Source organism: Luteimonas sp. gir (genome assembly GCF_037198055.1).
In the GTDB taxonomy this organism is placed as follows: Bacteria; Pseudomonadota; Gammaproteobacteria; order Xanthomonadales; family Xanthomonadaceae; genus Luteimonas; species Luteimonas citri_A.
In genome coordinates, this window is record NZ_JBBAXQ010000002.1 from 1 (window position 1) to 55,769 (window position 55,769).

The 55,769-nt window shown below is 69.3% G+C and carries 52 protein-coding genes and 3 pseudogenes (1 of these 55 running past the window's edge); 39 read left to right on the forward strand and 16 right to left on the reverse strand.

Going from position 1 to position 55,769, the window contains the following annotated elements; all coding sequences use genetic code 11:
- Positions 1 to 49 precede the first annotated feature (49 nt).
- Together rho and trxA are read right to left on the reverse strand one after the other, a co-directional pair.
- Positions 50 to 1,834: a transcription termination factor Rho gene (gene rho, locus WAF18_RS03690; protein WP_337243946.1), complete on the reverse strand. Its 1,785-nt coding sequence runs from the start codon at positions 1,832 to 1,834 to the stop codon at positions 50 to 52.
- Between the two features lie 227 nt (positions 1,835 to 2,061).
- On the reverse strand, positions 2,062 to 2,388 hold the full coding sequence (gene trxA, locus WAF18_RS03695) for a thioredoxin (protein ID WP_047135552.1): 327 nt from the start codon (positions 2,386 to 2,388) through the stop codon (positions 2,062 to 2,064).
- Between the two features lie 201 nt (positions 2,389 to 2,589).
- Here trxA and rhlB point away from each other — a divergent pair, with 201 nt between their 5' ends.
- The 4 genes from rhlB (at position 2,590) to ung (ending at position 7,099) form a co-directional block, all read left to right on the forward strand.
- Complete coding sequence (gene rhlB / locus WAF18_RS03700; RefSeq protein WP_337243947.1) at positions 2,590 to 4,344, forward strand: ATP-dependent RNA helicase RhlB; 1,755 nt, start codon at positions 2,590 to 2,592, stop codon at positions 4,342 to 4,344.
- A gap of 395 nt (positions 4,345 to 4,739) precedes the next feature.
- Positions 4,740 to 5,429, forward strand: a complete 690-nt coding sequence (gene ftsE, locus WAF18_RS03705) for a cell division ATP-binding protein FtsE (protein ID WP_183424670.1) — start codon at positions 4,740 to 4,742, stop codon at positions 5,427 to 5,429.
- Complete coding sequence (gene ftsX, locus WAF18_RS03710; RefSeq protein WP_337243948.1) at positions 5,422 to 6,372, forward strand: permease-like cell division protein FtsX; 951 nt, start codon at positions 5,422 to 5,424, stop codon at positions 6,370 to 6,372. The genes ftsE and ftsX overlap by 8 nt, the downstream gene beginning before the upstream one ends.
- Positions 6,365 to 7,099, forward strand: coding sequence for a uracil-DNA glycosylase (gene ung, locus WAF18_RS03715; RefSeq protein ID WP_337243949.1), 735 nt, complete (start codon positions 6,365 to 6,367; stop codon positions 7,097 to 7,099). The genes ftsX and ung overlap by 8 nt, the downstream gene beginning before the upstream one ends.
- 501 nt (positions 7,100 to 7,600) lie before the next feature.
- Here the strand turns inward: ung and WAF18_RS03720 are convergent.
- Together WAF18_RS03720 and queD are read right to left on the reverse strand one after the other, a co-directional pair.
- Positions 7,601 to 8,008 (reverse strand): phasin family protein, encoded by a 408-nt coding sequence (locus WAF18_RS03720; RefSeq protein WP_337243950.1) that lies wholly within the window; start codon positions 8,006 to 8,008, stop codon positions 7,601 to 7,603.
- Between the two features lie 215 nt (positions 8,009 to 8,223).
- On the reverse strand, positions 8,224 to 8,580 hold the full coding sequence (gene queD / locus WAF18_RS03725; protein WP_183427776.1) for a 6-carboxytetrahydropterin synthase QueD: 357 nt from the start codon (positions 8,578 to 8,580) through the stop codon (positions 8,224 to 8,226).
- Between the two features lie 110 nt (positions 8,581 to 8,690).
- On the opposite strand from queD, the gene WAF18_RS03730 reads away from it, so the two are divergent.
- On the forward strand, positions 8,691 to 9,086 hold the full coding sequence (locus WAF18_RS03730) for a YbaN family protein (RefSeq protein ID WP_337243951.1): 396 nt from the start codon (positions 8,691 to 8,693) through the stop codon (positions 9,084 to 9,086).
- Positions 9,087 to 9,114: 28 nt separating this feature from the next.
- On the opposite strand, the gene WAF18_RS03735 is transcribed toward WAF18_RS03730, so the two are convergent.
- The gene (locus WAF18_RS03735) at positions 9,115 to 9,549 is read right to left on the reverse strand and encodes a hypothetical protein (protein ID WP_337243952.1); all 435 of its coding nucleotides are present in this window, start codon (positions 9,547 to 9,549) and stop codon (positions 9,115 to 9,117) included.
- Between the two features lie 24 nt (positions 9,550 to 9,573).
- Positions 9,574 to 10,683 carry a DNA/RNA non-specific endonuclease gene (locus tag WAF18_RS03740; protein WP_337243953.1) on the reverse strand — a complete coding sequence of 370 codons (1,110 nt, stop codon included), beginning with the start codon at positions 10,681 to 10,683 and terminating at the stop codon, positions 9,574 to 9,576.
- A 159-nt stretch (positions 10,684 to 10,842) separates the two neighbouring features.
- Here WAF18_RS03740 and WAF18_RS03745 point away from each other — a divergent pair, with 159 nt between their 5' ends.
- The 5 genes from WAF18_RS03745 to WAF18_RS03765 all read left to right on the forward strand — a co-directional run bounded on the left by WAF18_RS03745 (position 10,843) and on the right by WAF18_RS03765 (position 14,751).
- Complete coding sequence (locus tag WAF18_RS03745; RefSeq protein WP_337243954.1) at positions 10,843 to 11,106, forward strand: hypothetical protein; 264 nt, start codon at positions 10,843 to 10,845, stop codon at positions 11,104 to 11,106.
- 40 nt (positions 11,107 to 11,146) lie between these two features.
- On the forward strand, positions 11,147 to 11,992 hold the full coding sequence (dapF, locus tag WAF18_RS03750; RefSeq protein WP_337243955.1) for a diaminopimelate epimerase: 846 nt from the start codon (positions 11,147 to 11,149) through the stop codon (positions 11,990 to 11,992).
- Positions 11,989 to 12,660: a DUF484 family protein gene (locus WAF18_RS03755; RefSeq protein ID WP_337243956.1), complete on the forward strand. Its 672-nt coding sequence runs from the start codon at positions 11,989 to 11,991 to the stop codon at positions 12,658 to 12,660. Before dapF ends, WAF18_RS03755 begins: the two co-directional genes overlap by 4 nt.
- Positions 12,661 to 12,668: 8 nt before the next feature.
- On the forward strand, positions 12,669 to 13,550 hold the full coding sequence (xerC, locus tag WAF18_RS03760; RefSeq protein WP_337243957.1) for a tyrosine recombinase XerC: 882 nt from the start codon (positions 12,669 to 12,671) through the stop codon (positions 13,548 to 13,550).
- A 220-nt stretch (positions 13,551 to 13,770) separates the two neighbouring features.
- The gene (locus WAF18_RS03765) at positions 13,771 to 14,751 is read left to right on the forward strand and encodes a hypothetical protein (RefSeq protein ID WP_337243958.1); all 981 of its coding nucleotides are present in this window, start codon (positions 13,771 to 13,773) and stop codon (positions 14,749 to 14,751) included.
- Between the two features lie 5 nt (positions 14,752 to 14,756).
- On the opposite strand, the gene WAF18_RS03770 is transcribed toward WAF18_RS03765, so the two are convergent.
- A complete protein-coding gene (locus WAF18_RS03770; protein WP_183427784.1) occupies positions 14,757 to 14,957 on the reverse strand; it encodes a DUF3079 domain-containing protein in 201 nt (66 codons plus the stop codon).
- Between the two features lie 218 nt (positions 14,958 to 15,175).
- On the opposite strand from WAF18_RS03770, the gene hslV reads away from it, so the two are divergent.
- The 4 genes from hslV (at position 15,176) to WAF18_RS03790 (ending at position 18,552) form a co-directional block, all read left to right on the forward strand.
- Positions 15,176 to 15,727, forward strand: a complete 552-nt coding sequence (gene hslV / locus WAF18_RS03775; RefSeq protein WP_047135539.1) for an ATP-dependent protease subunit HslV — start codon at positions 15,176 to 15,178, stop codon at positions 15,725 to 15,727.
- A gap of 99 nt (positions 15,728 to 15,826) precedes the next feature.
- Positions 15,827 to 17,212, forward strand: coding sequence for an ATP-dependent protease ATPase subunit HslU (hslU, locus tag WAF18_RS03780; protein ID WP_183427785.1), 1,386 nt, complete (start codon positions 15,827 to 15,829; stop codon positions 17,210 to 17,212).
- 219 nt (positions 17,213 to 17,431) lie between these two features.
- Positions 17,432 to 17,788 (forward strand): type II toxin-antitoxin system prevent-host-death family antitoxin, encoded by a 357-nt coding sequence (locus WAF18_RS03785; RefSeq protein ID WP_337243959.1) that lies wholly within the window; start codon positions 17,432 to 17,434, stop codon positions 17,786 to 17,788.
- A gap of 128 nt (positions 17,789 to 17,916) precedes the next feature.
- Complete coding sequence (locus WAF18_RS03790; protein ID WP_337243960.1) at positions 17,917 to 18,552, forward strand: AAA family ATPase; 636 nt, start codon at positions 17,917 to 17,919, stop codon at positions 18,550 to 18,552.
- A gap of 103 nt (positions 18,553 to 18,655) precedes the next feature.
- Here the strand turns inward: WAF18_RS03790 and WAF18_RS03795 are convergent, their stop codons facing one another.
- Positions 18,656 to 19,777, reverse strand: a complete 1,122-nt coding sequence (locus WAF18_RS03795) for an HlyD family secretion protein (protein WP_337243961.1) — start codon at positions 19,775 to 19,777, stop codon at positions 18,656 to 18,658.
- Complete coding sequence (locus WAF18_RS03800; RefSeq protein WP_337243962.1) at positions 19,774 to 21,465, reverse strand: MFS transporter; 1,692 nt, start codon at positions 21,463 to 21,465, stop codon at positions 19,774 to 19,776. Before WAF18_RS03800 ends, WAF18_RS03795 begins: the two co-directional genes overlap by 4 nt.
- A 156-nt stretch (positions 21,466 to 21,621) precedes the next feature.
- Between WAF18_RS03800 and WAF18_RS03805 the strand changes: the two genes are divergently transcribed.
- Entirely contained in the window at positions 21,622 to 22,788 is a 1,167-nt protein-coding gene (locus WAF18_RS03805) for a DUF1176 domain-containing protein (protein ID WP_337243963.1), read from the forward strand.
- A 22-nt stretch (positions 22,789 to 22,810) separates the two neighbouring features.
- Here the strand turns inward: WAF18_RS03805 and WAF18_RS03810 are convergent, their stop codons facing one another.
- Positions 22,811 to 23,266, reverse strand: coding sequence for a nucleoside deaminase (locus WAF18_RS03810; RefSeq protein ID WP_337243964.1), 456 nt, complete (start codon positions 23,264 to 23,266; stop codon positions 22,811 to 22,813).
- A gap of 138 nt (positions 23,267 to 23,404) precedes the next feature.
- Here WAF18_RS03810 and WAF18_RS03815 point away from each other — a divergent pair, with 138 nt between their 5' ends.
- Positions 23,405 to 24,949: a TerC family protein gene (locus WAF18_RS03815; RefSeq protein ID WP_337243965.1), complete on the forward strand. Its 1,545-nt coding sequence runs from the start codon at positions 23,405 to 23,407 to the stop codon at positions 24,947 to 24,949.
- 7 nt (positions 24,950 to 24,956) lie between these two features.
- A complete protein-coding gene (ubiE, locus tag WAF18_RS03820; RefSeq protein ID WP_183427793.1) occupies positions 24,957 to 25,718 on the forward strand; it encodes a bifunctional demethylmenaquinone methyltransferase/2-methoxy-6-polyprenyl-1,4-benzoquinol methylase UbiE in 762 nt (253 codons plus the stop codon).
- A gap of 129 nt (positions 25,719 to 25,847) precedes the next feature.
- On the opposite strand, the pseudogene nfi reads toward ubiE, so the two are convergent.
- Positions 25,848 to 26,542: pseudogene (nfi, locus tag WAF18_RS03825) on the reverse strand (deoxyribonuclease V).
- Positions 26,543 to 26,655: 113 nt separating this feature from the next.
- Between nfi and WAF18_RS03830 the strand changes: the two are divergent.
- The 3 genes from WAF18_RS03830 (at position 26,656) to WAF18_RS03840 (ending at position 29,803) form a co-directional block, all read left to right on the forward strand.
- Positions 26,656 to 28,647, forward strand: coding sequence for a M1 family metallopeptidase (locus WAF18_RS03830; RefSeq protein WP_337243966.1), 1,992 nt, complete (start codon positions 26,656 to 26,658; stop codon positions 28,645 to 28,647).
- Positions 28,648 to 28,785: 138 nt separating this feature from the next.
- Positions 28,786 to 29,520 carry a hypothetical protein gene (locus tag WAF18_RS03835; RefSeq protein WP_337243967.1) on the forward strand — a complete coding sequence of 245 codons (735 nt, stop codon included), beginning with the start codon at positions 28,786 to 28,788 and terminating at the stop codon, positions 29,518 to 29,520.
- 34 nt (positions 29,521 to 29,554) lie between these two features.
- A complete protein-coding gene (locus tag WAF18_RS03840; RefSeq protein WP_337243968.1) occupies positions 29,555 to 29,803 on the forward strand; it encodes a hypothetical protein in 249 nt (82 codons plus the stop codon).
- Positions 29,804 to 29,811: 8 nt separating this feature from the next.
- Here the strand turns inward: WAF18_RS03840 and WAF18_RS03845 are convergent, their stop codons facing one another.
- The 3 genes from WAF18_RS03845 to WAF18_RS03855 form a co-directional block, all read right to left on the reverse strand.
- The gene (locus WAF18_RS03845; RefSeq protein ID WP_337243969.1) at positions 29,812 to 30,312 is read right to left on the reverse strand and encodes a hypothetical protein; all 501 of its coding nucleotides are present in this window, start codon (positions 30,310 to 30,312) and stop codon (positions 29,812 to 29,814) included.
- A gap of 90 nt (positions 30,313 to 30,402) precedes the next feature.
- Positions 30,403 to 31,887, reverse strand: coding sequence for an MATE family efflux transporter (locus WAF18_RS03850; protein ID WP_337243970.1), 1,485 nt, complete (start codon positions 31,885 to 31,887; stop codon positions 30,403 to 30,405).
- Positions 31,888 to 31,992: 105 nt separating this feature from the next.
- On the reverse strand, positions 31,993 to 33,165 hold the full coding sequence (locus WAF18_RS03855) for a GGDEF domain-containing protein (protein ID WP_337244363.1): 1,173 nt from the start codon (positions 33,163 to 33,165) through the stop codon (positions 31,993 to 31,995).
- Positions 33,166 to 33,601: 436 nt separating this feature from the next.
- Here WAF18_RS03855 and WAF18_RS03860 point away from each other — a divergent pair, with 436 nt between their 5' ends.
- Positions 33,602 to 34,162, forward strand: a complete 561-nt coding sequence (locus WAF18_RS03860; protein WP_337244364.1) for an NAD(P)H-dependent oxidoreductase — start codon at positions 33,602 to 33,604, stop codon at positions 34,160 to 34,162.
- Positions 34,163 to 34,379: 217 nt separating this feature from the next.
- Positions 34,380 to 35,147: a hypothetical protein gene (locus tag WAF18_RS03865; RefSeq protein ID WP_337243971.1), complete on the forward strand. Its 768-nt coding sequence runs from the start codon at positions 34,380 to 34,382 to the stop codon at positions 35,145 to 35,147.
- 98 nt (positions 35,148 to 35,245) lie between these two features.
- Here the strand turns inward: WAF18_RS03865 and WAF18_RS03870 are convergent.
- Positions 35,246 to 35,759 (reverse strand): annotated as a pseudogene (locus WAF18_RS03870) (MATE family efflux transporter); the annotation flags it as partial.
- A 375-nt stretch (positions 35,760 to 36,134) separates the two neighbouring features.
- Between WAF18_RS03870 and WAF18_RS03875 the strand changes: the two are divergent.
- Both WAF18_RS03875 and WAF18_RS03880 read left to right on the forward strand, forming a co-directional pair.
- On the forward strand, positions 36,135 to 36,440 hold the full coding sequence (locus WAF18_RS03875) for a hypothetical protein (RefSeq protein WP_337243972.1): 306 nt from the start codon (positions 36,135 to 36,137) through the stop codon (positions 36,438 to 36,440).
- Positions 36,441 to 36,443: 3 nt separating this feature from the next.
- On the forward strand, positions 36,444 to 37,034 hold the full coding sequence (locus WAF18_RS03880) for a hypothetical protein (protein ID WP_337243973.1): 591 nt from the start codon (positions 36,444 to 36,446) through the stop codon (positions 37,032 to 37,034).
- A 631-nt stretch (positions 37,035 to 37,665) separates the two neighbouring features.
- On the opposite strand, the gene WAF18_RS03885 is transcribed toward WAF18_RS03880, so the two are convergent.
- Positions 37,666 to 38,613 carry a carbohydrate kinase family protein gene (locus WAF18_RS03885; RefSeq protein ID WP_337243974.1) on the reverse strand — a complete coding sequence of 316 codons (948 nt, stop codon included), beginning with the start codon at positions 38,611 to 38,613 and terminating at the stop codon, positions 37,666 to 37,668.
- Between the two features lie 241 nt (positions 38,614 to 38,854).
- On the opposite strand from WAF18_RS03885, the gene WAF18_RS03890 reads away from it, so the two are divergent.
- The 15 genes and pseudogenes from WAF18_RS03890 to rarD form a co-directional block, all read left to right on the forward strand.
- Entirely contained in the window at positions 38,855 to 39,895 is a 1,041-nt protein-coding gene (locus WAF18_RS03890; RefSeq protein ID WP_183427806.1) for a rod shape-determining protein, read from the forward strand.
- A gap of 157 nt (positions 39,896 to 40,052) precedes the next feature.
- Positions 40,053 to 40,877 (forward strand): annotated as a pseudogene (gene mreC / locus WAF18_RS03895) (rod shape-determining protein MreC); the annotation flags it as partial.
- Between the two features lie 197 nt (positions 40,878 to 41,074).
- Complete coding sequence (gene mreD, locus WAF18_RS03900; protein ID WP_337243975.1) at positions 41,075 to 41,554, forward strand: rod shape-determining protein MreD; 480 nt, start codon at positions 41,075 to 41,077, stop codon at positions 41,552 to 41,554.
- Between the two features lie 6 nt (positions 41,555 to 41,560).
- Complete coding sequence (gene mrdA, locus WAF18_RS03905) at positions 41,561 to 43,585, forward strand: penicillin-binding protein 2 (protein WP_337243976.1); 2,025 nt, start codon at positions 41,561 to 41,563, stop codon at positions 43,583 to 43,585.
- Positions 43,582 to 44,691, forward strand: a complete 1,110-nt coding sequence (gene rodA / locus WAF18_RS03910; RefSeq protein ID WP_337243977.1) for a rod shape-determining protein RodA — start codon at positions 43,582 to 43,584, stop codon at positions 44,689 to 44,691. Before mrdA ends, rodA begins: the two co-directional genes overlap by 4 nt.
- A 66-nt stretch (positions 44,692 to 44,757) precedes the next feature.
- Complete coding sequence (gene mltB / locus WAF18_RS03915) at positions 44,758 to 45,888, forward strand: lytic murein transglycosylase B (protein ID WP_337243978.1); 1,131 nt, start codon at positions 44,758 to 44,760, stop codon at positions 45,886 to 45,888.
- Between the two features lie 32 nt (positions 45,889 to 45,920).
- On the forward strand, positions 45,921 to 47,192 hold the full coding sequence (locus tag WAF18_RS03920; RefSeq protein ID WP_337244365.1) for a septal ring lytic transglycosylase RlpA family protein: 1,272 nt from the start codon (positions 45,921 to 45,923) through the stop codon (positions 47,190 to 47,192).
- 84 nt (positions 47,193 to 47,276) lie between these two features.
- Positions 47,277 to 48,497, forward strand: a complete 1,221-nt coding sequence (locus tag WAF18_RS03925; RefSeq protein ID WP_337244366.1) for a D-alanyl-D-alanine carboxypeptidase family protein — start codon at positions 47,277 to 47,279, stop codon at positions 48,495 to 48,497.
- 418 nt (positions 48,498 to 48,915) lie between these two features.
- Positions 48,916 to 49,194: a DUF493 family protein gene (locus WAF18_RS03930; protein WP_183427812.1), complete on the forward strand. Its 279-nt coding sequence runs from the start codon at positions 48,916 to 48,918 to the stop codon at positions 49,192 to 49,194.
- Positions 49,195 to 49,228: 34 nt separating this feature from the next.
- Positions 49,229 to 49,696, forward strand: a complete 468-nt coding sequence (locus WAF18_RS03935) for a BLUF domain-containing protein (protein WP_337243979.1) — start codon at positions 49,229 to 49,231, stop codon at positions 49,694 to 49,696.
- On the forward strand, positions 49,693 to 50,376 hold the full coding sequence (gene lipB / locus WAF18_RS03940) for a lipoyl(octanoyl) transferase LipB (protein ID WP_337243980.1): 684 nt from the start codon (positions 49,693 to 49,695) through the stop codon (positions 50,374 to 50,376). The genes WAF18_RS03935 and lipB overlap by 4 nt, the downstream gene beginning before the upstream one ends.
- An 81-nt stretch (positions 50,377 to 50,457) precedes the next feature.
- On the forward strand, positions 50,458 to 51,462 hold the full coding sequence (gene lipA, locus WAF18_RS03945) for a lipoyl synthase (RefSeq protein WP_241945200.1): 1,005 nt from the start codon (positions 50,458 to 50,460) through the stop codon (positions 51,460 to 51,462).
- A gap of 201 nt (positions 51,463 to 51,663) precedes the next feature.
- Entirely contained in the window at positions 51,664 to 53,853 is a 2,190-nt protein-coding gene (locus WAF18_RS03950) for a carboxy terminal-processing peptidase (RefSeq protein ID WP_337243981.1), read from the forward strand.
- A 324-nt stretch (positions 53,854 to 54,177) separates the two neighbouring features.
- A complete protein-coding gene (gene yedA / locus WAF18_RS03955; protein WP_337243982.1) occupies positions 54,178 to 55,101 on the forward strand; it encodes a drug/metabolite exporter YedA in 924 nt (307 codons plus the stop codon).
- Positions 55,098 to 55,769: the 5' portion of an EamA family transporter RarD gene (gene rarD, locus WAF18_RS03960; RefSeq protein ID WP_337243983.1), read on the forward strand. The gene runs 240 nt beyond the window's last position; the window shows 672 of its 912 coding nt (coding positions 1–672); the start codon lies at positions 55,098 to 55,100; its stop codon lies off the right edge, out of view. The genes yedA and rarD overlap by 4 nt, the downstream gene beginning before the upstream one ends.

Here is a 55,769-nt window from a genome sequence, read left to right on the forward strand (position 1 = left end):
CCAAAAAAAACGCCCCGCGATGCGGGGCGCTTTTTGGAAGCAAGAAGCCTCAGCGCTTCATCGACGAGAAGAACTCGTCGTTGGACTTCGTGCTCTTCATCTTGTCGAGCAGGAACTCCATCGCGGCAATCTCGTCCATCGGGTGCAGCAGCTTGCGCAGGATCCAGATCTTCTGCAGCAGCTCCGGCTCGATCAGCAGATCCTCGCGGCGGGTGCCCGACTGATTGACGTTGATCGCCGGGTAGACGCGCTTTTCGGTGATGCGGCGGTCCAGGTGCACTTCCGAGTTGCCGGTGCCCTTGAACTCTTCGTAGATCACCTTGTCCATCGCGCTGCCGGTGTCGACCAGCGCGGTGGCGATGATCGTCAGCGAGCCGCCTTCCTCGACGTTGCGGGCCGCGCCGAAGAAGCGCTTGGGCCGGTGCATCGCGTTGGCGTCGACGCCGCCTGTGAGCACCTTGCCCGAGCTCGGCACGACGTTGTTGTACGCACGGGCCAGGCGGGTGATCGAGTCGAGCAGGATCACCACGTCCTTCTTGTGCTCGACCAGGCGCTTGGCGCGCTCGATCACCATCTCGGCGACCTGCACGTGGCGCGCGGCTGGCTCGTCGAACGTCGAGCTGATGACCTCGCCGCGCACGGTGCGCTGCATCTCGGTCACTTCCTCGGGCCGCTCGTCGATCAGCAGCACGATCAGGTGCACGTCGGGGTGGTTGTAGGTGATGGCGCTGGCGACCTGCTGCATCATCATCGTCTTGCCGGCCTTGGGCGGCGAGACGATCAGGGCGCGCTGGCCCTTGCCTTGCGGGGCCATCAGGTCGAGGACGCGGCCGGCGATGTCTTCGCTGGAGCCGTCGCCGCGCTCGAGCTTGAAGCGCTTGCGCGGGAACAGCGGGGTCAGGTTCTCGAACAGCACCTTGCCCTTGCTGGCTTCCGGCGGCTCGCCGTTGATCGTGTCCACGACCGACAGTGCGAAGTAGCGCTCGCCGTCCTTCGGCCAGCGGATGCGGCCGAGCAGGTGGTCGCCGGTGCGCAGGTTGAAGCGGCGGATCTGGCTGGGCGAGATGTAGACATCGTCCGGGCCGGCCAGGTAGCTGGCCTCGGCTGCGCGCAGGAAGCCGTAGCCGTCGGGCAGGATCTCGAGCACGCCGTCGGCGACGACGCCCTCGCCGTGGCGGGTCAGGACCTTGAGCAGCGCGAAGATCACGTCCTGCTTGCGGGCGCGGGCCACGCCCTCGATCGCGAGCTGGTCGGCGATGTCGAGCAGCTTGTGCGCCGGCATCCGCTTCAGGTCGCTCAGCGAGTACTGCGGGAAGCCCTCGGGCACGTTCGGCGGCGGTAGGCGCTGCGCGTGGTCATTGCCGCCGTCCTGCGGCAGGCCGTCATCGCGGCCGCCGCGCTGGCGGTCGCGCCGGTTCTTGAAGCGGTCGCGGCGGTTGCCCTGGTCCTGGCGATCCTGCCGGTTGTTCTGGTAAGGCTGCTGCTGCGGGCGCGGCTCGCCGCCCTGACGCTCACCACCGTGGCGGGGTTCGCCGCCGTTGCGCGGTTCGTGGCGCTGTCCGCCGTCTTGCGGCGCGCCATCGCTGGCTGCGGCGGGCGGGGCCTTCGGCGGCTGCGGGCGCGGCGCCTCAGGAGCGGGCGATGCCGAGGGCTCGGCGGCCGGACGCGGAGGAGCCGGGGCGGCAGGGGCGTCCTGGGCGGGCAGCTGGAGTTGGGGCTGGGGGGCGTCGGATGCAGCGTCGGCGGGCTTTTTGGCCGCGCGGGGCTTGCGGACGCGCTTGACGGCAGTGTCGGCGGCCGGCGTGCCGGCGTCGTCAGGGGTGTTGTCGGACAAGAGCAGAATCCTCGCTCGGTGCGAGCGCCCGGAGGGCGGAAGGTGGAAACGGGCAGGGCCGGGAGATCACGCCCGGCAGGTGCAGTTCAGATGGGTGCGGCAGGCGAATGCCTACCGGAGTCGCGCAAACCTAGCATCGCCGCGGGGGCGTCGGCAAGCGGTTGCGGCGATGGCGATTCAGGCCGAGGCCGTTTGCGGCGGCGCTGGGGCCGCCGCGGGAGGCGTGCTCAGAGCGCCTTGTCGATCAGTTGGGCCAACTGGGCCTTGCCGACCGCGCCGATCTGGGTGCCGTGGACCTGGCCGTCCTTGAACACCAGCAGCATCGGGATCGAGCGCACGTGGTACTTCAGCGCGGTGGCCTGATTCTGGTCGACGTCGACCTTGACCACCTTGGCGCGCCCGGCGTAGTCGCCGGCCAGTTCGTCCAGCGCCGGGGCGATCATCCGGCAGGGGCCGCACCACGGCGCCCAGAAGTCCACCAGCACCGGCACGTCGGCCTGCAGCACGGTGGCGTCGAAGTCGGAATCGGTGGCATGGATGACGCGTTCGCTCACGGGCTTCTCCGGATCAAGGAGGCGCCGGCTGCGGCAGCGGCGCCGGGATGGATGGTAAAGTGGGGGATCGTCGGCCCGAATCAAGGCGGCGCATCCGCGGGACGACCCACGCGTCCTGCATCCAGGCAGTCTGCGTCGCGGATGCCTCCCACGCAAGCACGCGGCGCCCATTGCCGGCGACGCCCGGATACAGACCTACGCATGAGCGATAAACCCCTGACCGACCTCACCTTCGCCTCCTTCGAGTTGCACCCGGCCCTGCAGGCCGGCCTGGAAGGCGCGGGCTTTACCCGCTGCACCCCGATTCAGGCGCTGACGCTGCCGCTGGCGCTCAATGGCCGTGACGTCGCCGGCCAGGCCCAGACCGGCACCGGCAAGACGCTGGCGTTCCTGGTCGCGGTGATCAATCGCCTGCTGACCCGCCCGGCGCTGGCCGACCGTAAGCCCGAGGACCCGCGCGCGCTGATCCTGGCGCCGACCCGCGAACTGGCGATCCAGATCCACAAGGACGCGGTCAAGTTCGGCAGCGAGTTGGGCCTGAAGTTCGCGCTGGTCTACGGCGGTGTCGACTACGACAAGCAGCGCCAGATCCTGCAGGAGGGCGCCGACGTTATCATCGCGACCCCCGGCCGGCTGATCGACTACGTCAAGCAGCACAAGGTCGTCAGCCTGCACGCCTGCGAGATGTGCGTGCTCGACGAGGCCGACCGGATGTTCGACCTGGGCTTCATCAAGGACATCCGCTTCCTGCTGCGCCGGATGCCGGTGCGTACCGAGCGCCAGACGCTGCTGTTCTCCGCCACTCTCAGCCACCGCGTGCTCGAACTCGCCTACGAGCACATGAACGAGCCCGAGAAGCTCGTCGTGGAAACCGAGTCGATCACCGCCGCGCGCGTGCGCCAGCGCATGTATTACCCGGCCGATGACGAGAAGCTGCCGCTGCTGATCGGCCTGCTGTCGCGCAGCGAAGGCGCGCGCACGATGGTGTTCGTCAACACCAAGGCGTTCGTCGAGCGGGTCGCGCGCGCGCTGGAGAAAGCCGGCTACCGCGTCGGCGTGCTCTCGGGCGATGTGCCGCAGAAGAAGCGCGAGTCGCTGCTCAAGAAGTTCCAGGCCGGCCAGCTGGAGTTGCTGGTGGCGACCGACGTTGCCGCCCGCGGCCTGCATATCGATGGCGTGAGCCACGTCTTCAACTACGACCTGCCGTTCGACGCCGAGGACTACGTGCACCGCATCGGGCGCACCGCGCGTCTGGGCGCCGAGGGCGATGCGATCAGCTTCGCCTGCGAGCGCTACGCGACCTCGCTGCCGGATATCGAGGCCTATATCGAGCAGAAGATCCCGTCCGAGCCGGTCACCCAGGAGTTGCTGACGCCGCTGCCGCGCAAGCCGCGCGAAGGCGTCGAGGTCGATGCCGCCGAGGGCGAGAGCGTCGGTGAGATCTTCCGCGAGGTCCGCGAGGCGCGTGCTGCCGAGGACGCCAAGCGTGGTGGCGGTCGTGGTGGTCCGGGGGGGGCGCGCGGCGCACCGGGTTCGCGGGGGCCGCGTGCGGGCGGTGGCGAAGGTCGTGGCGAGCGCGGTCCGCGCAAGCCCCGCGCCCCGCGGCCGGACGCGACGACGGTCGATGCGTCCGCCGCGCCGGCCAAGCCGGTCATTGACGCCGCCGGCGCCGTCGCCCAGGCGATGCCGGACGAGTCGCGTCCGCCGCGCAAGCGTCGCCGCCGTCGTGGCGGCAAGAAGGTCGAGGGTGCGGACGCCACGGCGCTGCAGACCGGCGAGACGAAGTCGACCGAGTCCAAGCCGCGCGGCAATGGCGGCAACGACGGCAAGGGTCCGCGCGAAGTGCGTCCGACCCAGCGCCTGGCGCCGACCGCGGCGGCCGAGAAGGCGCCGTCGCTGCTCAGCCGCATCGGGCGTGGGCTGCGTCGTCTGGTGTCGGGTGGCGATTCGCGCTGATCCGGCGCGAGGTCGCACGCAGAACAAGCCCCGCTCCAGCGGGGCTTGTTCGTTCTGTGCAGTCCGGACGAGGCGCAGTGTCGTTTGCTTGGGCCCTCCCCCGTGCGCAGAGAGGGTTGTACGGGCGCAAGCAGCCGGAAACCGCCTGGAAAAGCCCTCCCCCCGCGTGCGGGGGAGGGTTGGGTGGGGGCGAGCGTTCCGATGACGACAACGCGATCCGAGCGACTCGACAGTGGAATCGCGCCCGATGTGCTGCGATCGATGCGCATGGTTCGCCCCCATCCCAACCTTCCCCCGTCAACGGGGGAAGGGGCGATCGTGCCGATCCGGTGACGGGGCGATCGCGCCGATCCGGTGACAGCGCCCTGCACGCGTTCCCTGCAATAATCCCGCGCATGAGCGTTCTGCGATTCGACAACGTGAGCAAGCAGTACGCCGGCGGCCATGTGGCGCTGTCGGACGTCAATTTCGCCGTGTCGGCGGGCGAACTGTTGTTCGTCACCGGCCACTCGGGCGCAGGCAAGAGCACGCTGCTCAAGCTGATCCACCTGGCCGAGCGGCCCAGCCGCGGCGCGGTGGTGTTCGCCGAGCGCAACCTGCTGAAGGTGCGCGGGCGCGGTGTGGCGCTGCATCGCCGCGATGTGGGCGTGGTGTTCCAGGACCATCGGCTGCTGTCGGACCGCAGCGTGTTCGACAACATCGCGCTGCCGCTGATCCTGCGCGGCCAGCGCCGCGGCGAGATCGGCAAGCGGGTGCGCAGCGCGCTCGAGCGACTGGGCCTGGGCAACCGCGAGCGCGCGCTGCCCACGCAGCTGTCGGCCGGCGAGCAGCAACGGGTCGGGATCGCGCGCGCGATCGTCGGCGAGCCGCGGCTGCTGGTCGCCGACGAGCCCACCGGCAACCTCGACCCGACGCTGTCGGCCGAGATCATGGCGCTGTTCGCCGAGCTGCCTGAGCGCGGCACCAGCGTGCTGATCGCCAGCCATGACCTGGGCCTGGTCAAGCGCATGAAGAAGCGCACGCTGGTTCTCGACCACGGCACCCTGGTCGACGACATCGCGCCGGAGGATCTCGCCGATGCCTGAGGCGCCCCGCAACCAGCCGGTCCGCACCGGCGCATCCCCGGTCGGCACCTGGGTCGACCACCATGTCTACAGCTTCGTCGCCAGCCTGGGGCGCGTGTTCCGCAGGCCCTGGTCGACCGCGCTGACCATCGGCGTGATGGCGGTCGCGCTGGCCCTGCCGCTTGGGCTATGGCTGGTGCTCGACAATGTCGGCCGGCTCGGCGGCAGCATCGATGCCTCGCGCGAGATCAGCGTATTCCTGCAGCGCGATGTCGATGCCGAGCGCGCTGACGCGCTCGCCGGCGAGCTGCGTGCGCGTGGCGACGTCGGCAGCGTGGTCCACCGCACGCCCGACGAGGGACTGGCGGAACTGCGGGAGCGCGGCGAGTTCGGTCCGGCGATCGACGTCCTCGATGAGAACCCCTTGCCGCACGTGCTGATCCTGACCCCGGCGGGCGATGAGATGCTGCTGGCCGATGCGCTGCGCCAACTGCCCGAGGCCGAACTGGTGCAGCACGATGCGCAGTGGCGGCAGCGGCTCGACGGCTGGCTGCGCCTGGGCGGGCGCGTGGTCTGGGTCCTGGCCGCGCTGCTGGGGCTGGGCGCGTTGCTGGTCGTGGGCAACACCGTGCGGTTGGACATCCAGTCGCGGCGCGAAGAGCTGGGCGTGTTGCAACTGCTGGGCGCGACCGACGGCTTCATCCGGCGGCCGTTCCTCTATCTGGGCGCCTGGTACGGGCTGGCCTCGGGCGCGGTCGCGCTGGTGCTGCTGGGCGCGGCGGCGGCCGCGTTGCGCGCGCCGCTGGCCGAAGTCGCGGCCAGCTACGGCGCCACGTTCGCGCTGCGTGGCTTCGGGCCGCTCGGCGTGTTGGCGGTGCTGGGCGGCTCGACCGCACTCGGCTGGCTGGGTGGGGGGATCGTCACCGGCCACTTCCTGCGCCAGACGCGTCCCGACCATGCCTGATTCGCACACGACGACGCCCGCGGCCGAGACCGCCTCCCGGATCAAACTCGAGCCCTCGTGGAAGGCGCGCGTGGGCGACTGGCTGCTCCGCGACGACATGCAGGCGCTGTCGGCGTTCCTGCGCACACGCCGCGCCGAGGGCGCGCGGATCCACCCGCCGGGTCCGGACATCTTCGCCGCGTTCGACGCGACTCCGTTCGACGCGGTCAAAGTCGTCATCCTCGGGCAGGACCCCTATCACGGGCCCGGCCAGGCGCATGGTCTGTCGTTTTCGGTACGGCCCGACGTGCGCATCCCGCCGTCGCTGGACAACGTGTTCAAGGAGATCACCCGCGACCTCGGCCTGCCGAGACCCGATCACGGCTGGTTGATGCCTTGGGCGCGCCAGGGTGTGCTGCTGCTCAATGCGGTGTTGACGGTCGAGGAAGGCCGGGCCGGCTCGCACCAGGGCAAGGGCTGGGAGGGCTTCACCGACCACGTCGTCGACACCCTCAACCGCGAGCGCGAAGGCTTGGTGTTCCTGCTGTGGGGCAGCTATGCGCAGGCCAAGGGCAAGCTGGTCGACACGCGCCGCCACCGGGTGCTGCGCAGTACCCATCCCTCGCCGCTGTCGGCGCACCGCGGCTTCCTGGGCTGCGGCCATTTCTCGGCCGCCAACGAGTACCTGCAACGTCGCGGCGAGCGTCCGATCGACTGGTCGCTGCCACCGCGGGCCTCGCTCGCATAAGAAGGTCTCTACCGAAGCCGGGAGCCTGCTTCTGTTTGCTCGATCACGGCGCTCATCTCCGGAGCGCGCGTCGCGCCGGCCGAGGACTGCTCCTCGGCTCGGTCAGCCATCCATGGCTGACTCGCCGCCGCGGGCCATCCCTGGCCCGCTATCGCAATCCCCGGCCAGCACGACGCACCGGAGACCGAAGGCGCGCGACTTCTTCCAGCGTGCGGCTCTGGGCCTCACCGAAGCCAGGTTACAAAAGTCCACAGCAGCAGACTGACGGCCGGCGGCCGCGTTGAGCGCGCCATGGATGGCGCGCGCCCGAGTCAAGGCAGGATGCCTTGACCGAGGGGAGAGCGGCTGCCGGCTGGCAGGCTGCTGCCCATCCGAAGTGGGGTTTCCATTCCTGAAATTGCGAAGAACAAAAAAACCCGGCAGCGCGAGCTGCCGGGTCGGCCCAGGCGAGGGAGGGATCGCCCGAGTGTTCGATGGCGTGCGGGCCGTGCCCGCATGCGGTCAACGCTTGGCGGTGGGCTTGTCCGCGGCCGCCTTGGCAACGGTCTCGGCCTGCGCACGCACGTCGGCGGTGGCCGATTCGAGCTGCGACTTGGCAAGTTCGGCGATCGCTTCGTGGGTCTTCACGGTGCGGCCGATGACTTCCTGGCCTGCGCTGACCAGGCGCTCGACGTTCTCGCGGGCGATCTGCGCGCCCTTGGGCCACAGCGCCTTCATGCCGTCGAGATCGCGAACCTCGATCGCTTCGTTGACGAACGCGAACGTGGCGTTGGCGTTCTCGCCGAGCGTGGTGAAATGAACGCCGAAGACCTTCTCGACATTCTCGAGGGTCAGGCGGTTGATCTGGGCTGCGGCATCGGCGAACTGGCGCGACGCGGCGGTGAACTGCTCGTTGAACTGGTAGGACATGGCGGTTACCTGCGTGGGCCGGCGGCTGCCGGGTTTGTGCAATGCAGCATAGCGCGCCTATGTTGCATTGCAACATCGAGCCGACGAACGGTCGCCGTGTATTCAGTTTCGTAGACGGATCAACGGCTTGGCGCGCTGCCAAGGCGGGTCGCGGGTCTACGGGGCTTGGCTCGGGCGGGTCCGCCGTGGTCGGCTGGCAACGAGCGGAAGCCGTCTCAGGGACCGGTGTAGCGACAGCCCGAGGTGCAGGTTTCGCGGATCACGATCGCGCTCAACGCCGGCAGGGTCGGCTTGAGCCGTTCCCAGATCCAGATCGCCAAGCGCTCGCTGGTCGGGTTCTCGAGCCCGGGGATGTCGTTGAGGTAGTGATGGTCGAGCTGGGCGTAGAGCGGCGCGAACGCGGCCTTGAGATCGCCGAAGTCCATGATCCACCCCGAGTGCTCGCCCGGCTCGCCCGAGACGTGGATCTCGATCTGGAACGAGTGGCCGTGCAGCCGCGCGCATTTGTGTCCGGGCGGCACGTTGGGCAGGCGATGCGCCGCCTCGACGGAGAAGACCTTGAAGATATCCATGACGGCATTGTCGAGGGTGGCCGGCGGCGCGGCAATCGCGGCGTGGCGGGGCAGGCCGCACGGCGTCCGTGGGCGCGCGGCGCGGCGCGGACCGCGCATAGAATGCGGGCATGCATCGTCGCGCGCGCTTCCGCTGGGCCTGGTGGCTGCTGGCCTATGCCAGCCTGGGCCTCGGCATTCTGGGCATCTTCGTGCCGGGCCTGCCGACCACGGTGTTCATCCTGATCGCGGCCTGGGCCGCTTCGCGCGGGTCCGAGCGCCTGCATCGCTGGCTGCTTGCGCACCCGCGTTTTGGGCCGTCGATCCGCGACTGGCAGGCCCATCGCGCCGTCAGCCGCCGCGCGAAGTGGCTGGCGACGGTGACGATGCTGGCCTCGTCGGTGATCCTGGTCGCGCTCGTGTGGTGGATCCCGGCCCATCGCTGGTGGATGACCGCGCTGCCGATCGGCTGTATGGCGGTCGTCGGCACCTGGCTGTGGCTGCGCCCCGAACCTCCGGCGGCATGACGCGCAGACGTGCGCTGCGGCAGTGCGCTCAGGGCGCGCCGGTCTCGGCCTTGTAGCGGTCCAGGAACCCGTCGAGAGGCGAGTAGAGCAGGTCGCCGGCCAGCCGCCGCGGTGGCTCGTAGGAGAAATCGAACGAAAATCGGCCGCTCGGCTCGATCGTCAACAGCACGCTCGACCACGCGCCGCGCTCCTCGCGCATGGTCTCGCGCAGCGCCACCAGCGCGTCCTTGGCGGCGCGCGAGAGGCGGAAGTCCACGTCTTCGAGTGGCTGCGCAGGGGCGGCCGCGATCGCGGAGGTCTGCGAGCTGATCCTGCGGCCGCCTTCGGTGTCGATCTCGGCATGCAGGCCGATCCGCTTCCACTCGCGTGCGCCCCATTCGCCTTCCATCACATCGGTGACGCAGGCGGCGACTTCGCGCACGACCCGTTCCTGGGCTTGCTGGATGGCGATGGCGTCGAGCATGGGATTCCGGGCGAGACTAAGGAATCAGTGGATGTTATCGAAATCGAACTCCACCCACTTCCCGCCTTCCTGTCGATAAGCAGCGACGAAGCCGTCAGGCCGCGATGTCGTGTTGCCGGCGTCGTAGTAGGGCTCGACCCGGATCTGCACATCCAGCTCCGGATTCTCCTGCTTGAGTGCGCGGATCTGGCCCTCGAACTGGTGGCCGTAGGCCCCGGTGTTGAGGTTCTTGGTGCCGTCGGGCAACGGCTTGCCGTTGCCGGGCACGACGTTGAGCCGGTTGGTCGGGCCGGCGAACGAGTCGGCGATCAGATGGAAGCCCACGTCGGTGGGATAGCCCTCGTGCCCGATCTGCCGCTGCAGGCCGGGATCGTTGCGGCCCGCGGGTTCGAGCGACACGCTGCCTTCGGCCTTGACCACGCGGCCGGCCTCGTCGGTGCTCCAGCGGTAGTCGCCGAACTCATACACCGTGTCCGGGCGCGCGGCATTCGCGGCGACATTGAAGTCGTCCATCGTGTCGAACCGCAGCAGGGGCCGCCCGCCGACGGTGCGGCCGGTGTCGGCGCGGGCAAGCACGTCGGCCAGCTCCGCCGTCTCGCTGCCGCGCGCAGCAGCGCGTCCACCTTCCCCCAGGCCCTGTGCGTGCTCGGCCACGCGCGCGGCATCGACGACGTCGCCGGCCGCGTCGGCCGCCCGGGCGCCCTTGGCCGCCTTGTCGACGCCCTTGGTGCCGGCGACGGTGAGTACCAGTTCGGCGGCGCCGCGGCCGATCGCCTCGCCGTAGCGTCCGGCCTGCCAGTCGTCGACGATCGGGTCGACGACCGCATCGACCAACAGGCCCGGATTGCGCGCGATCGTGGAGACCAGGTCGGCCGCAGCTTCCATGCGCTCACCGCCGCGTTCGGCGGATGGCAGCCAGTCGGGAACGTCGAGCGTGTCGCCGGTCGCTTGCGTGTAGAGCGCCGACGCGCCGTCGGCCAACCAGCCTGCCGGGCCGAGGTCATAGCCGGTCTTCAAGGCGTTCGCGCCCAGCGTGGCGACCCCTTCGCCGGTCTCCCAGAGCACCTCGCCGGCGCCCTTGAACACCCCGCCCACCTGCGAGGCGGCGCTGCCCAGCCCTTCGAGAATGCCCATCGTGCGGTCCTGTGGCGCGTGACCCTCGCAGTCTGGGCGGCGACGCTGGGGCGGACAATCTGGGGCCGACCCTAATGCGTCCATGAACGTGCGCATCCTGGGGGCCGGCGGCCGCGCGTTCGGGCGGACCGCCGGGCGTGGCGCCTGTACACTTCGCCGATGAGCAACCGTCTTCCGATCGTGCTGACCGCCCTGCTGCTGGCCGCTTGCGGCAACAAGGCCGACCTGCTGATGCCCTCCCAGGTGCCGCCGGAGGACGCCGGCCGCTTCCTGATCAAATCCTCGGTGCCGACGCGGGCGCAGCGCGACGCCGACACCAACGCGGTGCAGGACGACGCGGGCGCCGCCGACGCGGCGCAGGACCGCCCCGCGGCCGCGGTGCCGGTGATCCTGGACGTGCCGCCCGCGACCGGGACGCCGTGACCGGGCGCGGCCCCGTCGAGTCGAGGGACCGGTGCCGATGATGTCCGCGTCTTCCCTGCCGCTGCGCTTTTCGAAGATGCATGGCGCCGGCAACGATTTCGTCGTGCTCGACCTGCGCGACGGCACGCCGCCGCCGGATGCCGAACAATGCCGTGCGCTTGCCGATCGGCACCTCGGCGTCGGCTGCGACCAGTTGCTGACCATCGAGGCGCCGCAGGCGGCCGAGGCTGTGGCCCGCTATCGCATCTGGAATGCCGATGGGTCGTCGTCGCAGCAGTGCGGCAACGGCGCGCGCTGCGTGGCCGCCTGGCTGGTGCGCGACGGTGCGGCCGGGGCCAGCGGCTTCGTGCTTGAAAGTCCCGCGGGCCTGCATGCGGTCGATCGCGATGGCGCGCACTTCCGGATCGCGATGGGCGTGCCGGCGTTTGCGCCGGACGCTGTGCCGCTGGTCGGCTTCGATGCCGCGCCGCTGTACACGAGCGTGCTCGACGACGGCACGTCGGTCGCCTTCGGGGCGGTATCGATGGGCAATCCGCATGCGGTGATCGAGGTCGACGACCTGCAGGCCGCGCCGGTGGCGCGCATCGGTGCGGCCCTGCAGGCCTCGCGCTGGTTTCCCGAGTCGGTCAACGTCGGTTTTGCGCAGGTGTTGGCCCCGGACCGGATCGCGCTGCGCGTGTTCGAACGTGGGGTCGGCGAAACCCTTGCCTGCGGCAGTGGCGCCTGCGCGGCGGTCGCGGTCCTGGCTCGTCGCGGTCGCATTGCGCGCTGCGCCGACGTATCGTTGCCCGGCGGCACGCTGCGCATCGCATGGCCCGAGGATGCGGCCACGCTGACGATGGCCGGCCCGGCCGCATTCGTTTTTGAAGGGGAGTGGAGCGCATGAGCGAGACCACCGAGACACTCGGCGCGCACGAAGTGGCCGCCTGGCTGCGTCGGCAGCCCAAGTTCCTGCAGCAGTTTCCGGATCTGGCACTGACGCTGGTCGTCCCGCGCGACGACGGCCCGGCTGCGTCGTTGGCCAGCTACCAACTGGAAGTGCTACGCGACAAGAATCGCGAACTATCCAAGCGCCTGCGCGAGCTGTATGCGATCTCGCAGGAGAACGAGCGCCTGGCGGTGCGCACCCACCAGCTGACCCTGGCGCTGATGCGTCAGCCCGATGCCGCCTCGACGGTGCGCGCGCTGGCGGCGACGCTGGCCGAGGATTTCAACGGCGATCTGGTCCGCCTGGTGCTGTTCGCGCCGGTCGCCGGGCTCCACGAGGACTGGCTGCAGATCGTCGCCCGCGACGACCGCCGCCTGCAGCCTTTCGTCGACTGCCTCAAGGACGAGACGCCGCTGTGCGGCCGCCTGCACCCCGACAAGCAGTCGCTGCTGTACGGCCCGCGCGTGGACGAGGTGCATTCGAGCGCGCTGCTGCCGATCGAAGGCGTCGGCCTGATCGCCGTGGGCAGCCGCGACCCCAATCGCTTCTATCCGGGCATGGGTACGCTGTTCCTGCACATGATGGGCGAGGCGTTCGCGGCGGCGATGAAGCGCTACGCCGCCTGAGCGTGGCGATGTTGGTCGACGTCGAGGCGTTCCTGGCACACCTGCAGGTCGAGCGGCGCATGTCGGCGCACACGCTCGACGCCTATCGCCGCGATCTCGCCGCGCTGGCCGCGTGGGCCGAGGACAGCGGGCGCGCCGACCTGCGCGGCTTGCAGCCCGACGACATCCGCGCCTTCGTCGCCGCCGGCCACCGCGGCGGCCTGTCGGCCAAGAGCCTGCAGCGGCGACTGTCGGCCTGTCGCAGCTTCTATCGTTGGCTGCTGCGGCACGGCCACGTTGTCGCCAATCCTGCGGCTGGCGTGCGCGGCCCCAAGGCGCCACGCAAGCTGCCGCAGGTGCTCGATGTCGACGAGGCGACGCAACTGGTCGAGGTGTCGACTGACGCGCCGCTGGGCCTGCGCGACCGCGCGCTGCTCGAGTTGTTCTATTCGTCTGGTCTGCGCCTGGCCGAATTGGTCGCACTGCGCTGGCGCGACCTCGATCTCGACAGCGGGCTGGTGACGGTGCTGGGCAAGGGCAGCCGCCAGCGCAGCGTGCCAGTCGGCTCGCATGCGGTCGCGGCCCTGCGCGCATGGCGCGCCGATAGTGCCTCGGGTGCTGATGCACCGGTGTTTCCCGGTCGCGGCGGCGGTCCGATCACCGCGCGCGCGGTGCAGATGCGGCTGCGGCTGCTCGCCCAGCGCCAGGGCCTGTTCAAGCGCGTGCACCCGCACCTGCTGCGGCACTCGTTCGCCAGCCACGTCCTCGAATCCTCGGGCGACCTGCGCGGTGTGCAGGAACTGCTCGGCCACGCCGACATCGCCACGACCCAGATCTACACCCACCTCGACTTCCAGCATTTGGCCAAGGTCTACGACGCCGCGCATCCGCGCGCGCGGCGCAAGCGCTGACGGCAAGCCCATGCATTCACTCAAGGACGAGTCCCTGCCGATGACCACATCCATTTCCCGATCACAGGGCCGCTGGGCGATGGCGCTGTTGACGATGATGCTCTGGGGCACGGCCTCCGCGCAGATGGCGGAGGGCTTCAGTGCGCTGCGCGACAACCGTCCCTGGGCGGCCCTGCATGCCTTGCAGGCGCCTGGCGTGCAGGCCCAGGTCGCCGCGCAGGTGGCCGTGTTCGTCGGCGATGATCGGCCCGGCTGCGCGATCCTGTCCGGTCGGCCGCCTGAGCAGGCCAATGGGGCCGAGTATCGCGACGCGCTTTCGACCATTGCCGAGGCCGCAAGCGACGCGCGCGTGGTGATGCTCAACGAGTACCATGCCAGCCGAGTGCCTCGTTTGTTCCTGTCGGAGCTGATCGAGCGACTCGATGCGATGGGGTTCGATGCATTGGCCGCTGAGACGTTCTATGCCGGCGTGGCAGACACGATGCACGACGGCGTCCCGAAGACCAGTACGGGCCATTACACCGCCGATCCCGCATTTGCCGCGGCGGTGCGTGTCGCGGCGCGCGCGGGTTGGGACTTCGTCGCGTATGAGTCGATGGGCGGCGGGCGAGAGGCTCGCGAGCGCGGCCAGGCGGCTGCGCTGGCCGACTGGCTGACCCGCCACCCGAATCGGCGTCTCCTGGTCTATGCCGGCGGCTCGCATATTTCCGAGGACCCCGAGGCCGGCTGGATGGCTGCGCGCTTGACCGCGCTGACCGGAATCGACCCGCTAACAGTCGCGCAGACGGCAGCCTGTGCGCAGACTGCCGATGCCTGGCAGTTCGATGCGCCGAGAGCCGTCGTGGCCTGGCGGGAGGGGCACGTGGTCTCGCAACCGCACGTGGATTTTCTGGTGCTCCATCCGCCGCAGGCGGTCGCATCCGCACACGCACGGCGCGGTGTGCCGGTTCCGGTGTGCCTGGCGCCGTGGACAGACGCATCGTTGCTACGCGCGTTCGCCGTCGGAGAACCCGCCGATGCGATCGCGATCGATCAGGCCGTGGTACCGGCCGATGCGCGGCAGGGCGACTTGCGCTTGCCGCCGGGGCGCTATCGGCTTGCCCGGGAAGACCTGCGGGCCCTGCATCCGCTCGGGGACTTGGAGGTCCTTGCGGGCGAATCGGGCGCGGGTGCGTGCCGCCATCCGGGCAGTACGAGCTGAGTGCATCAGCACTTCGCGTGCTTAGGACGGTCGGCTTCGGGTTCGATGCCCCAGGCGAGGTACCAGTCCTCGCCCTCGTTCTCGATCGGGTGCTGGGTGCGCCCGGCGCCGTTGCCGCAGGCCAGGGCATCGGCCGCGCAGTACTTGTCGCAGCCCCAACAGATGCGCTCGGGGTGTTTGGGATGCAGCGGAAACGGTTTGGCCATGCCTGCGCCTTGTCGGGACCGGATCCCAGCATCGCGCGGCGATCGGTCGCGCGCATTGATCCAGGACAAGCGGCGCAGGATCGTGCGCCGCGCGCCAAGGAGGCTGCGCGGCCCCTCGAATCGTGCTCGCGGATGTCTCGCGATCGGCGGCTGTCGGTGCGCGGGTTGAATGGGGCGCGTGGACGCCCCACTGATGGGGTTCGATCCACGGAGGCCGCATGGACCCCAGCCAGAATCCCAATGTCTTCCACGCCACGACGATCGTCTCGATCCGCAAGGGCGGCAAGGTCGTCGTCGCCGGCGATGGTCAGGTCACGCTCGGCCACACTGTGATGAAGGGCAATGCCCGCAAGGTGCGTCGGCTCGGCGACGGCAGCGTGCTGGCCGGCTTCGCCGGCGCCGCGGCCGACGCGTTCACGCTGTTCGAGCTGTTCGAGGCCAAGCTGCAGCAGCATGGCGGTCAGCTGGTGCGCGCCGCAGTCGAGCTGGTCAAGGACTGGCGCACCGACCGTCGTTACGGAAAGCTCGAGGCGCTGTTGGCGGTGGCCGACAAGGACACTTCTCTGATCATCAGCGGCAACGGCGACATCATCGAGCCCGAGGACGGCATCGTCGCGATCGGCTCGGGCGGCTCCTACGCGCTGTCGGCCGCGCGCGCGCTGCTGGCCCACACCGATCTCGACGCCCGCACGATCGCCACCGAGGCGCTGCACATCGCCGGCGACATCTGCATCTACACGAACCGGAACGTCGTCGTCGAAGAACTCTAAGGCGGGATTGGGGATCTGGCATCCGGATGCGCTCCGGCCGATCCCGCCCGTCGATCCCGCGTCGCGCGCCCCTCCGCTCTTACGAAGCCCGAATTCCCCATGCCCAATTCCAGCTCTTCCACCATGACCCCGCGCGAGATCGTGCAGGAACTCGACCGCCACATCGTTGGCCAGAATGCGGCCAAGCGCGCGGTCGCGATCGCGCTGCGCAATCGCTGGCGCCGCGCGCAGTTGCCCGATGAGCTGCGCAACGAGGTCATGCCCAAGAACATCCTGATGATCGGCCCGACCGGTGTCGGCAAGACCGAGATCGCGCGTCGGCTGGCGACGCTGGCCAATGCGCCGTTCGTCAAGGTCGAGGCGACGCGGTTCACCGAAGTCGGCTATGTCGGCAAGGACGTCGAGCAGATCATCCGCGACCTCGCCGACACGGCGGTCAAGCTCTATCGCGAGCAGGCCAAGGTGCGGGTGCGCACGCAGGCCGAGGACCGCGCCGAGGACCGGATCCTCGATGCGCTGCTGCCGCGGCGCGAGACGCCGTCGCAGCCGTTCGGCTTCGGCGCGCAGCAGACCACGGTCGACATCGGTGCCGAGCCGTCGTCGAAGGAGTCCGAGACGCGGCAGAAGCTGCGTCGCCAGTTGCGCGCCGGCGAGCTCGACGAGCGCGAGATCGAACTCGAACTTAGCGCCGGGCAGGGCATGGACATCATGACCCCGCCGGGCATGGAGGAAATGGGCCAGCAACTGCGGCAGATGTTCGCCAATCTGGGCGGCGGCAAGACCCAGAAGCGCAAGCTGACGATCCGCGCCGCGCGCCCGCAGCTGATCGAAGAGGAAGCCGGCAAGCTCGTCAACGAGGACGACGTGCGCGAGGCTGCGATCGAAGCCTGCGAGCAGCACGGCATCGTGTTCATCGACGAGATCGACAAGGTCGCTAAGCGCAGCGAGGCCGGCACCACCGGCGGCGATGTCAGCCGCGAGGGCGTGCAGCGCGATCTGCTGCCGCTGGTCGAGGGCAGCACGGTCAGCACCAAGTACGGCTCGGTGAAGACCGACCACATCCTGTTCATCGCCTCGGGCGCGTTCCACCTCGCCAAACCCAGCGATCTGATTCCCGAGATGCAGGGCCGCTTCCCGATCCGCGTGGAGCTCACCGCGCTGACCAAGGACGATTTCGTGCGCATCCTCACCGAGCCCAAGGCGGCGCTGACGCGCCAGTACGTGGCGCTGTTGCGGACCGAAGGCGTGGACCTGACGTTCGCCGACGACGCGGTCGAGCGATTGGCCGAGATCGCTGCCCACGTGAACGAGCGGCAGGAGAACATCGGCGCGCGGCGCCTGCACACGGTGCTCGAGCGTCTGCTCGACACGCTGAGCTTCGAGGCCCCTGACAAGGGCGGCACGGTGACCATCGACCGGGCCTATGTCGATGCGCATCTGGGCGAGCTGGTGCAGGATCAGGACCTGAGCCGTTACATCCTCTGAGAACCTGTCCAAGGTCCTGCTGCGCTTGCCAAATGGCGCGCGTGCGGTGCTCGGAATGCTCACGTACCTGCACGTACGCTGCGCTTCCTGCGCTCCGCCATGCGCCATTTGGCGGCCCTTGCGACGGACCTTGAACAGGTTCTGCCGCTCCGCCGGGTTCACGGCCATGAAAGGGAAAAATGGGTATATTGGCCTCACGTCCATCGTGAGGCCGTTCCCATGTCCGTCGCCCCCAAGTTCGATGCCCTCGACGCGCTGCCGCGCACGCCGGCGTCCGACGTCAAGAAGCTGGGCTGGCGCGGCGTCATGAAGTCGGTCGCCCGCGATGGCCAAGTGGTGGTGACCCACCACAACACGCCCGAAGCGGTGATCCTGTCGGCGGAGGCCTACGACGCGATCCTGCGCGCGCTGGAGGCGGCCGCGGCGCCGCAACGCTCGGCGCTCGAGGCGCTGCAGGCGAAGTTCGACGTCAGGCTGGCGTCGCTGGAGGCCGCCGATGCCGGCGACCGACTGCGCGCGGTGATGGCGCAGCCGGCCGCACTGCGCGGCAAGGTCAAGGCCGGCGCCTCGCATTGAGCCCGCGCGGGCGGCCTGGCGCGCGGCGCACGCTGCGGACGCGCGGTGCGCCCCCCGCGGCTGGGCCCACTGCGGTTGAGCGCAAGCGCGGCACCACGGCTGGCGAAGAGGCCGCAAAGCCTCGGCCGGTGCTGTTCGTGCTCGCAGGCGTCAACGGCGCCGGCAAGAGTTCGATCGGCGGTCACCTGCTCGCCGACGCCGGCCTGACCTGGTTCAATCCCGACGACTTCGCACGCGCACTCGTCGCCGCCACCGGCTGCAGCCAGCGCGACGCCAATGCCGAAGCGTGGCAGGAAGGCATGCGGCGGCTCGACGCAGCCATCGCAGCCGGTCGGCATTACGCATTCGAGACCACGCTCGGCGGCAACACCGTGCCGGCGAAGATCGCCGGGGCCGCGCGCACGCACGACGTGCTGATGTGGTTCTGCGGTCTGTCGTCGGTCGACCAGCACATCGCCCGCGTGCGCGCCCGCGTCGCCGCCGGCGGTCACGACATTCCCGAATCCGACATCCGCGCGCGCTGGCAACGGGCGCGTGAGAACCTGGTCGTGCTGATGCCGTACCTGGCGCACCTGCAGGTCTACGACAACAGCGTCGATGTCGCGCGCGGCCACGCGGTGCCCGATCCGCTGCACGTGCTGGAGATGGTGGCCGGGCGCCTGGTGCACCCGGCGTCCGATGATCCGGGCGCCCTGCGCGCGACGCCGGGCTGGGCGCAGCCGCTGGTCGAGGCCGCGCTGGCCGCGCACGATCGGCGCACTTAGCGGATCGTCGTCAAGGGCAGCAGCGAGGCTTGATCTGAAGCCCTCTCCCGCACGCGGGGGAGGGTTGGGTGGGGGCAAACGATCAGTTCGACGAAGAACACGCTCAGTGCGTCGGTGTGCGAGGCGCATCGTCGGGCGCATCGCCGACAGCCGCGGTATCCACCGAGACGACCACCGACATGCCGGGGCGCAGGCGTTCGGCCAGTGGCTGATCGTGGTCGATCGCGATGCGCACAGGAATCCGTTGGGCGATCTTGACGAAGTTGCCGGTCGCGTTGTCTGCCGGCAGCACGCTGAACTCCGAGCCGGTCGCCGGCGAGATGCGTTCGACGTGCCCGGTGAGCTGCGCGCCGCCGAGGGCGTCGACGGTGAAGGTCGCCGGCTGTCCGACGCGCATGTCGGTCATCTGGGTTTCCTTCATGTTCGCCACCACCCAGATATCGGCCGGCACCAGCGCCATCAACTGCGTGCCGGCATTGACCAGCGCGCCCTCACGCACGGTGACCTGGCCGAGCAGACCGTCCTCGGGCGCAACGATGCGGGTGTTGTCGAGGTCGATCTTCGCCAGCCGCACCGCGGCTTCGGCGCTGGCCACCGCCGCCTCGAGACTGTCGCGATTGACGTCGACGCTGCGCGCGTCCTGCTCGGAGATCTGCAGGGCCGCGCGGGCCTGGGCGGCGGCAGCGCGGGCCTGCGCGCTGTTGGCGCGCGCAAGATCGCGATCGTGCGCCGAGATCAGCTTTTGGTCAGCCAGTTGTTCGAGCCGACGCAGGTCGATCGTGGCGACCTCGGCCTGCGCGCGCGTGGCCGCGATGTCGGCGGCGCTGCGCGCGATGCCGGCCTCGGCGCTGCGCCTGGACTGCGTGGCATTGGCCAGGGCGGCCTGCTGCACCCGCAGATTGGCCTGGGCCTGTTCGTAACGCTGGCGATAGATGCGATCGTCGATCGTGACCAGCAATTGACCACGGGTGACCGCCTCGAAGTCCTGCACAGCGACGTGGGTCACATAGCCTGTGACCTGCGGCGCGATCAGCGTCACCCGGCCACGCACCATCGCATTCTCGGTGCTCTGCACGCTGCTGCCGAACGGCGGCAGGCGCCATGCGTAGAGCACCACCAGGATGCCGGCGAGTGCGACGGCGGCGAAGGCCGCGATCTGCAACGTCCGTCGCCGGCGCGAGGGTGCCGCGGGTTGTTCGGGAGGCGAGGAGGCAGGGGTGCTCATGCGGGGTCCGGTCTCGCGGGGACGGGCGGCGCGGGCGCGCGCAGGCGCGCCCACACTCGGGAAGCGATGATCCACATCAGCGTGCAGAACGCGATGAAGGCAATCAGCAGGAAGACATCGTTGTACGCCAGCACATTGGCCTCGCGACTGGCCGCCGCCCCGAGCGCGCGCAGTGCGAGTGCATCGCGCAACGCCGGATCGGCGACCGTCGGCGCGTAGCCTTGAGCGGTTGCATGCACGCGCGCGGCAACCTGGGGATCGAGCAGGCTCAAGTGCTCGTTGAGCACGCTGGAATGGAACTTCTCGCGCATGGTCTGGAACGTGCCCAGCACGGCCGAGCCGAGCAGGCCGCCGAGGTTCTGGGTCATGCCGAACAGCACGACGAAGCTGATCAGGTTGCGCGGCTGGCTGATCACCGGGCCGATGCCGGCGATCATCATCGGCCCCAGGAAGAAGGTGCTGCCGAACGCCAACAGGAACTGGCTGAGGTACATCTGCTCGGGCCGGGTGGCATTGGTCGCCTGCGCGTCCATCAGCGCGCCGGCCATCATCAGCAGCAGTGACACCAGTACCGGTTGCCAGGTCTTGGCCGGATTGATCGTCGCCGCACTGGCGATCAGCCCGGCGACACTGCCGGCCAGCACGATCATGAACAGCGTGTGCATCTGCGCATTGCCCAGGCCCAGTGCCTGCAGGAAGCCGACCGCGCCGGTCGCCTGTTCCGACAACACGATGCGGATCAGCACGATCGCCAGCGCCAGCCGCAGCATCGCACCGGTGGCCAGCCATCGCGTGTTGAGCAGCGGACGTGCGCGGAAATGCTCGATCGCGATGGCGGCGGTCACCAGCGCGACCGATGCGGCGAGCGCCCAGCCCAGCCATGCGGTTTCGGTCCACCAGCCGATGCGGCCCTGCGCCAACACTGCGGTCAGCAGCGCGACCCCGGGCGCGAACAGGCCGAAGGTGAGGAAGTCCAGCGGCTCGAACGCTTTGTGGCGATCGCCGGGCGGCAGCTTGAGCAGCAGCACGCAGCCCAGCGCCAGCAGGGCCAGGCCCAGTTCGAACAGATAGAGGCCGCGCCACTCACCGAACTCGAGCAGGTCGGTCGAGAACACCCGCGCCAGCGGCAGCGCCAACTGTGCGATGCCCAATCCCAGCACCAGGCCGCGCAGCCGGTGCTTCTGCGGGAAGGCCTGCAGCATGTAGTACAGGCCGAGGGTGTTGAGCGCCGCGCCGGCGATGCCGTGGCCGGCTCGGACCGCGATCGCCGAGCCCAGATCGTTGACGAACAGATGCGCCAGCGTGATCAACGCGTACAGCACCAGGAACGCTTCGGTGAACAGCCGCAGGCCGAACTGCTGCCGGAACTTCACCAGCAGGATGTTCATCGACACGTTGGTCATCACATACGCCGCCGGCAACCACGCGACCTGCGCGGCGTAAGCGCCGAGCGCCCCCTGCAGATCGAGCAGGTTGGCGGTGACCAGCGCATTGCCCAGGCCGCCGGTGATCGCGATCACGAAGCCCACGACGCCGTAGGCGACGCGCATCGGTGTGGAATGCAGCGGGGTCGATGGCGATCCCGGCATCATCGGCCGCTCGTGCGGCGCCCACGCACGCGGGGCGTAGCGGTCGGCGCCGGGCGATCGTGGCGCGGAGGACGGAGCAGGCGGCGGAACGCGCGACATGGCGCGCAGTCTGGAGCCGTACCCGGTAGGCCGGCAAGGCGCCGCACATACCGGAGCGTTGCGGGCCAAACCGCTCAGAGTCCGTGTGATGGCCGCGTCGATGTCGTGCCGATCGGCGCGGGGGACAATGGCGCCCTCATCCGCAAGAGCGCCGCGATGTCCATGGTCCGTCCCCTCGTGTTTGCCTGTGCCGTGCTGCTGGCCGCGTGCTCGGAATCGGCACCGCCGACAACGCCGGATACGACCGCTGCGGCGCCGTCCACTGCGCCATCGACCGTCGCGCACGATGCGGACGCGACGGCGGGCGCCGCACGCAGCGAGGTGGCGCCGCTGTATCGGCAACTGCGCGACTTCACCGTGGCCTGCGACAACGGCCTGGCCTGCGAGGCCATCGGCGTGAATGACGGCGCGTTCGGTCTGGTGCTGCGGCTGGCGCGCGCGCCGGGCGGCGATGGCGCGCAACGGCTGCGGCTGGGCACGTCGGACGGCGCGCCCGAGCCCGCAACGCTGCGGCTCGACGGCGTGGCGGTGCCTGAGCTGGCCGCGCTGCCGTGGCAGCGCGACGATGATCGCGATGCGCTGACGCTCGACGCCCCGGCCGACATTTCGGCGTTCGTCGCGCTGGTCGGTGACGGCGCTCGGCTGTCGGCCGGCAGCGGCGAGGACGCGCCGGCGTTGTCACTGTCGGGCCTGCGCGCGGCGTTGCTGCTGATCGATGAGCATCAGCAGCGACTGGACACGCCCGGCGCCTGGGCGCGGCCCGGCGAGCGCGATTCGGCGGCTGTACCCGGCGCACCGGCGCTGCCGAGGTTGCATGCAGCGGCGCCGCCGCCGGCGCTGTCGCCGCAGGACGCCACACGGCTGGCCGCCGCAGTCCGCGCACAGGCGGCCGACGCGTTGCGCGAGGCCGATTGCAATCCGCCGCGCGACGGCTTCGACATCCGTGACCAGGACGCGGCGTATCCGCTCGATGCCGAGCACGCGCTGGTCTTCGTCGCGTGCCTGAGCGGTGCCTACCAGACCTCGAGCCTGGCCTTTCGCGTTGCGCGCGACGGCAGCAGCGCGGCGCGCATCGTGCCGCCGGGCCCGCCCGGGCTCGATGACGTCAATTTCGCGTTGCTGACCAACGCCGACTACGCGCCGGACACCGCCACGCTGTCGCATTTCGCCAAGGGGCGCGGGCTCGCCGATTGCGGCGAGGCGGCGCAGTGGCGCTACGACGGGCAAGCGTTCGTATTGGCGCAGTACGCCGAACTGCGCCGCTGCGGAGGCGCGGCGCCCGGCGATTTCCCGACGTTGTGGCGCACCGACCCGGCGCGCTGAGTGCCTCGATCGCGGGAGCGCGTCAGTCCTCGCCGATATCCTCGTTCCAGACCTGCGGGTGCGCGGCGATGAAGCCGCCGAGCAGGTCGATGCAGTCCTGGCTGTGCAGATCGATCACGTCGACGCCGTGCTCGCGCAGCCAGTCGATGCCGCCGCGGAAGGTCTGCGACTCGCCGACAACGACCGTGCCGATGCCGAACTGGCGGACCAGGCCGCTGCAGTACCAGCACGGCGCCAGCGTCGTCACCATGATCGTGTCGCGGTAGCTGCGCTGGCGGCCGGCCTTGCGGAAGGCGTCGGTCTCGCCGTGCACGGACGGGTCATCCTCCTGCACGCGGCGGTTGTGGCCGCAGCCCAGCAGCCGGCCGTCGCGGTGATAGAGCGCCGCGCCGATCGGGATGCCGCCCTCGGCCAGGCCCTGGCGGGCTTCGGCGATGGCGGTGTCGAGCAGGGCGCGGTAGTCGGGCGTGGCGATCATCGGCGGTCGTAGCAGCGCGGGGCTTGCAGTCTGACGCGCCTGCGCGGTGCGGTCGAGCGGGCGCGCCGATCGCGGCAAATTCTTAACATTCGCGTGGCAGAATCCGCGCTCCTCCCCGCGCGCGATGCAAGAACACCTATGGAATGGCTGGCCGACCCGACGATTTGGATGGGTCTGGCGACCCTGGTGGTCCTCGAGATCATCCTGGGCATCGACAACCTGGTGTTCATCGCCATCCTCGCCGACAAGCTGCCCCCCGAGCAGCGCGACAAGGCGCGGATCATCGGTCTGACCCTGGCGCTGCTGATGCGCCTGGTGCTGCTGGCGTTGCTGGCATGGATCATGAAGCTGACCGCGCCGTTGTTCTCGGTCTGGGGTAACCCGTTCTCCGGGCGCGACCTGATTTTGCTCGTCGGCGGCCTGTTCCTGTTGTTCAAGGCGACGATGGAGCTGCACGAGCGGCTCGAGGGGCGGGAGCACGACAACGGCGGCAAGAAGGCCTACGCCGCGTTCGGCGTCGTGGTCGCGCAGATCGTCGTACTCGATGCGGTGTTCTCGCTCGACTCGGTGATCACCGCGGTCGGCATGGTCGAGCATCTGGGCGTGATGTACGCCGCGGTGATCATCGCGATGGCGGTGATGATGCTGGCCAGCAAGCCGCTGACGCGCTTCGTCAGCCGCCATCCGACGGTCGTGGTGCTGTGCCTGGGCTTCCTGCTGATGATCGGCTTCAGCCTCGTTGCCGAGGGCCTGGGCTTCAAGATTCCGAAGGGCTACCTGTACGCGGCGATCGTGTTCTCGATCCTGATCGAGGCGTTCAATCAGTGGTCGCGCTACAACCGCGAGCGCCATGTGCGCCAGCTGCCGTTCCGCCAGCGCACCGCCGACGCGGTGCTGCGCCTGCTTGGCGCGCGTCCGGACACGGCAAGCGAGGGCGTCAGCGAGCCGGCCGAGCAGGCGCCCGATGGCGAGCGCCTTGAGGCGGCTGAGCACGACATGATCCGCAGCGTGCTGACCCTGGCCGAGCGGCCGGTGTCGAGCGTGATGACGGTGCGTGGCGACATCGAGTGGATCGACGCCACACGTGGGCTGGGACATGCGACCGAGCGCCTGGTGCAGTCGCCGCATACCCGCCTGCCGGTCTGCGACGGCGAGTTGGACCGCCTGCTGGGCGTGGTGCAGAGCAGCGACCTGCTGTCGAGCGTGCTGCAGGGCCGGGCGTTGAACGTGACCGAGTTCGTCCGCGAGCCGCTGGTCGTGCCCGAGGGCACGTCGACGTTGCGCGTGCTCGAACAGATCCGCGCCCATCCGATCCCGATCGCGGTCGTCGTCGACGAGTACGGCAGCATCGAAGGTATGGTCACCGCGAACGACCTGCTGGCCACGATCGCCGGCGACTTGGCCGACACCCAGGACGCCGACTATGGCGCGGTGCGCGGCGAGGACGGCGCCTGGCTGGTCGACGGCTCGATGTCGATGCAGGACCTGGCGCTGGCCACTGGCCTGAGCCTGCCGACCAGCCCGACCTATGTGACCCTGTCCGGGCTGGTGGTCCACGCCCTCGACCGGATGCCGGCCGAAGGCGACGAGGTGACCATCGATGGCCATGTGCTGCGGGTCGAATCGCTGGAACGGCGCCGGGTCGGACGCCTGCGGATCGCGCCGGCCCCGAATGAGGGATAATCGGCCCATGAGCGACGAATCCTCCAGACCCGGCACCACCCATTTCGGCTTCCGCGACGTCCCCACCGGCGAGAAGCAGAAGCTGGTCGGCCAGGTGTTCTCCTCGGTCGCAGGCAACTACGACCTGATGAACGACCTGATGAGCCTGGGCATCCACCGGGTGTGGAAGCGCTACTTCGTCGCGACCGCGCAGGTGCGCCGCGGCGACCGCGTGCTCGACCTGGCCGGCGGCACCGGCGACATCGCGGCCCTGCTCAAGAGCCGGGTCGGCGAATCGGGCGAACTGGTGCTCGGCGATATCAATGCGGCGATGCTGCGCACCGGTCGCGACCGCATGACCGATCGCGGGCAGGTGCGCGGCTTCGAGTACGTGCAGTGCAACGCCGAGACGCTGCCGTTCCCCGACAACAGCTTCGACCTGGTCACGATCGCCTTCGGGCTGCGCAACGTGACCGACAAGGACGCGGCGCTGCGCGAGATGCATCGCGTGCTGCGCGTCGGCGGCCAGGCGCGCGTGCTTGAGTTCTCCCAGGTCAAGCCTGAGTGGTTCCGGCCGCTCTACGATTTCCATTCGTTCCAGGTGCTGCCGCGACTGGGCCGCCTGTTTGCCGGCGATGCGGATAGCTACCGCTACCTGGCCGAGTCGATCCGCAAGCATCCGCCGCAGGACGAACTCAAGTCGATGATGGACGCGGCCGGCTTCGTGCGTTGCCGCTACCGCAACCTGTCGGCTGGCATCGTCGCGATCCACGACGGCTTCAAGGCCTGACACGCTGCGGCCGGCGTTGCGCCGGCCCGGGACAGCCCAACGAAGGCGCGCCGCGCCTGCTCGCAGCGTGCCGTCAGACGATTGGCCGTGAACGACGTGCCTGCGAACCGCGCGCTTTGAAGCGGCGCGTCAGAACAGCGTGGGGGCGACGTCGATGGCGCCGCGCCGCGATGCGAGCCGGTCGGCCAGCCGTGTCGGCTCGGGCAGCCGGTAGCCACGCAGGCAGCGCAGCGTCCAGTCCAGTGCGCCGTCGACGGAGACCCGGTGCCCGGGTGAGACGATCAGCGGATTGCAGCGTGCGCGGCTGCGCAGCGCCCAGCCGATGTGCGTGCCGCGGTCGCGCAGCGGCGACCGGTCGCCGGGCGCATCGCCGGGCGGTTCGAACTGCCCGGCCAGCCGCTTCTTGGCCACGCCGATACTGGCAAGGCCGGTGGCCACGCCGAAGTGCGCCGCGATGCCCAGGCGCCGCGGATGCGCGATGCCCTGGCCGTCCACGAACACCAGGTCGGGCGTCTGCGACAGCTGCGCGAGTGCGGCGAGCAGCGCCGGCAGCTCGCGGAGCTCAGCAGGCCGGGCACATAGGGCATGCGAGTCGGCAGGCGGGCGATATGGGTCTCGACTGGCTGTAGCGACTGCGCATCGAGCAGCACCACCGCGGCGCGGGTGATGTCGCCGGCCTCCTCGAACCCGACGTCGAAGCCGGCGAGCCAGCGGACGCGCGCCGGCAGCCGATCCTCGAGCACGACCTGCGCGGCCAGGCGCGATTGCAGGGCACGCGCCTGGGCGGGGCTGCCGTCCCAGTCGTCGAAAGGGGCCTTGTTCATGCGCGCATGTTGCGATGCCTCCGGTCGCCTGGGCGTGCGGATCCAGGGCATCGGCAGGCCATGCGGGGCGACGGAGTAGACTGCGCCTCGGTTCTTCCGCCGCGAGACGTTCCGTGATCCGAATTCCCCCGTTCCGTTTCCCGCAGCTGGCCTCGGTGCTGCTGCTGTCCCTGTCGGCCCTGGTGATCGGCGGCTGCAAGCCCGACGCCGGCACCGCGCCGGCACCGCCGGCCAGCGAAAAGCCGCCGGCCGAGGCCGCCGACCGCGACGAACATTCCTACGCCGAGCCCGAGAAGGTCGTCACCGAGGATCTGGCGCTGGACCTGGCGCTCGACTTCGATGCCCGCACCATCGCCGGCACCGCGACCTACACGCTGCAGTGGAAGGACCCGGCCGCGACCGAACTGGTGCTCGACACGCGCGCGCTGACGATCGAAAAGGTCGAAGGCGAGGCCGGCGGACAGTGGCAGCCGCTGCAGTACGCGCTGGCCGATGCCGACGCCACCCTCGGCAGCAAGCTGACGATCCAGGCCCCCGACCGCAATGCCCGGATCCGCGTGACCTACACCACCTCGCCCGACGCCTCGGGTCTGCAGTGGCTGACGCCGGAAATGACCGAGGGCAAGAAGCTGCCCTTCATGTTCAGCCAGTCGCAGCAGATCCATGCCCGCTCGTGGGTGCCGCTGCAGGACACGCCGGCGATCCGCTATACCTACAGCGCGCACGTGACCTCGCGTCCTGACGTGATGGTGCTGATGAGCGCGGACAACGATCCGGCCGCCCAGCGCGACGGCGACTACACGTTCAAGATGCCGCAGAAGATCCCCTCCTACCTGATGGCGATCGCCGCCGGCGACCTGGTGTTCAAGCCGATTTCCGAGCGCAGCGGCATCTGGGCCGAGCCTGCGACGATCGACCGCGCGGTCGACGAGTTCGCCGACACCGAGAAGATGATCGCCACCACCGAGCAGCTCTACGGGCCGTACCGCTGGGAGCGCTACGACCTGCTGATCCTGCCGCCGTCGTTCCCCTACGGCGGCATGGAGAACCCGCGCCTGTCGTTCATCACTCCGACCGTCATCGTCGGCGACAAGTCGCTGGTCTCGCTGGTCGCCCACGAGCTCGCGCACAGCTGGTCGGGCAATCTGGTGACGTTCGCCAGCGCCAAGCACGGCTGGCTCAACGAGGGCTTCACCAGCTACGTGGAGAACCGCATCGTCGAATCGGTCTACGGCAAGGAGACCAGCGACATGGAGTTCGTGATCGCCCGCAACGCGCTCAAGGAGAGCATCGTCTCGATGCCCGAGCCGGTGCAGGCGCTGGCGGTCAAGCCGGGCACGGTGCTCGACGCCGACGACGCGCTGAGCGCGGTCGCCTACGACAAGGGCGCCTGGTTCCTGCAGTTCCTCGAGCAGCGCTTCGGCCGTGAGCCGTTCGACGCGTTCCTGCGCGGCTACTTCGACCATTTCGCGTTCCAGAGCATCACCACCGAGCAGTTCCTCGCGTACGCGAAGGAACATCTGTTCGACAAGTATCCGGGCACGGTCACCGACGCCGAGATCCAGGAGTGGGTCTACGGCCCGGGCATTCCGGCCTCGGCGCCGCAGGTGATGTCGCGCAACTTCGGCATCGTCGACTCCGCGCGGCTGGCCTGGCTGGGCAGCGCGCAGCTGCCGCCGCGCCAGATCACCGATGCCTGGTCGACCCAGGAGTGGCTGCATTTCCTCGACAGCCTGCCGGCGACGCTGACCCGCGAGCAGATGGCCCAGCTCGACGGCGCCTACCACTTCACTGGCACGAGCAACGGCGAGATCGCGATGCGCTGGTATCCGCTGGCCGTGCGCAGCGGCTACAGCGAGGCGAATGCGGCGCTGGCCGAGTTCACCGCACGCGTCGGTCGCCGCAAGCTGATCATGCCGATCTACGACGCGCTGGTGCAGACCGAGTCCGGCCTGGCGCTGGCCAAGGAGATCTTCGCCAAGGCGCGTCCGGGCTACCACCCGATCACGACCGGCTCGGTGGAGAAGGTGATCGCGGAGGCCAAGCCGGCCCCGGCCGCCGAACCGGCCGCGCCTGCGGTCGACGAGGCTGCCCCCGCCAACTGACGGCCCACACCGTCCCACGCGGCCGCCTCCGGGCGGCCGCGTGCGTTTCGGGCGGGCGCCGCGGTGCGGACGCCTGCTACGCTGATGCGGTACGCGCCGTGATGGCGTCGCCCTTCGTCGAAGTCCGAGACCCTGCCCATGTCTGCCGTTGCCCGTTCGTTCGCTGCCGTCCTGTTCGTCGCGTCGCTGGCGCTTGCCGGTTGTCAGGACCGTGAGGCGCAGGCCGCCGCGCAGGCCCAGGCGCAGGCGCAGGCCGACGAGCAGCAGGCGGTCGCCGGCGAGCGCGACTTCGAGGCCGCCGTCGCTGCCGAGAACTGGGCGCTGGCCAAGGCCCAGGCCGACGTCCTGCTGTCGCGCTACCCCCAGACGGAGGCCGCCGGCCGCGTGCGTGCGAAGTTCGACGAGGTCCGCAGCCGCGGCGACGCGGTGCGCGAGCAGGCACGGACCGCTGCACTGTGGAGCTATGACACCCGGCCCGCGGACGGCGGGCAGCAGGTGTCGGCAGCGATCTATGCACGCGAGCCGGTCGACGTTGACGGCAGTGGCACCAAGCCCGTGCGGCTGATCTTCCGCGACCATCCGTCGTGGGGACGCAGCAGCTACCTCGTGCTGGAAGCGGGGGATTTCGACTGCTATCCCAGCTGCCGGGTCGAGGTGACAGTGGACGAGGCCGCGCCGCGCCGCATGGCGGCCAACCGGCCGCAGACCGACGAGGCGATCGCGATGTTCATCGACGACGAGAAGGCGCTGTGGCGTCTGCTCGAGGGCGCAAAGACGCTATCGATCGCGTTCCCGGTCAAGGCCGGCGGCACCCGCACGGCGGTGTTCGAAGTCGCCGGGCTGGACCGGGCACGGATGCCGGGCTGGCAGTGAGCCTGCGGCGCAACGCACTGGGACGTCCGCACTGATGGACGTGGCCATCGTCGTGGTGGTCAGTGCCTTGGCGCTGGCACTGCATGTCGTCCTGTTCGTGGTGTTCCGGCGCTGGATGGACCGCGATCTTGCGCTGTCGTTCGCCGGCGACGACCCGGCGCGGCGCGCCTACATGCTGGCGCAGTTGCAGCAGGCGAGGGCGCAGGGCGTCGGCCGGCGCGCGCTGCCGGATTGGTTGGCCCGCGCGGCGGCGAACGCGCCCAACGACGCGCCCGCTGCCTGAGGCGGCTTTTAGTTGCAGTTGGCCTGCGCGACCCGCAATTGCTGGGCGGCCGCGTCGCGTTCGCGTGCGATCGCGCGCTGCTGGCCCTCCTGCTGCGCACGCAGGCCCGAGCGGTCGGTCGGATCGGCGCCCACAGCGCCGGTCGCCGCGCGCTGCGCCTGGGTGGCGGCCAACCCGCGTTGGGCCGCGGCGACACGCTGATCCGACACCGGCTGTACGGCGCTCCGCGTGGTCTGCAGACAGCGTTCGCGCTGCGACAGCGCCGGGGTGGGCGTGACCGGGCGGGTGACATCGTTCGAGAGTTGCCGCGTCGGCTGCGGGGCGCGCAGCGTGGCTGCCGGTGGCGGAGGCGCCTGCGGGCGCAACTGCGGTGGGGCGGGCGCGGGCGCTGCGGGTCGCGCGACCGCGGCAGGCGGGGGATCGGCCGGATTGCGCAGCTGTTGCGCCACGACGGGGGTCGCGACGCCGGCGCAGACGAGCACGAGGGCCAGCAAGGGAGCGGGGCGCATGAGCGTCTTCCAAAAGCGGGGCGGACGTCCTTCCTACAGCGGCCGGGCGTACGCCGGCGTCAATGCGCCTTGCGGCCGGGCCGTTCAGCCTCAGTCGACCGCCCTCTGCGGCCGGCAGGGTGGGACGCCAGCGACCGGTGCCGGTGGCGGGGCCGGGACTTCGGCCGGGATCGCGACCTGTTCATCGGCGAGCATGCGCGCCGCGCGCCAGCCGCCCCAGCGGTAGTAGCCGACCGCCAGCAGCATCGCCACCAGCGCACTGGCCGGAAAGCTCCACCAGATCGCATCGGCGCCGAGCGTGGGCTGCAGCCAAGTGGCGAACGGCACGCGCACGCCCCACAGGGTCGCCCCCAGGATCACCAGCGGCGGCAGCACCGCGCCGGTCGAGCGCACCACGCCGAACAGCACGAAGGTCACGCCGAAAAACAGGAACGACCAGATCGCCACCCGATTGAGGTGGCGCGCGGCCTCCAGCGCCGCGCTGCCCTCTGGCAGGAACAGCGCCAGCGCGTGGCGGTCGAGGCCGATCAGCACCGCGATCAGCATGCCGGTCATCAGGAAATTGATCGCCACGCCGGTCTTGGCGACCTGGCCCACGCGGTCCCAATGGCCCGCGCCGACGTTCTGCGCCGCCATTGTCGAGCACGCAGCGCCGATCGCCATCGCCGGCATCTGCACATAGGTCCACAACTGCAGCGCGGCACCGTAGGCGGCGGTGGTCTCGATGCCGTGCGCGTTGACCATCGCGATCATTGCGATCATCGCCGCCGACAGCATCACCATCTGCAGGCCCATCGGCAGGCCCTTGGCGAGCAGCGCGCGGACGATCGTCCAGTCGGGGCGGTACAGCGCGCGCTCGTGACGGCTGATCCACAGCCGATGGCGGCGATGCCGCAGCCAGGCCAGCATCGCCACCAGCCCCAGCGCATTGGCGATCAGGTTCGCAGCCGCCGCGCCGGCCATGCCCATCTCCGGCAACGGGCCCACGCCGAACAACAGCAGCGGCACCAGCACGATGTCCAGTGCGACCACCAGCAGCAGGAACAGAAACGGGGTGCGCGAGTCGCCGGCGCCACGCAGGATCGCCGACAGGAACGCCAGCGCGTACAGGAACGGCACCGCCAGGAAGATGATCCGCAGGTAGGCCTCGGCATGCGGCAGCGCCGAGGCCGGCGTGCCCATCCATTCGAGCACCGGGCCCGAGAGCGGGAGGCCGGCGAGCGCGACGAGCACCGACACGCTCACAAAGAACGTCGCGCTGGTGCCGATCGCGCGCTTGGCCGCGGTGAGGTCGTCGCGGCCGATGGCCTGCGCGACCAGGATCGTCGCCGCCATGCCGACGCCGAACACCGCGCCCAGCAGGAAGAACAGGATGTTGTTGGCATTGGCGATCGCCGCGATCGCGTCCTCGCCCAGGAATCGGCCGATCCAGATGGCGTTGACCGAGCCGTTGAGCGACTGCAAGGCGTTGCCGCCGAGGATCGGCAGGGCGAAAACCAGCAGCGTGGTGGCGATCGGACCGCGGGTCAGGTCACGCGGGCGGTCGGTGGCGGAGGCGGCTTGGCGTCGGGACATCGGCGCATTCAAGCTGGCCCGGGATCGTGATGCAGTGAGGGCGCAGTCGGCCGGGAGCGGCGTGCGCGCGAATGGGCGGTCACGTTCAGTGAGGCCCGTCGCCACTCAGGGATCGCAAGTGACCCCGGCAAGAACCGGCACGTCAGAAAGTGCACGCTGCCCCTGGTTCTGGTTCGTGGTCGTGTCGCTCCATTCCACCCGGTTGCGCCCCGCGTACTTCCCGCGATAGAGCGCCGCGTCCGCCCCCCGCATCGCCTGCTCCAGCGAGGCATCGTCGTCGAAGCGCCCGGAAATGCCCACGGTGACGGTGCAGTGCAAGGCCTCGCCATCCGGTGCCTGGCGCAGGACCGTCGACGCCACAGTCTGGCGGATGCGCTCGGCCACGCCGCCTGCGATGGTCGCGTCGGCGCCTGGGCAGACCACGGCGAACTCCTCCCCGCCCATCCGGCACACCAGATCCTCCGTACGGACGGCCCCACGCAGGACATCGCTGATGGCGCAAAGCACGGCGTCACCCGTGTGGTGACCGTGTCGGTCGTTGATGCGCTTGAAGTGATCGAGATCGATCAGCAGCAGGCGAGCACCGTCCGGGTGCCGCGGTTGCAGCTTGAGCGCTTCGCTCAAGCCGCGGCGGTTGAGCAACTGCGTCAGCGGATCGCGCGCTGCCATCTCGCCAAGCCGGTCGGTCAGGCGACGCAGCACCAGCCAGACGATGAACGGCGGAATGATGGTCGCCAGCGAACACATGTAGACATAGAAAGCCACCTGGAAGTGGCCATCCATGTGCAGCGTCGCTAGGCCGCCGGCCAGTAACTTGGTCAACTTGATCGCATTCAGCACGCCGATGCCGCCGATCAGCGCGGCCAGCAGCAGCGCCTCGGCGCGGAGATCGCGGGCGAACGTCCGCAGGCCCGTGACCAGCACGACCACCATACCGCCGAACCACAGGGCGCAGGCCGCTGACAGCAGCGCGTAGCGCGCCACCGGTCCCCAGGCCCACGCCACCAGGATCTGCACGGCCGCATAGCCCAGCACGAGCGTGGCCAACGGCCGAAGCAGCGGTGTCGGTCGGTCGAAGAAGCGCAGACCGCCCACGCTGTAGGCCAGCAGCGCGCCGAGCGTGAGCGCGTGATTGACCACGCCCATCCAACTGCGCCCCACCGACCCTTCAAGCAACTGCAGCACGTAGGCAGCACCGAGAATCAGATTGCCCACGGCGAACGCATCTGTCCCCATCTTGTCGCGGCCCAGGCGCCTGCCGATGAGCAGGAACAACACTGAAAAGCTCAACAGGTAGGCACACAGCATGCCGACGAGAAGCTTGGCGATCATAAGGCGCTCGAAGTCGGAACAAGGGCGAAGGCTGGCCGCAGGTCTGCGCGCCGCATCCGCTGAATGGGACGCCGAAGTTCCCCCTTCGGCGCGCGCGTCTGGATGTCAGGACGGGCAGTCCTGCCCCGGCCGATCGGACGGCGACAGCTTAGTACCAGCGGCCGGGCAGCGGTGAACTTGAGCCTGCGTCGGCGTCCTGACGGTGCGCGAAGGGCTGGCCTAGGTTGCGCACGGTGCCGCTGGTCGGGTTGTCGATGCCTCGCTCGGCCTGCCTGGCGGTTGGGCGCCTGGCCGGTTGGTCGTTTCATCCCAATCCCCGCCTGCGTGGTGCATGGTGTGGGGGCATCGGTCGCCGTGCCCTTTCATCCACAAGGAGTTCGCCATGCCCGCACCCAGAATCGCCGTGCTCGTCGGCAGCCTGCGCAAGGCGTCGATCAACCGTCGCCTGGCCCACGCCCTGGAACGCCTCGCGGCGGACCGCGCCGCGTTCGTGCATGTGGAGATCGGCGATCTGCCGCTCTACAACCAGGACGACGACGATGCGCCCGCGCCAGCCGTCGTGCGCCTGCGCGACGCGGTGCGCGGCGCCGATGCCGTGCTGTTCGTGACGCCCGAGTACAACCGATCGGTGCCGGGCGTGCTGAAAAATGCCATCGACCATGGCTCGCGGCCCTACGGCCAGAGCGTGTGGGCCGGCAAGCCGGCTGGCATGGTCGGGGCCTCGATCGGCAGCATCGGCTCCGCGCTTGCCCAGCAGCATCTGCGCAACATCCTCGCCTATCTCGACATGCCGACCCTCGGACAGCCGGAGGTCTTTCTGCATGCCAAGGATGGAGTTTTCGACGACGATGGCGGCTTCGGTGCGGCCAGCCGCGACTTCATGCAGAGCTGGCTGGACGCCTACCTGGCATGGATCGCGTGTCACGGCGGGTCATCGCCCTAGGGGAGCGACAGCGCCGGTGCCCTGCCTGGTGTCCTGGCGCAAGTTTTGAATGGCGCTCGGGAGCAGCTGACGTGGCCCGTGGCCGATTCCGGTACGCTTCACGCCGCTGCACGGCTGCCTTTGTCGTGCAGGCAGCCCGTGAAGGTGACCGTCGGCAATGCGATTCGAAGTGAACCCTCTGCGTCGTGCCTGGCGGCGGTGTCTTCCAGGCGCCGCCATGCTGCTGGTGGCAATGTCCGGGTGCAGTTCGATCCTCGAATTTCCACAGAACGTGCCGAAATTCAACGACGGTTTCGGCAGTCCGCAACTCGATCATCAAGAGCGCACGGTGGATTCGGACGTCTACCTGGCGATGCCTGGCTACGGTCAGATTGTGGTCACGCTGCCACCGGGCATGACGCTGGGGCGGCAACCGCATGGCCGTCCGCCGGTGTCGGTGTCGTATGCCAAGAACCGTGCCGCTGGCCTGCGCGGGACGCGTTGGCGCAATCTGGACGTGCGTGGCGTCGCGCCCGATGCAGGTGGTGTGCTGCGCCTGCCGGTGCCCCATATCGACGGCTATCGCCCGACATCGTTGCTGGTCTGGGTGCGGACACCGGAGGCCGTGAGCGCGCGCGACATGCGCATCAACTTTGATCTGACCGAGACCTCGGTCATCGATCCGTCGGATGCCGAAAGGCACGAGGCATTCTGGATGAACCACGAAGGGCAGTGCCTGGATCGCGGGCGCATCCAGCCGATCGAGTACGCCGACCAGCCGGACGCGATGATCGATGGCCAGCGCCATCCGATCCGATTCGATACCGCCCTCGATGGGCTGTGCGTGTTCCTGTTTCCACAGCAGCAGGCGATTGTCGCGACCGACACGCCGGGCCGGGTCTTGCGCTCGCCGGTGCGTGTCCGGATCCCCAGGGTCTACCGGCATCCGCACTTCAGCAGCTACTGGCAGCCGTCTGCGTCCGACGCGCCCGCGAGCGCGGACTGATCGGACGCGGCGACCGCAATCGCGGCGAGGCGAGGTTTGCGGGGCGCTCTACGCCGCCGGCGCGGCGCCCCCGGGCTCAGCCGCCCTTGCTCTCCAGCGAGATCCAGCGCGACCACCAGCAGTAGGAACGAAACGGGGTGCGCGAGTCGCCGGCGCCGCGCAGGATCGCCGACAGGAACGCCAGCGCATACAGGAATGGCACCGCCAGGAAGATGATTCGCAAGTACGTCTCGGCATGCTGCAGTGCCGACGCCGGCGTGCCTATCCAGTTGAGCACCGGGCCCGAGAGCGGCAGGCCGGCGAGCGCAACGAGCACCGACACGCTCAGAAAGAACGTCGCGCTGGTGCCGATCGCGCGCTTGGCGGCGGCGAGGTCGTCGCGGCCGATGGCCTGCGCGACCAGGATCGTCGCCGCCATGCCGACGCCGAATGCCGCGCCCAGCAGGAAGAACAGGAAGTTGTTGGCATTGGCGATCGCCGCGAACGCATCCTCGCGCAGTAACGGGCCGATCCAGATCGCGTTGACCAGCTGTTGAGCGACTGCATCACGTTGCCGCCGAGGATGGGCAGCGCGAACGCGGACAACGTCGGCGCGATTGCGCCGCGGGTCAGGTGACGGGGGCGAGCAGGGGGGAGGCTTTACGTCGGAGCATCCACGCTTTCCAGCGAGAATAGAAGCGCGGGGCGGTGAGGACAGGAGCGGACCAGCGGCTTCCGTGCATCAAGCTAACTGCCTGCGTCAACCCAAGGACAAAAGACGTCACGCGGCGGATCTCGAACGTTAACTTGACCAACCTGACTCCGTTACTTCGGGCGCCGTTTCTCTGGCTGCGAGAGTCTTGCTGCCCCCCCCCCCCCCGCGCGCCTGGACCTGAGCTCTCAGAGGATCTTAGAAAGCGCGTATGTCGCGACATACGCCAGATTTTCTTATCGCGTCTTTAACTCCCCTTGCGATAGCTTCCGTGCTCATTCGAAAGGAGATCGAACATGGGCATTACGAATGCAGTGCTCGGCGCGGGTGGGATCGGCAACTTCGGCGCGCAGTGGAACGGCACGCTTTCAGATCCTCCAACCAACCTGGACCCTGTGGTGGCAACGGCGCCGTCACCTGACAACGTTGGTGGCGATTTCGGCGGATCCTACGGCGCGTTTTTCAGCTCGACCCTGCCCGCCTCCCCGCCCCTTGACGATCATGAGCAGCCGATCGGCCCGGATGACCCGCCGCTGGCAGTTGACCCGCAGGCGGTGTTGGCAGTCAGCCCTGAATTCGCGAAGCTGCCCCCATCCGTGTAGGAGATGATCACGCACACGCCGACGCTTGCCTTACAACTCGCCAACTTCTTCACCAGTGGCGGCACGATCGACGTGTCGCAGTCGCTCGGGGACATGACCGCTCAGTACGATCGGAACGGCCTGGTGATCAGAATCGATGCTAATACCGTGCAAACTATGATGGTCGGCACGAATACATATCCGAATGCGGACGATCTCATGCTCTCCATCGTCAGCCATGAGGCCGCACACTACATCCTCGACATGGCGGGCACGCACATTTTTGACGTAACGGGAAGTGAGGCGGCCTACCAGGCCCATCAAGCGCAGCACGAAGCACTGGCGATCGCCAACTCGATGATTGCAGCGAACGAATATGCGCTCGCGACTGGTGAAGTGCCGACGCTGATGGGCTATGGCAGTGAGAGCGTGCTTAGGCCTCACCTCAATGCGTTCCTGACGACGGGAGACTTCGACACCCTCATTAACAGTCTCTCGGGCCTCGTGCTCGATTTCCCATGGAACGGCACAGACGTCAATGGCGACGGAGTGGTCAACCAGCGCGATAAGTTTTCCCAGGAGTTCCGCAACTGGAAAGCAGAGAATGGTCTCTAAGCTTGCCTTCGCGCACTCCTTGGCCAGCCTGCTTGCGTTGGCCGCTGCCTCCTGTGCCAGCAATAGCGCGCACGGCACGCGCGGCGGCGAAAGCGCGTCCCTAAGCGGCATTCTTGAAAGGGTTGCCAAGGCAGACCCGGCAGCTCTCCATCGCGCCTCGCAGGACCTAGGGTCCTCGGGCATGAGTGCGCCACATCAGCAAGGCGCAGCTCGAGCCCTCCCAGACGCTGGCGTTTCGGGCGCTGGTGGGAATGGGAGTGACGATGTGATCTGGTTTGATCTTGCGCCAGAGCCCTGCTTCTCTGAGATCCAGGCGAGGCGCGCGCTGGCCGGTGACTGGCGGCTGCTCGCGCCGGGCGCATACGAGTACTCGAACTCTGCCTATCAGGCCAATGTCTATTTGAACCCGCAGACGCAGTGCGTGTCGAAGTTTCGGATCTGGCACCGAACGCGTCCGTAGCGCGAGACGTGTAGCTGAGAGCTGCTCTCGATCCTTGAGATTCGGCAGGAGACGGTGCCAAGCCTGCTTGAACCATTTGCAGCAGCAGAACCGGTCGCTCCCGAGAGTTCATAAACGAAACAGGGCGCCTTTCTGCGCCCTGTTCGCGTGCATCTCAACGCAAGGCGATGGTCACGCGCCCTTGCTCTCCAGCGAATACCCGAACTGCTGCCGGAACTGCAGCGAGAACTCCTCGTAATCGAAGCGCTGGTTCTGGGTACCGGGATGCTCGACCTTCAGCGCACCCATCAGGTTGCCGATGCGGCCGATGGTCAGCCAGTCGTAGCCCTTGTCGATGCCGAACAGCAGGCCGGCGCGGAAGGCATCGCCGCAGCCGGTCGGGTCAGTCACGCGGCGCTCGTGCGCGGGCGGCACGTCGTGGCTCTGGCCCTCGGCATGGATCACCACGCCCTTGGGGCCGCGCGTGCAGATGTAGGCGCGCACCTTGCCGGCGATGACCGTCTCGTCCCAGCCGGTGCGCTCCTGCAGCAGGTTGGACTCGTAGTCGTTGACGATCACATAGTCCGCCAGCTCGATGAACTGGCGCAGCTCGTCGCCGTTGAACAGCGGCATCGCCTGGCCCGGGTCGAACACGAACGGCGTGCCGGCCTCGGCGAACTCGCGTGCGTTCTGCAGCATGCCCTCGCGGCCGTCGGGACCGACCAGGCCGATGGTCACCCCGGGCACGTCCTTCACGTGGTTCTCGTGGCTGCGCATCATCGCGCCCGGGTGGAAGGCGGTGATCTGGTTGTTGTCGTGGTCGGTGGTGATGAACGCCTGGGGCGTGAACAGCTCGGGGATCTCGCGCACATAGTCGAGCGTGATGCCCAGTTCGGTGAACCATTCGCGATAAGGGCCGAAATCCTGGCCCACGGTGCCCATCGGGATCGGATGGCCGCCGAGCAGCTTCAGGTTGTAGGCGATGTTGCCGGCGCAGCCGCCGAACTCGCGGCGCATGCGCGGCACCAGAAACGAGACGTTCAGGATGTGCACTTTGTCCGGAAGGATGTGGTTCTTGAACTGGTCCGGAAACACCATGATGGTGTCGTAGGCCAGGGAACCGCAGATCAATGCAGACATCGCGCGCAACTCGTCATCGTCGAAGGCCGGTTAGTTTACGTTAACCCGGCGCACGCCGGGCCCGATGCGGGCCGGCCAGGGGCGGCCCAGGCCGGTGGCGCCGCGGGGGCACGCTCTGCGGGAAGGGCGATCGGGCCGTCTGGACGGGCGCCCGGCGGGGCGTTCGGGGCGCCGCGGGTGACCGGCTTTTTTGCTAGGCTAGCGCGCTTGTGTCGCCCCCTCTGACGGACGCCCTTTTCCGATGTTCAAGAAGTTCCGCGGCCTGTTTTCCAACGACCTGTCCATCGACCTGGGCACCGCCAACACGCTGATCTTCGTCCGCGGCCAGGGCATCGTGCTCAATGAGCCGTCGGTCGTGGCCGTGCGCCAGGACCGGACTGCCGGCCAGAAGGTGGTCGCGGCGGTCGGCGCCGAGGCCAAGCAGATGCTGGGCCGGACGCCGGGCAACATCACCACGCATCGCCCGATGAAGGACGGCGTCATCGCCGACTTCACGTACACCGAGGAGATGCTCAAGCACTTCATCAAGAAGGTGCACAAGTCGCGCTTCCTGCGCCCCAGTCCCCGCGTGCTGATCTGCGTGCCCGCCGGCTCGACCCAGGTCGAGAAGCGTGCGATCAAGGATTCGGCGCTCGAGGCCGGTGCCCGCGAGGTGTCGCTGATCGAAGAGCCGATGGCGGCTGCGATCGGCGCCGGCATGCCGGTGACCGAGGCGCGCGGCTCGATGGTGGTCGACGTCGGCGGCGGGACCACCGAGGTCGCGGTCATCGCGCTCAACGGCATCGTCTACTCGCAGTCGGCCCGCATCGGCGGCGACCGGTTCGACGAGTCGATCATCAATTACGTGCGCCGCAACCACGGCATGCTGATCGGCGATGCGACCGCCGAGCGGATCAAGCTCGAGATCGGCTGCGCCTACCAGCAGGAGCCTGTGGTTGAGATCGAGGTCTCGGGCCGGCATCTGGCCGAGGGCGTGCCCAAGGTCATCACGATCAGCTCCAACGAGGTGCTCGATGCGCTGCGCGAGCCGCTGTCGGGCATCGTCGAAGCGGTCAAGCAGGCGCTCGAGCAGACGCCGCCCGAGCTGTGCGCCGACGTCGCCGAGCGTGGCATCGTGCTGACCGGCGGCGGCGCGCTGCTGCGCGACCTCGACCGCCTGATCAGCGAGGCCACCGGCCTGCACGTGCAGGTCGCCGAGGACCCGCTGACCTGCGTCGCGCGGGGCGGCGGCCGGGCGCTGGAATTGCTGGACCTGCACGGCAACGAGTTCTTCGCCGACTGACCGCGCGGCGCCATCGGCAGTGCTGGCGGTCGAGGAGCTGGTGTCCCGTCCTCGCTGCAGGCATGAGGGGCCCGCCCCGCCGTCCGCCCGGTCCCAGGTCGCTGGCGTCCCGTTGCCGCGGGACTGACGATCGACTCCCATCAGGACAACACGCCCGATGTCGTCTTCCAGCTCACCGGCTCCCCGATCTGGCGACGTGTCCGGCACGCTGCGGCTGCTGGCCTACCTGGCGCTGTCGTGCGTGCTGATCGTCATGGACCACCGCGGTAGCTGGCTGTCGGAGGCCAGGCACCAGGCGGCGGTCATCGTCCAGCCGCTGTGGTGGCTGGCCGGCCTGCCCTCGCGTCTGGGCACGAGCATGCGCAACGACGCGGCGACCCGCTCGCAGCTGGCCGAGGACAACCGCCGGCTGCGCAACGAACTGCTGGTACTCAACGCGCGCCAGGCCCGCTTGCGGGTCGAGGCGACCGAGAACGCCCGTCTGCGGCGCCTGCTCGGCGCGGTCGGGCAGGGCAATCTGGACGTGCAGCTGGCGCCGGTCCTCGATGTCGACCAGGATCCGACGCGGCAGCGGTTGCTGCTCGATGCGGGCACCCGCAACGGCGTGCGCACCGGACAGAGCGTCATCGACGCCGGCGGGCTGCTCGGGCAGGTCATCGCGACGACGTCCACCACTGCGACCGTGCTGCTGGTAACCGATCTCGAACATGCGGTGCCGGTGGTTGTGGCGCGGAATGGCGTGCGTCTGGTCGCCTACGGCAGCGGGCATGCCGATGCGCTGCTGCTGCGCAACGTGCCGCTGTCGGCCGATGTCCAGGTCGGCGACGCGCTGGTCACCTCGGGGCTGGGTGGCCGGTTCCCGCCGGGGTTCCCGGTCGGCACGATCGCCTCGCTCGAACCCGACGACAGCCGCGCATTCCTGATCGGCCGCCTGACACCGGCCGCGCAGTTCGACCGCGGCCGCGACGTGTTGCTGCTGCGCGACGAGGTCGTGCCGGTGACCACCGCCGACCTGGATGCGGCCGCGGCCGAGCGCGAGGCCGCAGCGCGCGCCAGGGCGGAAGCCGCCGCCGCTGCCGAGGCCGCCACAGACGGTGCGCAGACTGGCGCGGTGGACGGCGCCGCCGCGGCAACGCCGGCCGCGACCGAGCCCGCACCGCCTGTCCAGAGGCCCACACCATGATCCGCCGTCGCAAACGCTGGTTGCTGCCGGTGAGCCTGCTGGCCGCGATGCTGCTCGGCCTGCTGCCGCTGCCGACCGGCCTGCAGCCGCTGCGCCCGTTCTGGCTGGCGCTGGTGGTCGCCTACTGGGTGATCGAGGATCCCGATCGCGCGGGCCTGGGCCTGGCGTTCTCGGTCGGCCTGATCTCCGATCTCGCGTTCGGCGGCCTGCTGGGCGAGCAGGCCCTGCGGCTGGTGGTGATGAGCTTCATCCTGCAGCGTTTCCGCTCGCAGCTGCGCTTTTTCCCGGTTGCCCAGCAGGCGGCGGCGGTCGGTGGGCTGTTGCTCAACGACCGCATCGTCAGTGCCGCGATCCACGGCGCGCTGGGCCTGCCGCAGCTGCCCTGGACGTACTGGATCGCACCGCTGCTGGGCATGCTGCTGTGGGCGCCGCTGTACCTGGTCATGGACGCACTGCGCTTCGGGCGCCGGACCTGACCGCACATGGCCGGGCGCCGTCGTTCGAATGTCCGCAACAACGCCGCCGAGGCCGCGGCGTTCGCGCGTCGTGCGTTGCTGGGCTTCGTGCTGGTCGTGGCCGCGCTCGCGGTGCTCGCCGGCTGGTACTTCAAGCTGCAGGTGATCGACCATGAGGTCTACGCCAAACGCTCGGAGGCCAATCGCATCAAGCCGCGGCCGGTGGTGCCTGGCCGCGGGCTGATCTACGACCGACAAGGCCGCATCCTGGCCAGTAACGAGCAGGCCTACCGGCTCGACGTCACGCCCGAGGAGGCCGGCGACCCCCGGCAACTGGTCGCCGATCTGTCGCGCATCATCGCCCTGTCGCCCGACGACATCGCGCGCTTCGAGCGCGAGCGCAAGGCGCAGCGCGGGTTCCGGCCGGTGACGCTGAAGCTGCGCATCAGCGAGGACGAGATGGCGCGCTTCGCGATCGACCGCTGGCGCTTCCCCGGCGTGGAAGTCGTGCCCTATCTCAACCGCCACTACCCCTATGGCGACCTGTTCGCGCACGTGGTCGGCTATGTCGGCCGCACCGACGACAGCGACATCGAGCGCTATGGACAAGCGCATCTGTTGTTCCCGCAGACCGGGCGGACCGGGTTGGAGCGGTACTACGACGAGCAGTTGCGCGGCAAGATCGGCTACGAACAGGTCGAGACCAACGTGGAGGGCCGCGCGCTTCGCCGGCTCGGCCTGGTGCCGGCGACCGCGGGCACCGACCTGCGGCTGAGCATCGATGCCGAGCTGCAGCGCGCGATGGTGCTCGCCTTCGGCGGCCTGCACGGCTCGGCGGTCGCGGTCGAGCCCAAGACCGGCCAGATCCTGGGCATGGTCAGCCTGCCGAGCTTCGATCCCAACCTGTTCGTCAACGGCATCTCGCATACCGACTACCGTCGGCTGATGGACGATCCGGCGCGGCCGCTGTTCAATCGCAACGTGCTCGGCGGTGGCCCGCCGGGCTCGACGATCAAGCCCCTGGTCGCGCTCGCCGGCCTCGACAGCGGCCTGCGCACGCCCGAATACCGGGTGTTCTCCACCGGCGAGTTCTTCATCCCCGGGCAGCGGCGCGGTTACCGCGACGCCGGACGCGGTGGCGGCTGGACCGACCTGCGCGATTCGATCTCCCGGTCGGTCAACTATTACTACTACCAGCTCGCCTACGAGATGGGCATCGAGCGCTTCGACCAGTACATGACGCGCTACGGCTTCGGTCGGCCCACCGGCATCGACCTGCTGGGCGAGAACCCCGGCGTGGTGCCGTCGCCGCGCTACAAGGCCCAGCGCAGCAAGGAGCCATGGTACGCGGGCGAAACAGTCATCGCCGGCATCGGTCAGGGCTATTGGATCGCGACCGCGCTGCAGCTGGCGCGTGGCACGTCTGCGATCGCCAACGGCGGCGTGCTCAACACCTTGCACCTGGCGGCCGAGCGCCGCGACGGCTTCGATGCGCCGTGGCGGCCGATCGCGCGCCCGCCGGGCGAGCGCATCACCGATCGTCCCGACCACCTGCGCGCCGTGCAGGAGGGGATGATGAACACGATCCATGGCCGTGGATCGGCAACCGCGATGGCGCGGGGCGCGCAGTACCGCATGGCCGGCAAGACCGGGACCGCGCAGCGCGTGAGCCGCCGCGGCAATGCCAGCCTCGATCCGCGCGCGCTGCCTTACCACCTGCGCCACCAGGCCTTGTTCGTCGGCTATGCGCCGGCCGAGGATCCGACCATCGCCGTCGCGGTGACCGTCGAACATGGTGGTTACGGCGGCACAGCGGCCGCGCCGATCGCGCGCCGGATCTTCGATGCCTGGCTGCTGGGCACGATGCCCGAGGTCGAAGTGGATCCGGTGACCGGGGCCCCGGCCGCGGTCGTCGCCGCTGCGCCCGGTGCCACACCGGCACGCGAGGTCTCGTTCGAGGGCGTCGTCGACGGCGTGCGCACGGTGCCGCCGGGCGCAGTCGCCGCGCCTGCGCCTGCGCCTGCGCCTGTGCCGGCGGAGGCGCGGCGATGAAGGTGATCCTGCGCTGGTTGCTGGACCTGTGGCTGCGCTTCACGCGCACGCTCGACTGGCCGTTGCTGGCGGCGCTGGTGGCGCTGATGGGTATCGGGCTGGCGGTGCTGCACAGCGCCAGCGGCAAGAACATGGCGATGGTCGGGTCCCAGGCCGGGCGCTACGCTGTGGGTCTGGGCGCGATGTGGCTGCTGTCGCGGATTCCGGCCGTGCAGTTGCGACGCTTCACGCCGCTGGCCTATGCCGCCTCGCTGCTGCCGTTGATCGCGGTGCTGTTCTTGGGCACCGGGCGCAGCGGCCAGCACTGGCTCAACCTGGGCGTGTTCTATGTGCAGCCGGCCGAGTTGATGAAGCTCTCGCTGCCGATGATGGCGGCTTGGTGGCTGGGACAGCAGCCCACGCCGCCGCGGCTGGGTGCGATCGCGGTTGCGGCCGCGATCATCGGCCTGCCCACCGGCCTGGTGCTGCTGCAGCCCGATCTGGGCACCGCGGTCCTGGTCGCCTCGGGCGGCGCGTTCGCGCTGTACCTGGCGGGCCTGTCGTGGTGGTGGTTCGTCGGCGGCGCCACGGTCGCCGCGGTGGGCGCGCCCGCGGCCTGGTTCTGGTACCTGCAGCCCTACCAGAAGGACCGCATCCTGACCTTCCTCGATCCCGAGTCCGACCCGCTGGGCACGGGCTGGAACATCATCCAGTCGCGGATCGCCATCGGCTCGGGCGGCTTGACCGGGCAGGGCTGGGGCGACGGTTCGCAATCCCATCTCAACTACGTGCCCGAGCACACGACCGACTTCGTGTTTGCGGTGCTCAGCGAGGAGTTCGGCTGGCTCGGGGTCGTGGTCGTACTGGCGCTCTACCTGTTCGTGATCGGTCGTTGCCTGTGGATCGCCAGCCAGGCGCGCGATGGCTTCTCGCGGCTGCTGGTCGGCAGCCTGGGCCTGGCGATGTCGGTGTACGTGGTCGTCAACGGCGGCATGATCTCGGGCCTGCTGCCAGTGGTCGGGGTGCCGATGCCGCTGCTCAGTTTCGGCGGGACCGCCGCGGTGTCGCTGCTCGCCGGCTTCGGCGTGGTGATGGCGGTGCAAGCCAGCGGCCTGCGGCGACGCTGACCGCGTCACAACGATGGCGGCGGTGCAGTGTTGGCGTTGCGTGCACGCGTGCTACCCTCGCCGCCGATGAGCCGACGCCCGTTCTTCCGACTCTCCCTGGCCGCGCTGCCATTCGCATTGGCGGCCTGCGCGACGCCTGCCAATCACGCCGATGCCCAGGCCGACGACTATCGCGCGGTCACGCCGCTGGCCGAGCCCGAACGCCCGGAGGGCGCGCTGCTGCCCTCGGTGCCGCAGCCACCGGAACGGCCGGTCGCGCCGCCATCGGTCACCGATCCGGCGATCCCGCGCGCGCAGCGCGTGGAGAATTTCGTCCAGTACACGGCAACGACCTATGGGGTCGATGCGGCGCGCATCCGCAGCACGCTCGCGCAGGCCCAGGTCCAGCAGAAAATCCTCGATGCGATCAGCCGCCCTGCCGAGGCCGTGCGGCCCTGGCGCGACTACCGGCCGATCTTCATCAACCCCGCGCGCATCGATGGCGGCGTGGCGTTCTATCGCGACAACCGCGAGGCGCTCGAGCGCGTGGCCGCCGACAGTGGCGTGCCGGCCGAGTACATCGTCGCGATCATCGGCGTGGAAACCAGCTACGGCCGGGTGACCGGCAACTGGAAAGTGCTCGACGCGCTTTACACCCTGGCGTTCGATTACCCGCCGCGCGCGCCGTTCTTCGCCGGCGAACTGGCGCAGTTGTTCGCGTTGCAAAAGGCCGAGCCGCAGCTTGAGATCGGCGAGCTCAAGGGCAGCTATGCCGGCGCGATGGGCATGGGCCAGTTCATGCCGTCGAGCTACCGGCTGTGGGCCAAGGACGGTGATGGCGACGGCCGTCGCGACCTGTTGACCCACAAGCCCGACGTGTTCGCCTCGATCGCCAACTACTTCGTCGTCCACGGCTGGCAGCGCGGCGGGCCGGTGGTGGCGCGCGCGCAGCGCGCCGACGGCGCTGCCGACTTCAAGCCTGAGAACTGGGAGCCGGTGTATCCGCTGGCCGATCTTGCCGCGCGCGGCTACACGCCGCTCCCCGGCGAGCCCACCGCCGAGGGCGGCACGCTGCTGTCGCTGGACGGCGAGGCGGGCACCGAGTACTGGCTGGCCTACCGCAACTTCTACGTGATCACCCGCTACAACCGCTCGCCGATGTACTCGCTGTCGGTGCACCAGCTGGCGCAGGCGATCCGGGCGGGGGTCGGTCCGTGATCCGCTGGCTGCTGCCGGCGGCCGCCCTGCTGATGCTCGCCGGCTGCGCGGGCGCGCCCAAGAAGCCAGTGGCCGCCTCCGGCGGCGAACGGGTCGGCACGCCGGCGAGTGCCGCATCGTCTGCGCATGGCGCACGTCGGGTGTCGCCGTACGCGCCGGCGCAGGAGGATCCCAGGACCCGCGGGCACTACACCGCAGGCGGCCTTTACAAGCCCGGTGTCCCCGACAGCCTGCCCGACTACCTGCCCAACGTCGATGCGATTCCCGAGCCGGAGGTCGTCGATCTGCCGCGTTCGGAGATCGGCAACCGCAGCCCCTACCAGGTGCTCGGCAAGACCTACCGCGTGCTCGACGACCACAGCGAATTCGTCGAGACCGGCACCGCCTCGTACTACGGCGCCAAGTTCCATGGCCGGCTGACCTCCAATCGCGAGGTCTATGACATGTACGCGTTCACCGCGGCGCACAAGTCGCTGCCGCTGCCCAGCTTTGCGCGCGTAACCAACCTCGACACCGGACAGTCGGTGGTGGTGCGGGTCAACGACCGTGGCCCGTTCCACGACGGCCGCGTCGTCGACCTGAGCTATGCCGCCGCGGTCAAGATCGGCATCCATCCGGCCGGCACCGGCCGGGTCGAAGTCCGCGCGCTGAGCCCGGGCGAGAACGCACGCCACGACTACCGCGCCGTTGCACAGGCGCCCACGGCCGCACCCGCTGCCACGGTCGCTACGGCCACGCCGCGCCCGGCAGCGCCGCAGGCGACGAGCACGATCGACGCCATCGTCGAGGCCCTGCCGATCGCCAGCGCGCGTGCCGGCGAGCGCCCCGCGCCGCTGCCGCAGCCCAGCGCGGCGGACGGGCGGTTCAACATGTATCAGAACGGCAAGGTCATGACCGCCGACGATTTCGATGCCTGGCTCGCCGCGCGCGGGCTCAAGCTCGAGAACGGACGCCAGGTTCCGATCAACGGCGCCGTCGCGGCCACGACCGTGCCCGCAGCAGCGCCGGTCCCGGCCGCCGCTGCGCCGACGCCCGCGCCCACGCGTGCGGCTGCGGCTGCGGCGCCGGTGTCGGGCGGCGTCACGTTGCAGGTCGCGGCGTTCGGTGCCCGGGCCAATGCCGAACGGGCGCTCGCCACGCTGCGCGGCGCCGGCATCGGCGCAGCCCAGCTCGAGGACGGCACCGCGGCCGGCAAACCGGTCTGGCGCCTGCGCGTGGGCCCGGTCGAGGCCGCGCGTGTCGCCGAGATGACCTCGCGTGTCGCCGGGCTCGGCTTCGGTGCGCCGACCGTCGTGCGCGACTGAGTATTTCCCCATTTTCCCGCCTGCCGTCGCGGCGGGCATTCCGGAGTTCCGTTGCAGATGAAAGTGCCTGTCGTCGTTTCGCGCATGCTGCTGGCCGCCATGGCCACCGCGGTGGTCGGCCTTGCGGTCGCCCAGGACCCCGCGCCGCGGCCGACACCTGCACCGGCGCCTGCGCCGGCCTCCGCCAGCGAGGGGGGCGCTGCACTCAGCGATGCGCTGCCCACGCCGCCGCCGCCGGAGGTGACCGGCACCGCCTGGGTGCTGATGGACTATGCGACCGGTCAGGTCCTGGCTGGCGAGAATGCCGACCAGCGCGTGGAACCGGCCAGCATCACCAAAGTGATGACCAGCTACGTCATCGCCGCCGAGATGGCGGCCGGCAAGGTCAAGCCGGACGACCAGGTGCTGATGAGCGAGAACGCCTGGCGCAAGGGCGGCGCGGGCACCGACGGCAGCTATAGCGGCTTCCCGGTGAACCAGCGCGCGCCACTGCTGGACATGGAGATCGGCATGGTCGTGCAGTCGGGCAACGACGCCGCGATCGCGCTGGCCGAGCACGTGGCCGGCAGCGAGGAGGCGTTCGCCCAGCTGATGAACGCCTATGCCGAACGCATCGGCATGAAGAACACCCACTTCACCAATGCCACCGGCCTGTCCGGCCCGGAGCATTACTCGACCGCGCACGACCTGGCGATCCTGGGCCGCGCGATGGTGCGCGACTATCCCGAGGAATACGCGCACAACAAGATCAAGGAGTTCACGGTCGGGCCGATCACCCAGCACAACCGCAACCGGCTGCTGTGGCGCGATGACAGCGTGGATGGGATCAAGACCGGTCACCACTCCGGCGCCGGCTATTGCCTGATGGCCTCGGCGCTGCGCGGCGACCAGCGGCTGATCTCGGTCGTCATGGGCTCGACGAGCGAGGCCCAGCGCGCCACCGATTCGCTGGCATTGCTCAACTGGGGGTTCCGCTTCTTCGAGACCCACGCGGTCTACGACGCCCAGAAGGCGGTCTCGACGCAGAAGGTGTGGAAGGGCAAGGCCGACGAGGTGCAATTGGGCGTGGCCGAGCCGATGCTGGTCAGCATGCCGCGCGGCAAGTACGCGCAGCTCAAGCCGTCGATGGACATCCCCGAGACCCTGGTCGCACCGATCGAGAAGGGCCAGCAGATCGGCACGGTGCGCGTCGTCCTCGACGGCAAGGTCATTGCGCAGCGTCCGCTGGTCGCGCTCGAGGCAGTCGAGGAGGCCGGCTTCTTCAAGCGGTTGTGGCACGAATTCCTGATGTGGTGGAACTCCTGAGTCCACCTGTCACTGAAAAGGCCGGCAAATGCCGGCCTTTTTTTGGCTTCGAATCGGATAGAACCGGGGTCAGAGTGCAATTTCGCGACGCGAAATTGCACTCTGACCCCGGCTTTTGTTATCGCAGTCCCCGACGGGCACGACGCACTGAGGCTGAGAGTGCGCGACTTCTTCCTGGGGCGACTCCGCGCTGACCGAAGTCTGTTTGCAAACACCCGCGGCAGCGGACTGACGGCCGGTGACCGCGTCGAGCGCGCCAAGGATGGCGCGCGCCCGAGTCAGGACAGGATGTCCTGACCGAGGGGAGAGCGGTTTCCGGCCGGCGGGCTGCGGCCCGTCCGAAGAAGAAGATCCGGTCGGTCGGACGCTTGCACCGCCATCGCTTGGGTTCGGCCGCAGCAGCCCCGATAATCCGTCGATGGACATCAAATCAGATAATCCCGAGCACGGCTTCCAGTTCCCGGGCGTGTTCGAACTCACCGCGATGGGCGCTGCCGACGCCGGCCTGGAGACCGAACTGCCCCGGCTGCTCGGCGATGCCGGCGTCGCCGTGCTGCACGAGACGGTGAATACCCGCGCATCGAGCGGCGGGCGCTACGTGTCCGTGCGCCTGAGCATCCGCGCCGAGACGCGTGCCCAGTACGACGCCGCGCACGAAGCCTTGCGCGCGCATCCCGAGGTCAAGTGGACGCTGTGACCCGCCCGCAACCCAAGCGCGGAGCGTGCAGGGCGTGAATCGGCAATTGCTCTATCGCAGCGGGCAGCTGTACGAATTCACCGTGTCGGACATGCGCGCGTTGTTGCAAGACTCCCGCCAAGCCAACGCGCGACGCGGCGTCGGCGGCCTGCTGGCGCTGCGCGACGGGCTGTTCATGCAGTTGCTGGAGGGACCGGCCCCCGTGGTCGATGCCCTGTTCGCGCGGATCGCTGCCGATCCCCGGCATTGCGAAGTCCGCCTGCTGGTGCGCGCCGAGCGCGCCGCGCCGCTGCTGCCGGACTGCCCGATGGCCTGGGCCGAGGCGCCGCCCGAAGACGGCGAGGCGCTGGCGTTCGCCGAGCTCCAGACCGACCACCGCGCGCTGGCCCAACTCGAGCGGGCCGGCGACGACCCGGTTGCCAAGACCCTGTGCGCGTTCCTGGACGGGGCGTCCGTGCCGCGGGGCGGGCTGGTGCCGGCGTTCGCGGGAGGGTGGGGATGACCGACGCGTCGTCGCCGCTGCCTGCGTCCGTGCGCCGGCTCGGGCGCCAGGCCTATATCCCGGTCTGGCAGGCCATGCAGCGCTTCACCGATGCCCGCGACGCGAGCACCGACGATGAGCTGTGGGTCGTCGAGCACGACCCGGTGTTCACTCTCGGCCAGGCCGGCAAGCCCGAGCACGTACTGGCACCGGGCGACATTCCGGTCGTCCAGGTCGACCGCGGCGGACAGGTGACCTATCACGGCCCCGGCCAATTGGTGGTCTACCCGCTGCTGGATCTGCCACGGCTGAAGGTCGGCGTGCGCGAGTACGTCTGCCGGATCGAGCAGGCGGTGATCGACACGCTGGCCGACTGGAACATCGAGGCGGTGCGCCGCGAAGGCGCGCCCGGCGTCTATGTCGCCGGTGCCAAGATCGCCGCGCTCGGCATCCGCGTCCGGCGCGGTCGCACCTTTCATGGCCTTGCATTCAACGTCGCGATGGACCTCGAACCGTTCCAGCGGATCAATCCCTGCGGCTACCAGGGCCTGCAGGTGGTCTCGCTGGCCGATCTGGGCGGCAGTGCCTCGACCGACGCGGTCGCGCCGGTGTTGCTGGCGCATTTGGCGCAGCAGTTCGGCCTGGTTCTGTCGGACGCGCCGGCTCCGGCGCTTCCCGAGGCCCTGCCGCTGCCCCGCTGACACGCAGCGTCTCCTGCCTGCGGCAGACACTGCGGGGGCAGGGGCCTACAATGGCGCTCCGATCCGCGCAATGCCTTCGCCATGACCCAGACCGCCGATAAATCGATTCCGCTGCAGGTGGTGTCCGCGCCGCCGGCATCGCTGGAGACCGGCGTCAAGCAGGTGGCCGGCGACAAGATCGCCCGTTCGCCGGTGCAGTTCGCGCAGGCGCCGGTGCTGCGCAAGCCCTCGTGGATCCGCGTGCGCATCCCGTCCAACGGCGCGGTCGCTGCGCTCAAGTCGAAGCTGCGCGAGAACCGGCTGGTCACGGTCTGCGAGGAAGCCAGCTGCCCGAACATTCACGAGTGCTTCGGCCACGGCACCGCAACGTTCATGATCCTGGGCGAGGTCTGCACCCGCCGTTGCTCCTTCTGCGACGTCGCCCATGGCCGGCCCAAGCCGCCGGATGCCTCGGAGCCGCGGAACCTGGCGAACACGATCGCCGACATGGGTCTGAAGTACGTGGTGATCACCTCGGTCGACCGCGACGACCTGCGCGACGGCGGGGCCCAGCATTTCGTCGACTGCATCCGCGAAGTCCGCGCGCAGTCGCCGCACATCCGCATCGAGATCCTCACCCCCGACTTCCGCGGCAAGGGTCGCATGGAGCGCGCGCTGGAGATCCTGCGGACCGATCCGCCGGACGTGTTCAACCACAATGTGGAGACCGTGCCGGACCTGTATCGCAATGTCCGGCCCGGCGCCGACTACCAGTGGTCGCTGACCCTGCTGCAGAAGTTCAAGGCCCAGCATCCGGAGGTGTCGACCAAGTCGGGCATCATGCTCGGCCTGGGCGAGACCATGGAGCAGGTGCAGGGCACGCTGCGCGACCTGCGCGCGCACGACGTGGACATGGTCACCATCGGCCAGTATCTGCAGCCCTCCGCGCACCACCATCCCGTACTGCGTTACTGGACCCCCGACGAGTTCAAGGCGCTCGAGGATTACGGCATGGCGCTGGGGTTCAGCCACGTCGCCTCCGGCCCGCTGGTGCGCTCGTCCTACCACGCCGATCGCCAGGCGATGGAAGCCGGCGTCGCCGCCTGAGCCATGTTCGGCCCGTGTGGCCGAGCCTGACGAATGGGTGAACGCCGGGCCCCCGGCCGGGCGCCGCGTGTCCGCAACACAACGAATCGCGCGTCCGGCTTGCATCGGACATGCAACTTTCGGCACTGTCATCCCGTCTATTCACGCGACAGGCTCGACGACCTGTCCATGATTTCCCGAACCCGCAGCGCAGGACACCGAATGAAAGCTTCCCGTGTCGTTTCCGGCTCACTGATCGCCCTGGCGCTGGCGGTGCCGTTGGCGCTGATGGCCAGGCCCGACGCCATCGCCGAGGTCCCGGCGACGCCGAACGTGGACCAGGTCGCGGCGTCCAAGCTCGTCTACGGGTTGCTGTCCGACAGCCGCTACGCCTACCGGCCGCGTCCGCTCGATGCGGGCATGTCGAGCGAGATCTTCGACCGCTACTTCGAGAACCTGGATCCGGGCAAGGTCTTCTTCACCCAGCAGGACATCACGCGCTTCGAGGCGCTGCGGCCGAAGATGGGCGCGGCGGTGCGCGACGGCGACATCGCCCCGGCACTGGAGATCTTCGCGCTGTTCAAGACCCGCGTCGCCGAGCGCACCGCGCAGGCCCGCAACCTGCTGTCGCAGGATATCTTCGACTTCAGCGGCAACGACCGCTGGGAGTACGACCGCAAGGACGCTGCGTGGGCGGCCGACGGCGCCGAGCTCGACGCGCTGTGGCGGCAGTCGGTGCGCAACGACTGGCTGCGGCTGAAGCTGGCCGGCAAGCAGCCTGACGAGATCCGCAAGACGCTCGATCGGCGCTATCTCAACCAGGCGAACACGGTCGCTGCGTACAACGACGAGGACGCCTTCAGCAGCTTCCTCAACGCCTACACCGGCGTCATCGATCCGCACACCGACTACTTCAACCCGCGCGCCGCGCGTCTGTTCAACCAGAGCATGTCGCTGTCGCTCGAAGGCATCGGTGCGCAGTTGCAGAAGCAGGACGATGTGGTGGTGATCCGCGAGGTCATCGCCGGTGGCCCGGCGGCGCTGAGCAACCGCTTCAAGCCAGGCGATCGCATCGTCGGCGTCGGCCAGGGCACCAACGGGCCGATGGAGGACGTGATCGGCTGGCGCATCGACGACGTGGTCGAGAAGATCAAGGGCCCCAAGGACACCCAGGTGCGCCTGGATGTGATCCCCGCCGAGGCCACGCTCGACAGTGAGCCGGTGCGCATCACGCTCACCCGCGCCCGCGTGCGCCTGGAAGAACAGGCCGCGAAGGCCGAGACGCTGACGCTGCCAGCGATCGAGGGCGGCGTCGACAAGCGCATCGGCGTGATCAAGCTGCCGGCGTTCTATCAGGACTTCGAGGGTCGCCGCAGCCGCAACGGCGAGTACGCGTCGGCGACGCGCGATGTGGCCCGCCTGCTCGAGCAGTTCAAGCAGGAGAAGGTCGACGGCGTGGTGCTGGACCTGCGCAACAACGGCGGTGGATCGTTGAACGAGGCGGTCGAACTGACCGGTCTGTTCATCGACCAGGGCCCGGTGGTGCAGGTGCGCGAGTCGGGCGGCCGTGTCGGCGTGCAGGCCGATCGCGATCCCGGCGTCGCCTGGGACGGCCCGCTGGCGGTGTTGATCAACCGCGGTTCGGCCTCGGCCTCGGAAATCGTCGCCGGTGCCATCCAGGACTACGGGCGGGGCCTGATCATCGGCGAGACCACGTTCGGCAAGGGCACGGTGCAGAACCTGGTCGATCTGGACCGGTGGCCGGCTAACGAGAACAAGCGCTACGGGCAGGTCAAGCTGACGATCGCGCAGTTCTTCCTGCCGGGTGGCAGCAGCACCCAGAACAAGGGTGTCGAGCCGGACATCCACTTCCCGGTGACGGTGGATGCCACCGAGTTCGGCGAGAGCACCTACGACAACGCCCTGCCGTGGTCGCGCATCGCCGCCGTGCCGCACACCCAGTACGGCAACTTCGGCGAACTGCTGCCGCAGCTCGAGCAGCTCCACGACACCCGCGTCGCCACCGACAAGGAATTCCAGTGGTGGGCCGAGGACATCGCCGAGTTCCGGGCCGAGCGCGAGAAGAAGTGGGTCTCGCTCAACGAGGCCGAGCGGCGCGCCGAGCGCGATCGCCAGACCGCCAAGCGCGCGCAGCGCCAGGAAGAGCGCAAGGCGCTGGGCCTGGAGCTCGATCCGCTGGCCGAGGACTCCGACGACGATGGCCTGCAGGCGAGCGAGCGTGCGATCGCGCAGCAGGCCCGTCTGGAGAAGGCGGCCGAGGAGCGTCCGGACCCGCTGCTGCGCGAGGCCTCGGCGATCCTGGCCGATGCCGTGCGGCTGCTCAACAACGACCGCAAGCTCTCGGCCTCGGTGCTGCCCGAATCGACCGGCCCTGGCCGCTGGGCGCGCTGAGCCACGCTCGCAGCCGGTTCCAGAAAGCCGCCGCGCCCTGTCGCGGCGGTTTTTTTTGCTCCGGCGCTGGCAGCGGGTTGCCCGTGCGAAACGACGCCGCGATGAAGAACGCGTCCCACGACGCGTGCATTGGCGCGTAAGCCGCGACAGGCGGATGCCTGTCGCCATCGGTGCAGCGGCACAGGTTCAGTGAGCGGGCGCTGCCGGTGCGTGGAGGTTGGCATCACGCCGTGCAACACCGCCATTCCAGCCATGCAACAGGCGCCAGGCGTAGAATCTGCGGCCCGCTGATGCGGGCCTGCCCCCTTTTTCGGAACTGCCCCCATGAGCAACGCGTCCAGTGCGCGTCCGGCGTCGGTATTGGCTATCGGCCTGGCGTTGACGGCCGTCTATGTGGTTTGGGGCTCGACCTATCTGGCGATCCGCTTCGCACTCGAAGGTGGCTATCCGCCGCTGCTGATGGCCGGTACGCGCTTCATTGCCGCAGGTGCGCTGATGTACGCCGTGCTGCGCCTGCGCGGTGTGCCCGCGCCCACGCGCGCCCAGTGGCCGAACGTGATCGCGATGGGCGTGCTGCTGCTGGGATTGGGCAATGGCATGGTCTGCATCGCCGAGCAGAGCGTGTCGTCGGGCCTGGCCGCAGTCGCGGTGGCGTCGGTGCCGATCTGGGTGGCACTGTTCTCGGTCATGCGCGGCGAGCGGCCCGGCCCCATCGAATGGGCGGGCCTGGCGATCGGCTTCGTCGGCGTGCTGTGGCTCAACGCCGGCAGTTCGCTGACCTCGACGCCTGCCGGCCTGGTCGCGCTGCTGATCGCGCCGCTGGCCTGGGCCTTCGGTTCGGTCTGGAGCCGCGGCCGCGACCTGCCGTCACCGTTCATGGCCGCCGCCGCGCAGATGCTCGCGGGCGGCGTGCTGATTCTTGCGACCGGTCTGCTGCTGGGCGAACGGCTGGACGTGCCCCCGACGCCCAAAGGCCATCTCGCGCTCGCGTATCTGGCATCGTTCGGCTCGATCGTCGGCTTCACCGCCTACGTGTGGCTGCTGCACAACGTCCGCCCGACGCTGGCCAGCAGCTACGCCTACGTCAATCCGGCGATCGCCGTGGTGCTCGGCGCTTGGCTGGCCGCCGAGCGGTTCACCGCGCACGACCTGGGCGCGATGGCGGTGATCCTGGCGGCGGTCGTGGCGATCACGCTGGGCCGCGCGCGCAAGGCACCTGTTCCTGCCGCGGCCGGAGACGAGGCATGAACGACGCCGTGCAGGCCCGTCGCGGCACCTGGATCGCCGCTGCGGCCTTCGTGATCTGGGGGCTGATGCCGATGTACTGGCATCTGCTGCGCGAGGTGCCGTCGCTGCAGATCGTGCTGCACCGGGCGATCTGGTGCGCGATCCTCGTGGCCGCCTGGCTGACACTGCGCCACGGGCGCGGTTGGCTGCGCGAGACCATCGCCCAGCCGCGCCTGGCCGGCATGCTGGCGCTATCGGGTGTGTTGATCGCCGGCAACTGGAGCCTGTACGTGTGGGCGGTCAACAGCGGCCACGTGGTCGAGGCGAGCCTGGGCTACTTCATCAACCCGTTGCTCAACGTGGTCATCGGCGTGCTGTTCCTGCGCGAACGGCTGTCGCGGCCGCAGTGGATCGCCGTGGTGCTGGCGGCCTGCGGTGTGCTGTGGCTGACCTTCAACTACGGCAGCTTTCCGTGGATCGCGCTGTGCTTGGCCGGCTCGTTCGCGCTGTACGGCCTGATCCGCAAGTTCGCGGCAGTCGAGGCGGTCAAGGGCCTGGGGGTGGAGAACCTGTTCGTATTCGGGCCGGCGCTGCTCGCGCTGGTCTGGCTGGAACTGCGTGGCGGGGCCGGCTTCTTCTCGCTGCGCTGGGGCGGCCTCACCGATGTGCTGCTGGTGATGGGCGGCGCG

Bases quoted from the DNA above. Each gene is read 5' to 3' on its own strand.
- rhlB (WP_337243947.1), top strand. From the start codon at position 2,590: ATGAGCGATAAACCCCTGACCGACCTCACCTTCGCCTCCTTCGAGTTG.
- ftsE (WP_183424670.1), top strand. From the start codon at position 4,740: ATGAGCGTTCTGCGATTCGACAACGTGAGCAAGCAGTACGCCGGCGGC.
- ftsX (WP_337243948.1), top strand. From the start codon at position 5,422: ATGCCTGAGGCGCCCCGCAACCAGCCGGTCCGCACCGGCGCATCCCCG.
- ung (WP_337243949.1), top strand. From the start codon at position 6,365: ATGCCTGATTCGCACACGACGACGCCCGCGGCCGAGACCGCCTCCCGG.
- WAF18_RS03720 (WP_337243950.1), bottom strand. From the start codon at position 8,008: ATGTCCTACCAGTTCAACGAGCAGTTCACCGCCGCGTCGCGCCAGTTC.
- queD (WP_183427776.1), bottom strand. From the start codon at position 8,580: ATGGATATCTTCAAGGTCTTCTCCGTCGAGGCGGCGCATCGCCTGCCC.
- WAF18_RS03730 (WP_337243951.1), top strand. From the start codon at position 8,691: ATGCATCGTCGCGCGCGCTTCCGCTGGGCCTGGTGGCTGCTGGCCTAT.
- WAF18_RS03735 (WP_337243952.1), bottom strand. From the start codon at position 9,549: ATGCTCGACGCCATCGCCATCCAGCAAGCCCAGGAACGGGTCGTGCGC.
- WAF18_RS03740 (WP_337243953.1), bottom strand. From the start codon at position 10,683: ATGGGCATTCTCGAAGGGCTGGGCAGCGCCGCCTCGCAGGTGGGCGGG.
- WAF18_RS03745 (WP_337243954.1), top strand. From the start codon at position 10,843: ATGAGCAACCGTCTTCCGATCGTGCTGACCGCCCTGCTGCTGGCCGCT.
- dapF (WP_337243955.1), top strand. From the start codon at position 11,147: ATGTCCGCGTCTTCCCTGCCGCTGCGCTTTTCGAAGATGCATGGCGCC.
- WAF18_RS03755 (WP_337243956.1), top strand. From the start codon at position 11,989: ATGAGCGAGACCACCGAGACACTCGGCGCGCACGAAGTGGCCGCCTGG.
- xerC (WP_337243957.1), top strand. From the start codon at position 12,669: ATGTTGGTCGACGTCGAGGCGTTCCTGGCACACCTGCAGGTCGAGCGG.
- WAF18_RS03770 (WP_183427784.1), bottom strand. From the start codon at position 14,957: ATGGCCAAACCGTTTCCGCTGCATCCCAAACACCCCGAGCGCATCTGT.
- hslV (WP_047135539.1), top strand. From the start codon at position 15,176: ATGGACCCCAGCCAGAATCCCAATGTCTTCCACGCCACGACGATCGTC.
- hslU (WP_183427785.1), top strand. From the start codon at position 15,827: ATGCCCAATTCCAGCTCTTCCACCATGACCCCGCGCGAGATCGTGCAG.
- WAF18_RS03785 (WP_337243959.1), top strand. From the start codon at position 17,432: ATGTCCGTCGCCCCCAAGTTCGATGCCCTCGACGCGCTGCCGCGCACG.
- WAF18_RS03795 (WP_337243961.1), bottom strand. From the start codon at position 19,777: ATGAGCACCCCTGCCTCCTCGCCTCCCGAACAACCCGCGGCACCCTCG.
- WAF18_RS03800 (WP_337243962.1), bottom strand. From the start codon at position 21,465: ATGTCGCGCGTTCCGCCGCCTGCTCCGTCCTCCGCGCCACGATCGCCC.
- WAF18_RS03805 (WP_337243963.1), top strand. From the start codon at position 21,622: ATGTCCATGGTCCGTCCCCTCGTGTTTGCCTGTGCCGTGCTGCTGGCC.
- WAF18_RS03810 (WP_337243964.1), bottom strand. From the start codon at position 23,266: ATGATCGCCACGCCCGACTACCGCGCCCTGCTCGACACCGCCATCGCC.
- WAF18_RS03815 (WP_337243965.1), top strand. From the start codon at position 23,405: ATGGAATGGCTGGCCGACCCGACGATTTGGATGGGTCTGGCGACCCTG.
- ubiE (WP_183427793.1), top strand. From the start codon at position 24,957: ATGAGCGACGAATCCTCCAGACCCGGCACCACCCATTTCGGCTTCCGC.
- WAF18_RS03835 (WP_337243967.1), top strand. From the start codon at position 28,786: ATGTCTGCCGTTGCCCGTTCGTTCGCTGCCGTCCTGTTCGTCGCGTCG.
- WAF18_RS03840 (WP_337243968.1), top strand. From the start codon at position 29,555: ATGGACGTGGCCATCGTCGTGGTGGTCAGTGCCTTGGCGCTGGCACTG.
- WAF18_RS03845 (WP_337243969.1), bottom strand. From the start codon at position 30,312: ATGCGCCCCGCTCCCTTGCTGGCCCTCGTGCTCGTCTGCGCCGGCGTC.
- WAF18_RS03850 (WP_337243970.1), bottom strand. From the start codon at position 31,887: ATGTCCCGACGCCAAGCCGCCTCCGCCACCGACCGCCCGCGTGACCTG.
- WAF18_RS03860 (WP_337244364.1), top strand. From the start codon at position 33,602: ATGCCCGCACCCAGAATCGCCGTGCTCGTCGGCAGCCTGCGCAAGGCG.
- WAF18_RS03865 (WP_337243971.1), top strand. From the start codon at position 34,380: ATGCTGCTGGTGGCAATGTCCGGGTGCAGTTCGATCCTCGAATTTCCA.
- WAF18_RS03875 (WP_337243972.1), top strand. From the start codon at position 36,135: ATGGGCATTACGAATGCAGTGCTCGGCGCGGGTGGGATCGGCAACTTC.
- WAF18_RS03880 (WP_337243973.1), top strand. From the start codon at position 36,444: ATGATCACGCACACGCCGACGCTTGCCTTACAACTCGCCAACTTCTTC.
- WAF18_RS03885 (WP_337243974.1), bottom strand. From the start codon at position 38,613: ATGTCTGCATTGATCTGCGGTTCCCTGGCCTACGACACCATCATGGTG.
- WAF18_RS03890 (WP_183427806.1), top strand. From the start codon at position 38,855: ATGTTCAAGAAGTTCCGCGGCCTGTTTTCCAACGACCTGTCCATCGAC.
- mreD (WP_337243975.1), top strand. From the start codon at position 41,075: ATGATCCGCCGTCGCAAACGCTGGTTGCTGCCGGTGAGCCTGCTGGCC.
- mrdA (WP_337243976.1), top strand. From the start codon at position 41,561: ATGGCCGGGCGCCGTCGTTCGAATGTCCGCAACAACGCCGCCGAGGCC.
- rodA (WP_337243977.1), top strand. From the start codon at position 43,582: ATGAAGGTGATCCTGCGCTGGTTGCTGGACCTGTGGCTGCGCTTCACG.
- mltB (WP_337243978.1), top strand. From the start codon at position 44,758: ATGAGCCGACGCCCGTTCTTCCGACTCTCCCTGGCCGCGCTGCCATTC.
- WAF18_RS03920 (WP_337244365.1), top strand. From the start codon at position 45,921: ATGCTCGCCGGCTGCGCGGGCGCGCCCAAGAAGCCAGTGGCCGCCTCC.
- WAF18_RS03925 (WP_337244366.1), top strand. From the start codon at position 47,277: ATGCTGCTGGCCGCCATGGCCACCGCGGTGGTCGGCCTTGCGGTCGCC.
- WAF18_RS03930 (WP_183427812.1), top strand. From the start codon at position 48,916: ATGGACATCAAATCAGATAATCCCGAGCACGGCTTCCAGTTCCCGGGC.
- lipB (WP_337243980.1), top strand. From the start codon at position 49,693: ATGACCGACGCGTCGTCGCCGCTGCCTGCGTCCGTGCGCCGGCTCGGG.
- lipA (WP_241945200.1), top strand. From the start codon at position 50,458: ATGACCCAGACCGCCGATAAATCGATTCCGCTGCAGGTGGTGTCCGCG.
- WAF18_RS03950 (WP_337243981.1), top strand. From the start codon at position 51,664: ATGAAAGCTTCCCGTGTCGTTTCCGGCTCACTGATCGCCCTGGCGCTG.
- yedA (WP_337243982.1), top strand. From the start codon at position 54,178: ATGAGCAACGCGTCCAGTGCGCGTCCGGCGTCGGTATTGGCTATCGGC.